Source organism: Flexivirga aerilata, assembly GCF_013002715.1.
In the GTDB taxonomy this organism is placed as follows: domain Bacteria; phylum Actinomycetota; class Actinomycetes; order Actinomycetales; family Dermatophilaceae; genus Flexivirga; species Flexivirga aerilata.
The window spans coordinates 56299-111367 of sequence record NZ_JABENB010000001.1; the positions used below are offsets into that span (position 1 = coordinate 56299).

At 69.6% G+C, this 55069-nt stretch carries 56 protein-coding genes and 2 tRNA genes (1 of these 58 cut by a window edge); 24 read left to right on the forward strand and 34 right to left on the reverse strand.

Features of this window, described 5'->3' with window-relative positions:
* Window positions 1–39 precede the first annotated feature (39 nt).
* A complete protein-coding gene (gene mraY, locus HJ588_RS00280; RefSeq protein WP_171150843.1) occupies window positions 40–1137 on the forward strand; it encodes a phospho-N-acetylmuramoyl-pentapeptide-transferase in 1098 nt (365 codons plus the stop codon).
* On the opposite strand, the gene HJ588_RS00285 is transcribed toward mraY, so the two are convergent.
* Genes HJ588_RS00285 through HJ588_RS00295 form a run of 3 tightly spaced genes read right to left on the reverse strand, consistent with a single transcriptional unit; the run spans window position 1110 to window position 4283 of the window.
* Entirely contained in the window at window positions 1110–2672 is a 1563-nt protein-coding gene (locus tag HJ588_RS00285; RefSeq protein ID WP_171150846.1) for a PH domain-containing protein, read from the reverse strand. The genes mraY and HJ588_RS00285 overlap by 28 nt on opposite strands.
* A gap of 7 nt (window positions 2673–2679) precedes the next feature.
* The gene (locus HJ588_RS00290; protein ID WP_171150848.1) at window positions 2680–3162 is read right to left on the reverse strand and encodes a PH domain-containing protein; all 483 of its coding nucleotides are present in this window, start codon (window positions 3160–3162) and stop codon (window positions 2680–2682) included.
* A gap of 50 nt (window positions 3163–3212) precedes the next feature.
* A complete protein-coding gene (locus tag HJ588_RS00295) occupies window positions 3213–4283 on the reverse strand; it encodes an AI-2E family transporter (protein ID WP_171150850.1) in 1071 nt (356 codons plus the stop codon).
* A gap of 83 nt (window positions 4284–4366) precedes the next feature.
* On the opposite strand from HJ588_RS00295, the gene HJ588_RS00300 reads away from it, so the two are divergent.
* Together HJ588_RS00300 and HJ588_RS00305 are read left to right on the forward strand one after the other, a co-directional pair.
* Window positions 4367–5005: a DUF1345 domain-containing protein gene (locus HJ588_RS00300; RefSeq protein ID WP_171150852.1), complete on the forward strand. Its 639-nt coding sequence runs from the start codon at window positions 4367–4369 to the stop codon at window positions 5003–5005.
* A gap of 196 nt (window positions 5006–5201) precedes the next feature.
* A complete protein-coding gene (locus HJ588_RS00305) occupies window positions 5202–6428 on the forward strand; it encodes a S53 family peptidase (protein ID WP_171150854.1) in 1227 nt (408 codons plus the stop codon).
* Between the two features lie 98 nt (window positions 6429–6526).
* Here the strand turns inward: HJ588_RS00305 and HJ588_RS00310 are convergent, their stop codons facing one another.
* Genes HJ588_RS00310 through HJ588_RS00320 form a run of 3 tightly spaced genes read right to left on the reverse strand, consistent with a single transcriptional unit; the run spans window position 6527 to window position 9107 of the window.
* Complete coding sequence (locus HJ588_RS00310) at window positions 6527–7213, reverse strand: 3-oxoacid CoA-transferase subunit B (protein ID WP_171150856.1); 687 nt, start codon at window positions 7211–7213, stop codon at window positions 6527–6529.
* 2 nt (window positions 7214–7215) lie between these two features.
* Window positions 7216–7905 (reverse strand): 3-oxoacid CoA-transferase subunit A, encoded by a 690-nt coding sequence (locus HJ588_RS00315; protein WP_171150864.1) that lies wholly within the window; start codon window positions 7903–7905, stop codon window positions 7216–7218.
* Entirely contained in the window at window positions 7902–9107 is a 1206-nt protein-coding gene (locus HJ588_RS00320) for a thiolase family protein (protein ID WP_171150867.1), read from the reverse strand. Before HJ588_RS00320 ends, HJ588_RS00315 begins: the two co-directional genes overlap by 4 nt.
* A 101-nt stretch (window positions 9108–9208) precedes the next feature.
* Between HJ588_RS00320 and HJ588_RS00325 the strand changes: the two genes are divergently transcribed.
* Window positions 9209–10105 (forward strand): LysR substrate-binding domain-containing protein, encoded by an 897-nt coding sequence (locus HJ588_RS00325; protein ID WP_171150869.1) that lies wholly within the window; start codon window positions 9209–9211, stop codon window positions 10103–10105.
* A 167-nt stretch (window positions 10106–10272) separates the two neighbouring features.
* On the opposite strand, the gene HJ588_RS19855 is transcribed toward HJ588_RS00325, so the two are convergent.
* From HJ588_RS19855 to benA, 4 genes are all read right to left on the reverse strand, one after another.
* Entirely contained in the window at window positions 10273–12708 is a 2436-nt protein-coding gene (locus HJ588_RS19855; RefSeq protein ID WP_212755222.1) for a helix-turn-helix transcriptional regulator, read from the reverse strand.
* Between the two features lie 269 nt (window positions 12709–12977).
* Window positions 12978–15566: a benzoate 1,2-dioxygenase electron transfer component BenC gene (gene benC, locus HJ588_RS00335; protein ID WP_171150884.1), complete on the reverse strand. Its 2589-nt coding sequence runs from the start codon at window positions 15564–15566 to the stop codon at window positions 12978–12980.
* A gap of 16 nt (window positions 15567–15582) precedes the next feature.
* Window positions 15583–16131, reverse strand: coding sequence for a benzoate 1,2-dioxygenase small subunit (gene benB / locus HJ588_RS00340; protein WP_171150886.1), 549 nt, complete (start codon window positions 16129–16131; stop codon window positions 15583–15585).
* A 4-nt stretch (window positions 16132–16135) separates the two neighbouring features.
* A complete protein-coding gene (gene benA / locus HJ588_RS00345) occupies window positions 16136–17524 on the reverse strand; it encodes a benzoate 1,2-dioxygenase large subunit (protein WP_171150888.1) in 1389 nt (462 codons plus the stop codon).
* Window positions 17525–17778: 254 nt separating this feature from the next.
* Here benA and HJ588_RS00350 point away from each other — a divergent pair, with 254 nt between their 5' ends.
* The 6 genes from HJ588_RS00350 to HJ588_RS00375 all read left to right on the forward strand — a co-directional run bounded on the left by HJ588_RS00350 (window position 17779) and on the right by HJ588_RS00375 (window position 22500).
* Window positions 17779–18696 (forward strand): LysR family transcriptional regulator, encoded by a 918-nt coding sequence (locus HJ588_RS00350; RefSeq protein WP_171150890.1) that lies wholly within the window; start codon window positions 17779–17781, stop codon window positions 18694–18696.
* Window positions 18693–19799 (forward strand): enolase C-terminal domain-like protein, encoded by a 1107-nt coding sequence (locus HJ588_RS00355; protein ID WP_171150892.1) that lies wholly within the window; start codon window positions 18693–18695, stop codon window positions 19797–19799. The genes HJ588_RS00350 and HJ588_RS00355 overlap by 4 nt, the downstream gene beginning before the upstream one ends.
* Window positions 19800–19889: 90 nt before the next feature.
* Window positions 19890–20750, forward strand: coding sequence for a catechol 1,2-dioxygenase (gene catA / locus HJ588_RS00360; RefSeq protein WP_171150894.1), 861 nt, complete (start codon window positions 19890–19892; stop codon window positions 20748–20750).
* On the forward strand, window positions 20750–21037 hold the full coding sequence (gene catC, locus HJ588_RS00365) for a muconolactone Delta-isomerase (RefSeq protein WP_212755224.1): 288 nt from the start codon (window positions 20750–20752) through the stop codon (window positions 21035–21037). Before catA ends, catC begins: the two co-directional genes overlap by 1 nt.
* Window positions 21034–21837 carry an alpha/beta fold hydrolase gene (locus tag HJ588_RS00370; RefSeq protein WP_171150896.1) on the forward strand — a complete coding sequence of 268 codons (804 nt, stop codon included), beginning with the start codon at window positions 21034–21036 and terminating at the stop codon, window positions 21835–21837. Before catC ends, HJ588_RS00370 begins: the two co-directional genes overlap by 4 nt.
* A 336-nt stretch (window positions 21838–22173) precedes the next feature.
* Window positions 22174–22500 carry a helix-turn-helix domain-containing protein gene (locus tag HJ588_RS00375; RefSeq protein WP_171150898.1) on the forward strand — a complete coding sequence of 109 codons (327 nt, stop codon included), beginning with the start codon at window positions 22174–22176 and terminating at the stop codon, window positions 22498–22500.
* Here the strand turns inward: HJ588_RS00375 and HJ588_RS00380 are convergent.
* From HJ588_RS00380 to galU, 17 genes are all read right to left on the reverse strand, one after another.
* The gene (locus HJ588_RS00380; RefSeq protein WP_171150900.1) at window positions 22490–22876 is read right to left on the reverse strand and encodes a recombinase family protein; all 387 of its coding nucleotides are present in this window, start codon (window positions 22874–22876) and stop codon (window positions 22490–22492) included. The two genes, HJ588_RS00375 and HJ588_RS00380, sit on opposite strands and share 11 nt — an antisense overlap.
* Window positions 22873–23253, reverse strand: coding sequence for a sulfate permease (locus HJ588_RS00385; RefSeq protein WP_171150903.1), 381 nt, complete (start codon window positions 23251–23253; stop codon window positions 22873–22875). Before HJ588_RS00385 ends, HJ588_RS00380 begins: the two co-directional genes overlap by 4 nt.
* A 154-nt stretch (window positions 23254–23407) precedes the next feature.
* Complete coding sequence (locus HJ588_RS00390) at window positions 23408–25162, reverse strand: ThiF family adenylyltransferase (RefSeq protein ID WP_171150905.1); 1755 nt, start codon at window positions 25160–25162, stop codon at window positions 23408–23410.
* Window positions 25159–26154 carry an SMODS domain-containing nucleotidyltransferase gene (locus HJ588_RS00395; RefSeq protein WP_171150907.1) on the reverse strand — a complete coding sequence of 332 codons (996 nt, stop codon included), beginning with the start codon at window positions 26152–26154 and terminating at the stop codon, window positions 25159–25161. Before HJ588_RS00395 ends, HJ588_RS00390 begins: the two co-directional genes overlap by 4 nt.
* Window positions 26141–27214, reverse strand: coding sequence for a CBASS cGAMP-activated phospholipase (locus HJ588_RS00400; protein WP_246241729.1), 1074 nt, complete (start codon window positions 27212–27214; stop codon window positions 26141–26143). The genes HJ588_RS00395 and HJ588_RS00400 overlap by 14 nt, the downstream gene beginning before the upstream one ends.
* Window positions 27215–27706: 492 nt before the next feature.
* Window positions 27707–27862: a hypothetical protein gene (locus HJ588_RS00405; protein ID WP_171150911.1), complete on the reverse strand. Its 156-nt coding sequence runs from the start codon at window positions 27860–27862 to the stop codon at window positions 27707–27709.
* An 86-nt stretch (window positions 27863–27948) separates the two neighbouring features.
* Entirely contained in the window at window positions 27949–28965 is a 1017-nt protein-coding gene (locus tag HJ588_RS00410) for an ImmA/IrrE family metallo-endopeptidase (RefSeq protein ID WP_171150913.1), read from the reverse strand.
* Window positions 28966–28972: 7 nt separating this feature from the next.
* Window positions 28973–29635, reverse strand: coding sequence for a helix-turn-helix domain-containing protein (locus HJ588_RS00415; protein WP_171150915.1), 663 nt, complete (start codon window positions 29633–29635; stop codon window positions 28973–28975).
* A complete protein-coding gene (locus tag HJ588_RS00420) occupies window positions 29632–30165 on the reverse strand; it encodes a sigma-70 family RNA polymerase sigma factor (protein WP_212755226.1) in 534 nt (177 codons plus the stop codon). The genes HJ588_RS00415 and HJ588_RS00420 overlap by 4 nt, the downstream gene beginning before the upstream one ends.
* 158 nt (window positions 30166–30323) lie before the next feature.
* Entirely contained in the window at window positions 30324–30761 is a 438-nt protein-coding gene (locus HJ588_RS00425; protein WP_171150918.1) for a hypothetical protein, read from the reverse strand.
* Window positions 30762–31029: 268 nt separating this feature from the next.
* A tRNA-Ala gene (locus tag HJ588_RS00430) sits at window positions 31030–31102 on the reverse strand.
* A gap of 199 nt (window positions 31103–31301) precedes the next feature.
* The gene (locus HJ588_RS00435) at window positions 31302–32471 is read right to left on the reverse strand and encodes a hypothetical protein (protein ID WP_171150920.1); all 1170 of its coding nucleotides are present in this window, start codon (window positions 32469–32471) and stop codon (window positions 31302–31304) included.
* 123 nt (window positions 32472–32594) lie between these two features.
* Complete coding sequence (locus HJ588_RS00440; protein ID WP_343036529.1) at window positions 32595–33203, reverse strand: GNAT family N-acetyltransferase; 609 nt, start codon at window positions 33201–33203, stop codon at window positions 32595–32597.
* Window positions 33204–33210: 7 nt separating this feature from the next.
* Complete coding sequence (locus HJ588_RS00445) at window positions 33211–33681, reverse strand: MogA/MoaB family molybdenum cofactor biosynthesis protein (protein ID WP_171150921.1); 471 nt, start codon at window positions 33679–33681, stop codon at window positions 33211–33213.
* Entirely contained in the window at window positions 33678–34169 is a 492-nt protein-coding gene (gene moaC, locus HJ588_RS00450; RefSeq protein WP_171150923.1) for a cyclic pyranopterin monophosphate synthase MoaC, read from the reverse strand. The genes HJ588_RS00445 and moaC overlap by 4 nt, the downstream gene beginning before the upstream one ends.
* The gene (locus tag HJ588_RS00455) at window positions 34166–35383 is read right to left on the reverse strand and encodes a molybdenum cofactor synthesis domain-containing protein (RefSeq protein ID WP_171150926.1); all 1218 of its coding nucleotides are present in this window, start codon (window positions 35381–35383) and stop codon (window positions 34166–34168) included. Before HJ588_RS00455 ends, moaC begins: the two co-directional genes overlap by 4 nt.
* A 27-nt stretch (window positions 35384–35410) precedes the next feature.
* Entirely contained in the window at window positions 35411–36361 is a 951-nt protein-coding gene (gene galU, locus HJ588_RS00460; protein WP_171150927.1) for a UTP--glucose-1-phosphate uridylyltransferase GalU, read from the reverse strand.
* A gap of 60 nt (window positions 36362–36421) precedes the next feature.
* Here galU and HJ588_RS00465 point away from each other — a divergent pair, with 60 nt between their 5' ends.
* The 6 genes from HJ588_RS00465 (at window position 36422) to HJ588_RS00490 (ending at window position 41238) form a co-directional block, all read left to right on the forward strand.
* Complete coding sequence (locus tag HJ588_RS00465; protein WP_212755227.1) at window positions 36422–36994, forward strand: 5-formyltetrahydrofolate cyclo-ligase; 573 nt, start codon at window positions 36422–36424, stop codon at window positions 36992–36994.
* A 35-nt stretch (window positions 36995–37029) separates the two neighbouring features.
* Window positions 37030–38565, forward strand: a complete 1536-nt coding sequence (locus tag HJ588_RS00470; RefSeq protein WP_171150929.1) for a potassium/proton antiporter — start codon at window positions 37030–37032, stop codon at window positions 38563–38565.
* 20 nt (window positions 38566–38585) lie between these two features.
* Window positions 38586–38960 (forward strand): FmdB family zinc ribbon protein, encoded by a 375-nt coding sequence (locus HJ588_RS00475; RefSeq protein WP_171150931.1) that lies wholly within the window; start codon window positions 38586–38588, stop codon window positions 38958–38960.
* A gap of 175 nt (window positions 38961–39135) precedes the next feature.
* A complete protein-coding gene (locus tag HJ588_RS00480) occupies window positions 39136–39963 on the forward strand; it encodes an S-methyl-5'-thioadenosine phosphorylase (protein WP_171150933.1) in 828 nt (275 codons plus the stop codon).
* A 7-nt stretch (window positions 39964–39970) separates the two neighbouring features.
* Window positions 39971–40666, forward strand: a complete 696-nt coding sequence (locus HJ588_RS00485) for an SAF domain-containing protein (protein ID WP_171150935.1) — start codon at window positions 39971–39973, stop codon at window positions 40664–40666.
* 188 nt (window positions 40667–40854) lie between these two features.
* Window positions 40855–41238: an MscL family protein gene (locus HJ588_RS00490; protein ID WP_171150937.1), complete on the forward strand. Its 384-nt coding sequence runs from the start codon at window positions 40855–40857 to the stop codon at window positions 41236–41238.
* Between the two features lie 339 nt (window positions 41239–41577).
* Here the strand turns inward: HJ588_RS00490 and HJ588_RS00495 are convergent, their stop codons facing one another.
* Window positions 41578–41850 (reverse strand): hypothetical protein, encoded by a 273-nt coding sequence (locus HJ588_RS00495; RefSeq protein ID WP_171150938.1) that lies wholly within the window; start codon window positions 41848–41850, stop codon window positions 41578–41580.
* Window positions 41851–41855: 5 nt separating this feature from the next.
* On the reverse strand, window positions 41856–45752 hold the full coding sequence (locus tag HJ588_RS00500) for an AAA domain-containing protein (RefSeq protein WP_343036530.1): 3897 nt from the start codon (window positions 45750–45752) through the stop codon (window positions 41856–41858).
* A 149-nt stretch (window positions 45753–45901) separates the two neighbouring features.
* Here HJ588_RS00500 and HJ588_RS00505 point away from each other — a divergent pair, with 149 nt between their 5' ends.
* On the forward strand, window positions 45902–47212 hold the full coding sequence (locus HJ588_RS00505; RefSeq protein ID WP_171150940.1) for an AI-2E family transporter: 1311 nt from the start codon (window positions 45902–45904) through the stop codon (window positions 47210–47212).
* A gap of 33 nt (window positions 47213–47245) precedes the next feature.
* On the opposite strand, the gene HJ588_RS00510 is transcribed toward HJ588_RS00505, so the two are convergent.
* Entirely contained in the window at window positions 47246–47917 is a 672-nt protein-coding gene (locus HJ588_RS00510) for a DUF2461 domain-containing protein (RefSeq protein WP_212755228.1), read from the reverse strand.
* Between the two features lie 65 nt (window positions 47918–47982).
* On the opposite strand from HJ588_RS00510, the gene HJ588_RS00515 reads away from it, so the two are divergent.
* The 3 genes from HJ588_RS00515 (at window position 47983) to HJ588_RS00525 (ending at window position 50119) form a co-directional block, all read left to right on the forward strand.
* Window positions 47983–48894 (forward strand): siderophore-interacting protein, encoded by a 912-nt coding sequence (locus HJ588_RS00515; protein ID WP_171150942.1) that lies wholly within the window; start codon window positions 47983–47985, stop codon window positions 48892–48894.
* Window positions 48895–49023: 129 nt separating this feature from the next.
* A complete protein-coding gene (locus tag HJ588_RS19675; protein ID WP_281358784.1) occupies window positions 49024–49572 on the forward strand; it encodes an acyltransferase in 549 nt (182 codons plus the stop codon).
* Window positions 49573–49618: 46 nt separating this feature from the next.
* Complete coding sequence (locus HJ588_RS00525; RefSeq protein ID WP_171150946.1) at window positions 49619–50119, forward strand: DUF2505 domain-containing protein; 501 nt, start codon at window positions 49619–49621, stop codon at window positions 50117–50119.
* A gap of 34 nt (window positions 50120–50153) precedes the next feature.
* On the opposite strand, the gene HJ588_RS00530 is transcribed toward HJ588_RS00525, so the two are convergent.
* The gene (locus tag HJ588_RS00530) at window positions 50154–50630 is read right to left on the reverse strand and encodes a YbaK/EbsC family protein (protein WP_212755229.1); all 477 of its coding nucleotides are present in this window, start codon (window positions 50628–50630) and stop codon (window positions 50154–50156) included.
* Window positions 50631–50730: 100 nt separating this feature from the next.
* Between HJ588_RS00530 and HJ588_RS00535 the strand changes: the two genes are divergently transcribed.
* Window positions 50731–50803, forward strand: a tRNA-Arg gene (locus HJ588_RS00535).
* A 481-nt stretch (window positions 50804–51284) separates the two neighbouring features.
* Window positions 51285–51737, forward strand: a complete 453-nt coding sequence (locus tag HJ588_RS00540; RefSeq protein ID WP_171150950.1) for a uracil-DNA glycosylase — start codon at window positions 51285–51287, stop codon at window positions 51735–51737.
* A gap of 230 nt (window positions 51738–51967) precedes the next feature.
* Here the strand turns inward: HJ588_RS00540 and HJ588_RS00545 are convergent, their stop codons facing one another.
* Together HJ588_RS00545 and HJ588_RS00550 are read right to left on the reverse strand one after the other, a co-directional pair.
* Window positions 51968–52570 carry a class I SAM-dependent methyltransferase gene (locus tag HJ588_RS00545; RefSeq protein WP_171150953.1) on the reverse strand — a complete coding sequence of 201 codons (603 nt, stop codon included), beginning with the start codon at window positions 52568–52570 and terminating at the stop codon, window positions 51968–51970.
* 43 nt (window positions 52571–52613) lie between these two features.
* A complete protein-coding gene (locus HJ588_RS00550) occupies window positions 52614–52775 on the reverse strand; it encodes an SGNH/GDSL hydrolase family protein (protein WP_171150955.1) in 162 nt (53 codons plus the stop codon).
* 34 nt (window positions 52776–52809) lie between these two features.
* Between HJ588_RS00550 and HJ588_RS00555 the strand changes: the two genes are divergently transcribed.
* Together HJ588_RS00555 and HJ588_RS00560 are read left to right on the forward strand one after the other, a co-directional pair.
* Complete coding sequence (locus tag HJ588_RS00555) at window positions 52810–53523, forward strand: GntR family transcriptional regulator (RefSeq protein WP_171150957.1); 714 nt, start codon at window positions 52810–52812, stop codon at window positions 53521–53523.
* A gap of 42 nt (window positions 53524–53565) precedes the next feature.
* Window positions 53566–53943 (forward strand): NYN domain-containing protein, encoded by a 378-nt coding sequence (locus HJ588_RS00560; RefSeq protein WP_171150958.1) that lies wholly within the window; start codon window positions 53566–53568, stop codon window positions 53941–53943.
* A gap of 57 nt (window positions 53944–54000) precedes the next feature.
* Here HJ588_RS00560 and HJ588_RS00565 read toward each other — a convergent pair whose 3' ends face one another.
* A protein-coding gene (locus HJ588_RS00565; RefSeq protein WP_171150960.1) for a DUF429 domain-containing protein crosses the window boundary here: on the reverse strand, window positions 54001–55069 show its 3' portion. Its footprint extends 677 nt past the window's final position; the window shows 1069 of its 1746 coding nt (coding positions 678–1746); its start codon lies beyond the right edge, outside the window; the stop codon is at window positions 54001–54003.

A 55069-nucleotide genomic window follows, 5' to 3' on the forward strand; every position in this document is an offset into this window, starting at 1 on the left:
GGACCGCCATACGTCTGACCCCATGCCCGAGGTACGCCGGTGACCCTCGTCGTCATCGGCGCCCTGGTGGCTCTGCTCATCGGGCTCGTCGGCACCCGCTACTACATCGATCTGGCCACCCGGAAGGGCTGGGGGCAGTTCGTCCGCGAGGACGGCCCGACCAGTCACCACACCAAGCGCGGCACCCCGCAGATGGGTGGCCTGGTGATCATCGGCGGCACCGTCACCGCGTATGACGTGGCACACCTGCTCACCTGGAGCCCGCCGACCGCGTCGGGGCTGCTGGTGCTCTTCCTGATGGTCGGCATCGGTTTCGTCGGCTTCCTCGACGACTGGGCCAAGATCACCCACGAGCGGTCGCTCGGGCTGACGTCGGGGCAGAAGCTGGTCGGACAGACAGCGGTCGCAGTGGTTTTCGCCGTTCTCGCCACGCGCTTCTCCCGCGGTGGGGTAAGTCCGGCGAGCTACCGCATCTCGTTCGTGCGCGACACGTGGTTCGACCTGGCGGTCCTCGGCACGGTCGTCGGCCTCATCCTCTTCGTGCTGTGGGCCAACCTGATGATCGCCGGCGCGAGCAACGGGGTGAACCTCACCGACGGGCTCGACGGGCAGGCCGCCGGCGCGTGCGTGATGGTCTTCGGCGCCTACGTGCTCATCGGCGTGTGGCAGTTCAACCAGAACTGCCGGTTCACCACCTCCGCCCAGTGCTACTCCACGCGTGACCCGCTCGACCTCGCAGTGGTCGCGGCCTGCGTCGTCGGCGCCTGCTTCGGCTTCCTCTGGTGGAACGCCGCCCCGGCCCGGCTCTTCATGGGCGACACCGGCTCCCTCGGTCTCGGCGGCGCGCTCGCCGGCCTGGCGATCACCACCCGCACCGAGCTGCTGATGGTCGTCCTGGGCGGCCTGTTCGTCCTGGAGACCGCGTCGGTGATCCTGCAGGTGAGCTACTTCAAACTGACCAAACGCAGCAACGGCGGCGTCGGCAAGCGGCTCTTCCGGATCACCCCGATCCACCACCACTTCGAGATGCTCGGCTGGGAGCAGATCACCGTCACGATCCGCTTCTGGATCATCTGCGGCATCTGCGTCGCGGCCGGCCTGGGGATCTTCTATGCCGAGTGGGTCGTCGGCGGCTGATCGGCCCGGAACTGCTCGACCGTCCCCGGCAGCAACTGGGTGGCGAGCTTGCCGACCTCGTGCTCCGGCAGGTCGAGCACCGGGTATGCCTTCGCGCCGGCGGCCGTCGCGAGGCTGACCGTCGCAAGACCGGCCCGGCGCTGGAAGAACGAGCGGCGGATCACGACGCCGACGGCGCCGCGGCGCTCGACGACATCGGTGGCGAGCGCGAGCGATCCCTGCCGGGTGATCAGGAAGCGGTCGGTGATCGTGTGGCCGAGCCAGTGGGCGCGGCTGCGGCCGAGCAGCACGGCAACCACCAGCAGAGCCGCCGCGGGTATGACGAGGGCGGGCTGCGACCACCGCACCGCGGCGACGACCAGGGCCGCGGCCGGGATGCCGAAGCCCACGAGCGCGCGGGTGTAGCGCCGGCGGGTCGCGGCCGGGCCGTGTCCCTGGAGCGGCAGCTCCAGGGCACCAGGGTCGTCGAGCACGCGGCCGGCCGTCGCGGCGACGACCGGCTCCGGCGAGGGCGGCGTCAGGGTCGCGCTCATCGCCCGGTCGTCGTCCTTGACGCCGGTGGTGATCGCCTCCAGCCGGGCGCCGCCGACCCAGCGCAGCGGCACCGGACGGTGCAGCGCGACACCGCGCAGCCGCCGGATCTCCAGGGAGGTGGCGCGGGTCGTGAGGAGCCCGCGCGTGACGTGATAGGTGCCGCCCGCATCGTCGCGGGTCAGCCGGAAGTTGTGGAATGCCAACAGATAACCGCCGAGGGACAGCAGCACCACGAAAACGATGAGCGCCAGCACCCCGACCAGCACGGCGATGATCACGCCGAGACCCTGCACCACGTCGGTGGCTCCGTTGACGACCTCGTTGTTGCCCCAGTCGATGCCCGACTCGTTGATGACCTGACTGCCGATGCCGAAGATCGCGAGGGCCGCGATGAGACCGGCGGGGCTGAACGGCGCGTAGCGGATCCAGGACGGATGGCCCCGATAGACAACCGTTTCCGGGCTGACGTATGACGGGAGCCCCTCCCCCTCGGCGGCGGGGCGGGCCTGGGCGTCGGCCTCGGGCGAGTCCTCCGCCGTCGGCCGGCTGCGGTGGAGCAGGTCGCCGCGCAGCGCAGCGGCCTCGGTCGCGGTCAGGCCGTCGAGCTTGAGCTCCTTCTCCCCCGCGCCGGTGCCGATCTTCACCTCCGCCAGGCCCAGTGCGCGGTGCAGGATCGACGCGGTGACGTCGACCGAACGCACCCGGTCGATCGGTGCCGAAACCGTTGTGGTGTTGAGCAATCCGTGGCGCAGCTGCACCTGGTCGGGGGTGAAGCGGTAGCGGGTGGTGAGCCACCGCAACAGGCCGAGGCCGACGGCGACCCCGACGCCGATCAGGCCCCACCAGTGCTGCCCGCCGCTGCTGCCGGCGATCACGATCGCGATCAGGGCGGGCAGGAAGCGGATGAGTTCCTTCACCGGATGGATCAGCAGCATGCGGGTGCTGAGCCGGCGCCATACGTCGTCGGCGGGCACGAGCGGAGAACTTCGTGGGGTGGTCATGGGGTGGTCAGGTGGCGTCGCCGGGGCTGGCGGCGGTGACGACGGTGAGGTCACGCACGATGTCCTCGGCGACGGAGCGGTCGAGGCCTTCGATCTTGAGTTCGCCCTTGGCTGAGGCGGTGGTGACGGTCACGGTGCTGAGTCCGAAAAGCCTTGCCAGCGCTCCGCGTTCGGTGTCGACGGTCTGCACCCGCGAGATCGGCGCGATGCGCTGCTCGATCGTGAGCCAGCCGCGCTGGGTGTAGACCGCGTCGCCGGTGACCTCCCAGCGGTGGATCCGGTAGCGCGCGTAGGGCGTGAGGAGCGCTCCGCCGGCGAACACCAGCAGGATCACCCCCGCCCCGACGAGCGTCCAGGGCATCCCGAGACCGCCGAAGACCGTCCAGACCACGAGCACGGCGACCAGGACGACGGTCAGGATGAGGCCCTCGACGGCCCAGTAGAGGCGGGCGCGCGGTGAGACGAAATGGGTCGGCGGCCGCACATCCATGCCCAGACCTTCTCATGAGCCACGCCCGGGCCCGGCGAGCGACGGGCCGCTCAGGAGCCGACGAAGGCTCGCAGCCAGTGGTGCTCCGGGCGGCTGTCGATGAAGAGCGACTTCACGAAGAGCGTCAGCGGCACGGCGAGGAGGGCGCCGAGCGCGCCGAGGAAGATCGACCAGATGATGAGCGACACGAAGGTGACGGTCGTGTTGAGGCCGACGGCGTTGCCCATGTAGCGGGGCTGGACCACCGATTGCAGCACGAAGTTGATCACCGAGTAGGACACGATCACCCAGATCATCGGGCCGACGCCACCGTCGAGCAGGGCGAGGAGTGCCGGCGGCACGAGGCCGAGCACGAAGCCGACGTTGGGGATGTAGTTGGTGACGAAGGACAGCACGCCCCAGGTGAGGGCGAGCGGCACGCCGATGATCAGCAGGGCGATCACGTCGAGCACCGCGACGATCAGCCCGAAGATCGAGCTGACCACCCAGTAGCGGCGGACCCGGCCGGAGAAGTCGCGCAGTCCGTCGGCGAGTTCGGGCTGGGTGCGTTGCACGGCCGGCCACTGCCGCCGCACGGTCGGGGTGCCCATCGTGAGGAAGGCGAGCGTCAGCAGCAGGACGAGCAGCACGGAGCCGACGCTGCTGAAGGTCGACAGCAGCCGCTGGCCGAAACCGACGAGGGTGCTGGGGTCGATCTTGGTGAGCGCGTCGCCGAGAGCGTTGCGGTCGAAGCCGAAGTGCACCATGAGGTCCTGCACGTCGGCATACAGCGAGTCGAATTTGCCCCGGTAGCGCGGCAGTTCGGTGGTCAGCTGCGCGATGGCGAGCGCGAGTGCCGCGACGATCGCGAGGATCGCCAGCACCGGTGCGATGAGCGTGGTCGCGTTGGCGAGCGCGTCCGGCAATCCGCGTTTACGCAGCGCGGCGCCGAGCGGCCGGAAGGTGAGCGCGAGCGTGAAGGCGAGGAACACCGGCCCGACGACCGAGGAGACCTGGCGCAGTCCGAGCAGTACGACGGTGGCCGCGGCGAGGCCGAGCAGCACGCCGAGCGGCTGGCCGAGCGGCGAGGTGGTGGTGGCCTTGGCGGTGGGCTGGACGGTGGGCACGGGGTCGGTCGACATGGCGATCTCCCGGTGACGGAGGGATGGGACGGCCTGTTGGCAACTTAACCGACGGAGCGGGCCGGCGAGTGACAGACTCCGGCATGGCCAGTTTGCGGCGCCCCATCGCCGCGCCCGTCCGGCTCGTGGGTTCCGTCGTCGCCGGCCTGGTGGTCGGCGCCGTGGTGGCACCGCTCAGCACCGCCGCGCTCGGGGTGCTCAGCGGCATCGCGACGATGGCGCTCACCTTCGTGGTCTGGGGTTCGGTCGTGCTCTGGCCGATGGACCCGGCGGCGACCCGCGACAACGCGCACCGCGAGGATTTCAAACCGGTCGTGGAGGAGCTGCTCGTCGTCGCGGCGTCACTCGGCGGGCTCGTCGGCATCGTCATACTGCTCGTCCTCGGTCACTCCAGCGAGGGCGCGACCGCCGCCGCGGTCGGGCTGGTCGGCGTCTTCCTCACCTGGGGGATGCTCCAGCTGATGTATGCCGCGCGCTACGCGCACATCTACTACAGCACGCCCGGCGGCGGCATCGACTTCAACAACGACGACCCGCCGTGCTTCAAGGACTTCAGCTACTTCAGTTACAACCTCGGCATGACCTATCAGGTCTCCGACACCAACGTGTCGACCACCGCGCTGCGGGCGGTCGTGTTGCGGCACTGCCTGCTGTCCTACCTCTTCGGCACGGTGATCCTCGCCGCGACGATCAACCTCGTCGCGGGCATCGTGAGCGGTTGAGCGCACGCGCCGAACCGCCCTTTCTATCGCCCTTTGCTGAAGGGATCCTGGGAGCGGCCGATCTGTTCAATTCTTAGTAAAGAGAACGTAATTTGATGGTCGGATTCGTTGCCCGGGACGGTCCGGAGGGCAACAGTGAGCGGTTGTCGGCGGGCAGATCCTGGCCGGCAACTCATCCCCTTCCGAGGAGTTATCCATGCGCAAGTTCCCGATGATCGCCGCCCTGGCGCTGACCGCGTCGGCGGGTGCGATCGGCAGCCTGACCCCGACCGCGACTGCCGCTCCGACCGGAGGCGTGCACGCAGCGCATTCCTGTGCCACCGCCAAGGCGGGCTACGCCGCGTGCGACGCCCTGCACCTGGTCAACGCCAACGGTCAGAACGTCGGATCCGCCGGCCAGATCCAGCCGATGGCCGCGGCCAAGGGCCGGAAGGTGCGTCCGGCGGCCATCTCGGGCAAGACGCCGAGCGACATCCAGAGCGCCTACAAGCTGAGCGGTCTGAAGTCCGGCGGCAAGACGGTCGCGATCGTCGACGCCTACGGTTACCCGAACGCCGAGCGCGACCTCGGCGTCTATCGTTCGCAGTTCGGCCTGTCGTCCTGCACCAAGGCCAACGGCTGCCTCACGGTGATGAGCCAGACCGGCAGCACCACGAGCCTGCCCCGCACCGACGTCGGCTGGTCGCAGGAGCAGGCCCTCGACCTCGACGCGGTCTCCGCGGCCTGCCCGGACTGCAAGATCGTTCTGGTGCAGGCGAAGTCGGCGTCCTTCGCCGACCTCGGCGCTGCGGTCAACCAGGCTGCCAAGACTGCCGGCGTGGTCGCGATCTCCAACTCCTACGGCGGGGGCGACGCTCCCGACTCGACCTACGGCAGCTACTACAACCACCCGGGCATCGCGGTGACCGCCTCGACCGGCGACAACGGCTACCAGGGCGCGAGCTACCCGGCGTCGTCGCACTACGTGACCGCGGTCGGCGGCACCTCGCTCACGACGGCGTCCAACGCTCGCGGATGGAGCGAATCCGCTTGGAGCGGAGCGGGTTCGGGCTGCAGCACCGCCAACCAGGCACCCGCCGGCCAGAACTCGGCGGTGACCCACTGCACCGGCCGGGCGATGGCTGACGTCTCCGCGGTCGCCGACCCCAACACCGGCCTCGCGGTCTACGCGCCGACGTCCTCGACGTCATCCTCCTGGGCGCAGTATGGCGGCACCTCGCTGTCGTCGCCGCTGGTCGCGTCGGTCTACGCGCTGTCGGGCAACACCGCCGGCTACGCCAACACGCTGCCCTACTCCAACCCGTCCGCGCTCTTCGACGTGACGACGGGCAGCAACGGCACCAACCAGTACTGGTCGCAGGCCGGCACCGGCTGGGACGGCCCGACCGGGCTCGGCACCCCGAACGGCACCGCCGCGTTCTGATCCGCAGCTGACGGCGCAGGCGCCCTCCTCGTGCTCGGGGAGGGCGCCTGCTCTCGTCTGCGGGTCTGTCTCGTTTGCGGGTCTGCGCCGCGACCGGGTCAGCCCGCTGCCGGATCGATCCCGAGTCGCTGCGCCAGCTCGACCGCCGGCACACCCCACGTCTCACGCAGCCGCGCGCCGTCCGGGCCGACCTCGATCACCGCGTGGTCGCTGTAGACCCGGCTCACGCATCCGACCCCGGTGAGCGGATAGCTGCATTCGGCAACGATTTTCGGCTCGCCGGTCTTGGTGAAGAGCGTCATCATCACCCAGACCTGCTTCGCACCGATCGCGAGGTCCATGGCTCCACCGACCGCCGGGATGTCGTCCGGTCCCCCGGTGTGCCAGTTGGCCAGGTCGCCGCGCACGGAGACCTGATAGGCACCGAGCACGCAGACGTCCAGATGACCGCCGCGCATCATCGCGAACGAGTCGGCGTGGTGGAAGTAGGCGGCCCCGGGCAGCGCGGTGACCGGCACCTTGCCGGCGTTGGTCAGGTCGGGATCGACCTGGTCGCCGACAGCTCGCGGGCCCATACCGAGCATGCCGTTCTCGGTGTGCAGCACCACCCCGCGCTCGGCGGGAAGGTGGTCGGCGACCTTGGTGGGGTGACCGATGCCCAGGTTGGCGTAAGCACCCGCGGGCATGTCCCGCGCGATGACCCCCGCCACCTCGTCCATCGAGAGTGGGCCGCGGTCGAGATGTTCGACGACAGAAGGGATCTGGGTCGTTGCTGGGCTCGTCATGGTCACCTGGCTCCTTGCACGCTGTAGCTGCGGGCGGCGACCCGCACCACCCGGTCGACGAAGATCGACGGGGTCACGACGGCCTCCGGGTCGAGCGAGCCGAGCGGCACGGTCTCGCTCACCTGCACGATCGTCGTGGTCGCGGCGGTCGCCATGACCGGCCCGAAGTTGCGGGCGGTCTTGCGATAGACGAGATTGCCCATGGGGTCGGCCCGGTATGCCGAGACCAGCGCGTAGTCGCCCTTGATCGGAAACTCCAGCAGGTAGTCGCGCCCGTCGATGCGGCGCAGCTCCTTGCCCTCGGCGAGCGGCGTGCCGACCGCGGTCGGTGAGTAGAACGCGCCGATCCCCGCCCCGGCGGCGCGCATGCGCTCGGCGAGGTTGCCCTGCGGGACGACCTCCAGCTCCACCGCGCCCGACCGGTAGAGCTCGTCGAAGACGTAGGAGTCGGCCTGCCGCGGGAAGGAGCAGATCACCTTGCGCACCCGACCCGCCTTCAGCAGCGCGGCCAGGCCGACCTCGCCGTTGCCGGCGTTGTTGGACACGATCGTCAGGTCGGTCGCGCCCTGGCGGATCAACCCGTCGATGAGGTCGAACGGCATCCCGGCGAGCCCGAATCCGCCGACCAGCACGGTGGATCCGTCCTCGATGCCGGCGACCGCCTCGTCGACGTCATCGTAGGTGGTCGTCATGCCGTCGCCGCCGGATTCTCCAGCACGACGGCCAGCCCCTGACCGACGCCGATGCAGATGGCCGCCACGCCATACCTCAGGTTGTCCTGCCGCAGCACCTTCGCGAGCGTGCCGAGGATGCGGCCGCCGGAGGCGCCGAGCGGGTGGCCGATCGCGATGGCGCCGCCGCGGGTGTTGACGATCTCCGGATCGATCGGCCAGGCGTCGACGCAGACCAGCGACTGCACGGCGAACGCCTCGTTGAGCTCGACCGCGCCGACCTGGTCCCAGCCGATGCCCGCGCGTGCCAGCGCGCGGTTGGCCGCCTCGACGGGTGCATAGCCGAAAAGCTGCGGTTCCAACGCCATTGCGCCGCGGCCGACGATGCGCGCGAGCGGCTCGAGGCCGAGCTGCTGCCCGGCCTGCTCGGAGCCGAGCAGCACCGCCGACGCCCCGTCGTTGAGCGGGGAGGCGTTGCCTGCGGTGATCGTGCCGCCCTCGTCCGGGCCGCGGAACGCCGTCTTCAGTCCGGCGAGCTTCTCCACCGTCGTCGACGGACGGATGCCCTCGTCGCGGGTGAGGAGCGGCTCCTCCTTGCCAGGCACCGCGGCGACCAGGTCGTCGTAGAAGCCAGCCTCCCACGCCTCGTGCGCGAGCCGGTGCGACCGGGCGGCGAACTCGTCCTGCCGCTCGCGGGAGACCCCGAACTTCTCGGCGAGCTGCTCATTGGCCTCACCGAGGCTGATCGTCCACTCCTTCGGCATCGCCGGGTTGACCAGGCGCCAGCCGAGCGTGGTGGACACGGCCGTGGCGTCACCGGCCGGAAAGCCGCGGTTCGGCTTCGGCAGCACCCACGGCGCGCGCGTCATCGACTCGACGCCGCCGGTGAGCACGATGTCGGCGTCGCCGGATTCGATCTGGCGGCTGCCCATCATCGCCGCGTCCAGCCCGGAGCCGCAGAGCCGGTTGATCGTGGTGCCGGACACCGAGACCGGCAGCCCGGCGAGGAGCGCCGCCATACGGGCGACGTTGCGGTTTTCCTCGCCGGCACCGTTGGCGTTGCCCCACACCACGTCGTCGATCGACTCACGGTCGAGGCCCGGCGTCTTGTCCAGCACCGACCGTATGGCGAGGGCCGCGAGATCGTCCGGCCGCACACCGGCCAACGCCCCGCCGAACTTCCCGAACGGCGTGCGGCTGGCGGCGTAGACATAAGCGCTCATGCGACAAATCTAGTCCGCCGCATGAATACGGTGAAGTATCGATATCGTGGTCGATTGAGAGTCTCTACCTCTTATTCGCGCCTGAGCTGCGAGGTGATCCGATGGAGCTGCGTCACCTGCGCTACTTCGTGGTGGTCGCCGAGGAGCAGCACTTCACCCGCGCCGCCCAGCGGCTGCACATGGCGCAACCGCCGCTGTCGCAGGCGATCCGGCAGCTCGAGGCCGAGCTCGGTGTCGAGCTGTTGCACCGCAGCACCCGGCACGTGGGTCTCACCGATGCGGGGCGCGCCTACCTCGCGCAGGCCCGCGAGATCCTCGCCTCGGTCGACACCGCCGCCGATCGTGCCCGCCGGGTCGCGGCCGGCCTGGTCGGCCACCTGACGATCAGTTGCGTCGGCTCGGCCACCTATTCGCTGCTGCCGGAGCTGTCCCGCCGGCTCGACGACGCACTGCCCGGCGTCGACTTCTCCTTCCGCGGCGAGTTACTGGCCCCCGACCAGGCCCGCGCCCTCGGCGAGGGCGCGATCGACATCGCATTGACCCGACCGCCGATCACCGATCTCGGGGTGACGACGCACCTGCTGCGGCGCGACCGTCTGGTGGTGGCCCTGCCGGAGCTGCACCCGCTCGCGGCACGCACCCAGGTGACGAGCCGCGCGCTGCGAGGCGTCGACCTCATCGTGCACTCCGCCGGGCGCCGGTCGGTGATGTATGACGTGGTGCTCCAGGTGTTGCGCGACGCGGGCGTCGAGCCGCGCATCCGGCACGAGGTCGGCGAAACCTCGACGTTGATCACGCTCGTCGCCGGTGGCTTGGGTGCCGCGATCGTGCCCGAATCAGTCCGGGCACTCCAACTCGCCGGCGTGGTCTACCGCCCTCTGGTCCGCCCGGCCGCCCACCTCGACCTGGTCCTCGCCCACCGCACCGACCGCCACGACGCCCACCTCTCCCGCGCGGTGCAGGTCATCCGCGACGCCACGGCCGCCACCGCCCACTGAGTGCGCCGCTCCCCACCCACTCACGCCCCACCCGCTAACGCCCCCGACCGCCCACCCCCTTCGCCGAGAGGCCCACTTATCGCCCAGGGGACCACTTGTTCGGGCGCCGAGGAGCCTGGATAAGTGGGCCTGTCGGCGATACGTGAGCCTCTCGGCGAGGAGAAGGGTCAGTCCGGGTCGCGCTGCCAGCGGGCCGCGAGCTGCGACCGGGAGCGCACGCCGAGCTTCGCGTAGACGCGGGTCAGGTGATACTGCACGGTCTTGACCGACAGGAACAGCTCGGCGGCGACCTCCTTGTTGCTGCGGCCGTCGGCGACGAGCGTCGCAACCGCCTCCTCCTGAGGCGTGAGTGCGTCGAAACGGCGGTCCGCCGGACGCGTCGCGTGCACACCTCCGGCCGCGAGTTCGCGATCGCAACGTTCGACGTAGGTCGTCGCACCAAGTGCCGAAAACCCTTCTCGCGCAGTCGAAAATACCGTGTCGGCTGCGCCTCTGCGGCCAGCGCGACGCAGCGTCTGCCCGTAGGCGAAGTGCACCCGGGCACGGTCGTACGGGTAGGGCAGCGGGCTGAGCAACTCGATGCTGCGCTCGAACTCGGCGCGCGCCGCGTCGAGCTCACCACGCTGACCAAGCAGCCGGCCGCGCGCGTACGCGAGACGCGCCCCGGTCGACGCGTGTCCGGCCGCAGCAGCGCGTCGCTCGTGCGGGGTGAGAAATGCGTCCGCGCCGTCCAGATCGCCGGTCACCACGAGCGCATTGGCATAGACGTCGGCCCACGGCCAGAAGCCCGGGCTGCTCACCCACTCGTCGGCCCACTCCTCGCGCAGCACGCCGAGCGCCCGCACGACCGCGGCGTAGTCGGCCTGTGCCTCGTGGAAAGCAGCTCGAGCAAGCGCCGTCGGCACCCGCATGATCGGATACTCCCGGCCTGCCGACCGGCCACGCAGGGACTCCTCCGCGGCTGCCCAGTCACCGCGCAGTGTGAGCACCTGCACCCGGGTCCACTCCAGCAGCGGGAGGAGCAGCGTCATACCGCTGCGCTCGGCGAGGCCGATGCCGGTCGTCGCCGTATGCAGCGCCGTCGACCAGTCACCGGTCGTGAACTGCGCCCGGGCGAGCCAGGCCCTGGCCCAGAGCGAGATGCGCAGCGAACCGCCCAGAAAGTCTGTCGGCACTGCACTTTCGAGCTCCTCCCGGGCGCGCTCGGGCTGGTCGGCGGCCAGCCGCAACCAGCCGGTCGCCATACTCATCCGCTGGGCGACGGCACCATGGGGGACGCTGGCCGACAGCCGGCCGTATTCGGCGAGCGCGCCCTCGGGACCGTCCAGCACAGCCGCGCCCAGACCACGTATGGCGCGAGCTTCGATCGCAGCAGGCGACGACGGAGCACCCAACTCGACCACTCGGTCGGCCCAGGTGACCAACTCCGACGCGCGGCATCCCGCGAGGCTGTGCAGGACCTGCCGTCCGGCGATCTGCGCCGCCTCATCGGGATGGCGGCGCTCGTTGACCAGGGCCCAGGCGCGACCGAGCCGGTTGGTCGCCTCGCCGGGACGACCGCGCACGACCGCGAGGTAGCCGAGCACCGCATTGCGCAAAGGCGTTTCACGCAATGACTCCAACTCCGCGAGGTGACGGGTGGCCCGCGGAACATCGCCCGCGCCGACCATCGCGTCGACTGCGGCGATGAGCCGACCGCCGGCGCGGTCGGGGTCCGCTGTCGCCCGCGCTGCGAGGACGAGTAGATCCGCGGTAGCAGCCCACTCGCCGGACTTGGCGGTCTCTGCTGCGTGATCGACGAGTCGATCCGCCAACCCATCGTCCGGCAAGGATGTGGCATGCCATTGGTGCCGCAAGGCAGCCGCCCGATCGTCGGCCACCTGGGCAGCCCGCTCATGCCTGGCTGCTCGGCCTGCCGGGCCGATCTGGTCCAGCACGGCGCGTCGAGACATGTTGTCGCACAGCCTGATCCAGACGTCATCGGCGTCGAGCGACGTGAGAAGTCCGCTTCGCAACGCTGCGTCGAGAGCGGTCACCGGATCGGTGACCTCGCTGACCTGCACCGCATGGACGGCCCGAGCGGGCTGCCGACGGTCGGCCTCCTCGAGGATCGCTACGGCTTCCACGAGAGCACGGGCGTCTGGGGGCAGCTCGCCCAACGTTGCGGCCACCACGCGACTGACGCGGACCGGTGCGCGGAGGGAGCGCTGCGGCATGCCCCACTCCGAAGCGTCCGATTGGCGCAGCAATTCGTCGATCGCGCGTGCCTGCCCTCCGGTGAACTGCAGCAGTGCGAACACCTCGGCGACGGGCAACAGTGCACCCGCCTGCTCGGCGAGAGCAACGACGTCGTCTGCGTCCAGCGATGCCAGCCGGATCACCCTGGTGCCAGTGGCGAGGACTTCGTCGTAGTGGCCGGAAACCGCAGCGTCTGCTCCCGCCGCGGGTTGGGTCCAGTCGAGCACGACCAGCCGACGGCGGTCGCTGCCCAGGGCTGCGCTGACCAACGCCTCGACCGACCGGTCATCTGCATGGTGGGCGTTCTCCACGACGACGACCTGGTCCCAGGAACCGCCGTGGTCCGAAGCAGTGCCTTCGGGCACATCGCGCAACAATGCGCCCGGCTGCGCTCGTTCCCATGACAATCCGCTGCGCACGGTGACAGGGGCATCGTCGAACGTCGAGGTCAGAGCGCGGGCGAATGTCGTTGCGCCGCAGCCGGATGCCCCGGTCACCACAATGAGCTCGGAGCGACCACCTGGCGCTGACAATCCGGCAAGCAGGGCATCGAGCACACGCTGCCGACTGGGCACGAGGGGCAGCTGCACAGACACGCTCCCACCGTATGCCCGGCTCCGGCCGCCGCGAGCCGTCAACCGAGGTCCCCACCGGCGACCGGCAGCACGCTGCCGGTGACATACGCCGCCTCGTCGGAGGCGAGGAACGTGATGGCCGCCGCCTGCTCATCGAGGGTGCCGTAGCGACCCAGCAGCGAGGAGCCGATCGTCTGGTCGATGTGCGCCTGGAACCAGTCGCGCTCCTGATCGGAGCGGGCGGCCGGAGTGCCGCGCGAGATCCGTCGGGGTGGCGCGTCCGTGCCGCCGGGCGCGGTGGCGACCACGCGGATCCCGGACCCGGCATACTCCATCGCCAGGGATGCAGTGATCGCGTTGATGCCACCTTTCGCCGCCGAGTACGGAATGCGGTGTATGCCGCGGGTCGCCGCCGACGAAACGTTGACGATGACCCCACCACCGCGCTCCACCATCGAAGGGAGCGCCGCCCGGCAGGCGAAAAGCGTTGTCATCAGCGAGCGTTGCACCTCAGCATGGATCTCACTCTCGGTGAACTCGACGAACGGTTTGAAGTTGATCGCGCCACCGACGTTGTTGACCAGCACGTCGACGCGGCCGAACTTCGCGACGGCGTCGTGGACCAGCGTGGCTGCGCCGTCATACGTCTCGAGGTCGCAGTGCACCACGAGATGCTCGCCGTCTGAGGATAGTGCGGCGGCAACCTCGTCGACGATCTGGGAACGGTCGGCGAGCACGAGAGTGCCTCCCTCGGCCGCGACGCGCCGCGCGACCTGGGCGCCGATGCCCTGTGCGGCACCGGTCACCACCACGACCTTGCCGGCGAATCGCCCTGGCGTGACGAAGCGCGGTCGCGTCGATGCGAGCGTGTCGCTCATCGCCCGGCGCATGGTCTGCTTGGAGCGCTCGGCGTGCTCGCGCACCAATCGCTGCGCCGCAGCCCGATCCCCGGACTCGAAGGCTTCGACGATCTCGACATGATCGGTCGCGCATCTGGGGTGACACCACGTGGCGTTCTGCAGCACCTCACCCATCCGGCCTTTCACGCCGAGCGCCTGATAGGCCTTGAGCAGGTGCTCGTTGCCGGTCAACGCGAAGAGATAGTCGTGGAAGGCGGCGTTGGTGTCGGTGTAGGCGACCGCATCGGTGAAGCGATCGCCCTCGACATAGGGCAGCGTCGACTCCGCGAGCAAGCGGTAACCGGCAAGCTGCCCGGAGGACAGCCGCCCGATCACCAGCTCCAGGGCGCCGAGCTCCAGCGCCTCGCGTGCCTCGAAGATCGCGTCGGACGATCCGATGTCCGGATGCTCCTCACCGATCTGATAACCGTCGGAAGGTGCTGTCTCCACTACCTTTTCATCACGTATGACGGTGCTCTCCCCCACTGCGGCAGGCTCTGCCACGGGTGCGTCCGCGACGTCGAGCATCAACTGCCCGGCAATCCGGCGGATCGGGTCGGAGTCGTCCGGGGCACCGGCGGAGGCGCCGACCGGCGACAGGTCGGCCGGGCGCAGCATCGGCTGGCCGGCGACGGCACGCGCATCCCCTGCGGGCAGCAGCTCTTCCTCGTCCGCGGTCTCCCGCCCGGTCACGGGCGCTTGCGAGGCGGGGCCGCTCCCCTCTGCGGCCGGCACGGCAAGAGCGAATTTCTCGTAGTAGAAGCCGGTCGGCTCGATGCCGGCGGCTGCGACGTGCTGCCGCACCGACTCCACCATCGGCGGCGGCCCGCAGAGATACATCGCGACGTCCCCGTCGTAGAGCTGCTCGGGCCGGATCAGGCTCATCACGTAGCCCTGGTTGGCGCTGGCGGTGCCCGGGTCGGAAACGCAGTGATCCCAGGTAAATCCAGGAAGTTCGTCAGCCAGCTGGCCGAGCGAGTCCAGCTCGACGAGGTCGTCGTCGGTGCCGACCCCATAGATCAGGTGGGCCGTCCGCTCGCTGCCGTCAGCGCGCAGCTTGCGCAGCATCGACAGGATCGGTGCCAGGCCCGTGCCGCCGGCCAGCAACAGCACCGGGCGATCGGTGTCGCGCAGGAAGAACGACCCGTGCGGGCCGGTGAGCGTGAGCTCGTCGCCGACGGACGCCCGATCGGTCAGGTAGTCGGACATCGCGCCACCCTCGGCGAGCTTGATCAGGAAGCTCAGCTCCTCCTCGTGCGGCGCGTTGCTGAAGGAATAGGACCGGCTCACCTCGGTGCCCGGCACGTCGATGTTGACGTATTGCCCTGGCAGAAATGCCAACTCGCCTCGTTGTGAGATCTCGACCCGCAGCCGGACGGTGGACGGCGACAGCCGGTCCAGACCGCTGATCGTGCCGGCGAACGTCGCCGCTCGCGTCTTGGCGACCTCCGAGGTGCTGGCGATCTGCAGCACCAGGTCCGATCGCGGGCGCATGCTGCACGGCAGCGCGTAACCCGCCGCGGCCTCGTCGTCAGAGAGCGCGTCGTCGATGTAGGTGCCCCCGTCATACTCACCCGACTCGCAGAATGCCTTGCACGTGCCGCAGGCGCCGTCCCGGCAATCGAGCGGGATGTTGATGCGTTGCCGGTAGGACGCGTCGGCCACCGTCTGGTCGGCACGGCAGGTGATGAAGCGCGTGACGCCGTCCTCGAAGGCCAGAGCGACCTGGTGAGTTTCGTTGGCAGACATGATGATCCGATCGTGCTCAGAAGTGGTAGACGTCCACCACATGGTGGATGTAGTCGTTCTTCAGGACGACGGTCTTGCGCCGGATCAGCGGCTGCTCTCCGGAGAAGTCGATCGTGTAGAACGAGGTGCCGTAGTAGGGGTCGACGGTCTTGTAGCGGAAGTACATCGTGTGCCAGTTGAACCGCACGTCGACCAGATCGCCGCACCGCTCGATGACTTCGACATTGCTGATGTTGTGACTGGTGCGCGGCTCCGGGATCGAGGTGGCCGACGACCGCTCGGTGCGGATCCGGAAGACCCGGTCCTCGAGGCCGCCCTTGTTGGGGTAGTAGATCAGCGAGATGTCGGTCTGCGGGTCCTCGGTCAGCAGGTCATCGTCACCCCACGCCGGCATCCAGTAGATGACGTCGTCGGCGTAACAGGTGAGCCACTTCTCGAACTCACGGTCGTCGAGATAGCGCGCTTCCCGGTAGAGGAACTGCTCGATCGAGTTCTGGGTGATGAGCGCGGAACCCGTTGCCGTCTGGTTGTTTTCGGTGCTGGTTGTCTTCTCCGTGCTGGTCATCGCCTCACGCCTCCTGCGCTGCTTCATCGGTGGCGGGCACTGCGGCAGCTTCCGCGGCAATAGCCGCCCGCATGGTCTGCAGCCAGTAGCCGTGCTGCGCTGGGTAGAGACCCTCGTCTTCGTTCTTCACGCCGGCCGAGATGACGCCGTCCATCCCGAGCGTCTTGGCCACCGGATCCGGTCCGGAGAGCCAGTGTTCGGCCCCGCGGCTCATGTCGTTCCAGGGCGCGGCACCCGCGCGGAAGGTCAGCTGGCAGGACCGGAACTCCTCGAGGTCGTCCGGTGTCGCCATACCCGAGGCGTTGAAGAAGTCCTCGTATTGACGGATCCGCCACGCGCGGGACTCGGCGCTCTCCCCCTTCGGCGCGATGCAGTAGATCGTCACCTCGGTCTTGTCCGGAGCGACCGGCCGGAAGTGCCGGATCTGCGTCGAGAACTGATCCATCAGGTAGACATTCGGGTAGAGGCACAGATTGCGGGAGCCGCGCACCATGAATTCGCCTTTGGCATCGCCGAATTCGGCCTTCAGCTCATCGAGCCGGTCCCACAGCGGCCGATCCTGCGGGTTGCCGGCCCAGGTCCACAGGCAGAGGTGACCGTTCGGGTAGGACCAGTAGCCGCCGCCGGACTTGCCCCACTGCCCCGCGTCGAGGGTCTTGGTGGCATTGGCCGATTCGCCCGTCGAGCGCCGCGACGTGGTCGCCGCGTAGTTCCAGTGCGTGGCCGTGACGTGGTAGCCGTCGGCGCCGTTCTCGGCCTGCACCTTCCAGTTGCCGTCATAGGTGTATGTCGACGAACCCCGAAGCACCTCAAGGCCTTCCGGCGACTGGTCGACCAGCATGTCGATCACTTTCGTCGTGTCGCCCAGGTGATCGGCCAGGGTCGCGACATCGGCATTGAGACTGCCGAAGAGAAAGCCCCGATAGGACTCAGAACGCGCCACCTTGGTCAGGTTGTGTGAACCGTCGGTGTCGAAGCTGTCGGGGTAGCCGGCGCCGTCGGGGTCCTTCACCTTGAGCAAGGTGCCGTCGTTGCGGAAGGTCCAGCCGTGGAACGGGCAGGTCAACGTCGTGCGGTTGTCGGTCTTGCGCCGGCAGATCATCGCGCCCCGGTGCGCGCACGCGTTGATCAGGCAGTGCAACTCGCCGTCCTTGTCCCGCGTGATGACGACCGGTTGCCGGCCGATGTAGGTGGTGAAGTAGTCACCCGGTGCGGGCAGCTGACTCTCGTGCGCGAGGTAGATCCAATTGCCCTCGAAGATGTGCCTCATCTCCAGCTCGAAGATCTCCTCGTCGGTGAAGATGCGTCGGTTGGCCCGGAAGATCCCGGTCTCCGGGTCGTCCACCACGGCGTCGGCCAGCTTGTCGCTGATGCGGTCCAGTAGCTCGGTCACGGCAACCTCCAAGGGGTGAGAAAACGTCCGTTCCCTCGACTTCACCACCCGGTGACTCACGTCACACGAGGTAAATGCCTAGTCCTGACCACGACAGATATTGATCAGTCTTTCGTTATTAAGACGGCCCAAATTGGTCTTTGTATCTTTTCAATCCGCGGCCTACCGTGGAAGTCGTTGTGACCGGCACCACAACCCACCGCAACCCACCACAACCACGACAACACCGCCGTACGCCGAGGAGGTGGCCCACAATGGACCTGAAGCAGTTGCGCTACTTCGACACCGTCGCGCAAACCTGTCACTTCGGGCAGGCCGCCGAGCGGCTGCACGTCGCGCAGCCCGCGCTCTCCCAGGCCATCCGACGGCTCGAGGCCGACCTCGGAGTCGAACTGCTCACCCGCACCACGCGTTCGGTGCAGCTGACACCGGCCGGTGAGTTCTTCCACCGCGAGGTGACGCGGCTGCTGCGCGAGCTCGACGCATCGGTCGCCGGGGCGCGCAGCATCGCCGGCGGCCGCAGCGGGCTGTTGCGGATCGGCTTCACCGGCACCAGCGCCTACACCCAGATGTCCCGGCTGGCCCGCCTCGTCCGATCGGCGCTGCCGGCCGTCGCGGTCGAGGTGCAGACCGACCTGCTCACGCCACGTCAGACCGAGCTGCTGGGCGACGGTCGCCTCGACCTCGGGGTCTTGCGGGCACCCGTTGACGACGACGGCATCCGCACCCGGCACCTGCTCGACGAGCCTTTGATCCTCGCCCTGCCGGCCGACCACCGGTTGGTGCCCGAGTCCGGTCTGGAGCTGGGCGACGTCGCGACCGACGACTTCGTGACCTACACCGACACCCGATCGGTGGTCTACGAGGCGATGGTCGCCAGCTGCCGCGACGCCGGATTCTCGCCCACGATCGCGCACCGCGCCCCGAGCACCGCCGCGTCGCTCGCCCTGGTCGCCGCCGGTCTCGGCATCACCTTGGTGCCGGACTCGGTGCGCAGCATGCAGCTCGACGGCGTGGTCTTCCGCGAGGTGCAGGGCGCGGCGTCCATCGACCTGTCGCTCGCCTGGCGCGCGGACAACCCCTCGGCGTTGGTGCGCAGTGTGCTGGCCACCCTCGACAGCCATGACTTCTTCAGCGGCGCCGATCCGTCGAAGGCAGAGGATCTGACGTGAAAATCACTGCTATTGAAGCGATTCCGTTCGCGATCGACTACCGCAAGCCGTTGCGCTTCGCCAGTGGCGAGGTGCACCGCGCAGAGCATGTGCTCGTGCGGGTGCACACCGATGACGGCGTCATCGGGAGCGCCGAGGCACCGCCCCGGCCCTTCACGTATGGCGAGACACAGCGCGGCATCGTCGCGGTGGTCGAGGACGTCTTCGCCCCGCAGGTCGTCGGGCTGACGCTCCTGCAGCGGGAGGTCATCCATCACCGGATGGCACGGACCGTCGGCAACCCGACGGCGAAGTCCGCCATCGACATGGCCGTGTGGGACGCGCTCGGACGGACTCTGCGACTGCCGGTGAGCGACCTGCTGGGCGGCTTCACCGACCGCATGCGCGTCAGCCACATGCTGGGCTTCGACGAACCGGCCGCCATGGTCGCCGAAGCGGAGAAAGTCGTTGAGTGCCACGGGATCCGGACCTTCAAGGTGAAGGTCGGACGCCGACCAGTCGGCCTCGACACCGCGGTCGTGCGCGCGTTGCGCGAACGCTTCGGCGACACCGTCGAGCTGTATGTCGACGGCAACCGCGGCTGGACCGCCTCGGAGTCGCTGCGGGCGATGCGCGAGATGGCCGACCTCGACCTGCTCTTCGCTGAGGAGCTCAATCCGGCGGACGACGTGCTCGGGCGGCGCTGGCTGGTGCAACACCTCGACGTGCCGATGATCGCGGACGAGTCGGCGCCCACCCCGGCCGACGTGACCCGTGAGGTGCTCGGTGGGTCGGCCTCGGCGGTTTCGATCAAGACCGCACGCACCGGTTTCACCGACAGCACCCGCGTGCACCATCTTGCCGCGGGCCTCGGCCTCGAGGTGGTGCTCGGCAACCAGATCGACGGCCAGGTCGGCACCGCGTGCGCAGTCGCGTTCGGCGCGGCATACGAGCTGACGTCACGCCGCGCCGGCGAGCTGTCCAACTTCCTCGACCTCGACGACGACCTGCTGACCGAGCCGTTGCGGATCACCGACGGAGAGCTTGTCGTGCGGCAGTCGCCGGGCATCGGCTTCGAGATCGACGACGAGAAGCTCGCGCGCTACCGCCTCGACCGCGACTGACGTCATACACCCGAAAACTGCCTCGCGACAACGAGATTCGCGAGCATCAAAAGACCGGCCCTTCGACCGGTGACGAGTAAGGAGAATGTCATGACCGCTACCACCAATGAGGGCCGCACCGCGACGGCTGCCGCCTCCGGAGCATCGGCGACCGAGCGCTTCCGCACCGACAAGTCGCCGTACGACGCCGTGCGGGACGTGCCGAAGGAGCGGGTCGACATGCTCGCCCGCGAGGTGCTCGACTCCGTCTACGAGACCATCCGTCGCAACAAGGTGACCTACGACGAATACAACGCGCTGAAGGCATGGCTCATCCAGGTCGGCGAGGACGGCGAGTGGCCGCTCTTCCTCGACGTGTGGGTCGAGCACGTCGTCGAGGAGGTCGCGACCGAGCACCGCGAGGGCAACAAGGGCACGATCGAGGGCCCCTACTACGTGCCGAATTCCCCTGACGCCGTGGACAATACGATCCCGATGCGGGACGGGGAGTCGGGCACGCCGCTGACCTGGAACGGCACGATCACCTCCACCGACGGCACGCCGCTGCAGGGGAAGATCGAGCTCTGGCACGCCGACGCGGACGGCTTCTACAGCCAGTTTGCGCCCGGTCTGCCGGAGTGGAACCTGCGAGCCACCTTCCACGCAAACCCGCAGGGAGAGTTCGAGATTCACAGCATCCAACCCGCGCCCTACCAGATCCCGACCGACGGATCGTGCGGCAAGCTGATCGCGGCGGCCGGCTGGCACGCCTGGCGTCCCGCGCACCTGCACGTGAAGGTGTCGGCGCCGGGCCACGAGTTGCTGACCGCCCAGCTCTACTTCCCCGGTGACCCGCACAACGACGACGACATCGCCTCGGCGGTGAAGCCGGAGCTGGTGCTCGACCCGCAGGAGCAGCCGGACGGCAGCGTCGCGATCAACTACAGCTTCGTGCTGGACCCGGAGGCCTGATGCGCTTCGCGGTCCGGATGGACGTCGACCTCCCGCGCGACCTGGACCCTGCCGTCGTGCAGGACACGCTCGCGCGGGAGAAGGCGTATTCCCAACAGCTGCAACGCAATGGCGAGTGGGTGCACATCTGGCGCATCGTCGGTGCCTACTCCAACCTCAGCGTGTTCGAGGTGGAGTCGAACGACCGGCTGCATGAGATCCTGTGGAATCTCCCGCTGTTCCCCTACATGACGATCGAGGTCACGCCGCTCGCGGTGCATCCCTCGGACATCCACCCACCGCAATGACCCGGCCGACCGTCACGCTCACCGACCTCGGCGGCGGCAGCGGGGAGCCGGTGCTGGTGCTCGGGCCGTCGCTCGGCACGTCGGTGCGGCGGCTCTGGGGTGCGGCGGTTACCCGGCTCTCCGGTTTCCGGGTGCTCGGCTGGGACCTGCCGGGGCACGGCAGCAGTCCGGCTGCTCGCGAGCCGTTCACCGTGGGCGAGCTTGCCGCTGCGGTGCGGGCCGAGGTGCAGGCGGCGCTCGGTGAGGGAGCTGCGCCATACAGCTATGCCGGCGACTCCATCGGCGGAGCAGTCGGTCTGCAGCTGCTGGTCGATGCACCCGACCGATGCGACCGCGCCATGGTCTTCTGCGGCGCGGCGAAATTCGGCACTCCCGAGGGCTGGCACGACCGCGCTGCCACGGTCCGTGCCGAGGGTATGGCGCCGCTGGTCGCCTCCGGTCCCGCGCGCTGGTTCGGCTCGGCCGTTGTCGCTCGACCGACGGCGGACTCGCGCGCAGTGGTGCAGGAGCAGGCCGACGTCGACGCGGAGAGTTACGCCCTCGCCTGCGAGGCACTGGCCGCCTTCGACCTGACCGACCGGTTGCCGGAGATCGAGACACCCCTCCTCGTTGTGGCCGGATCCGACGACGTCGCCACGCCCCCGGACGGGTTGCGGGCGCTGAGTGAATCCGTCGCCCACGGCTCCTACGTGGAGCTGGCCGGCGTCGGGCATCTCGCGCCGTTGGAGGCGCCGAGCGAGTCCGCGCACGCGATCCTGGAGCACCGGCGTTCCGCTGCCGGCAGGAGTCGGCGCGCGTAGCCTCCAGGGAGGACGGAGGTCATACCCACGCCTGGGTGGGCCTCACCCTCGCCGCCGCCCTCCTCGTCGCCGTCGGCGTCGGCGCCGCGGCCTTGTCGGGCCGGGTCGGCGAGTGACCCCGGCGGAGCCCCGCGAAGAGAAAGCGAAACCCCGCCCGGCCGACCGGCCGAGCGGGGTTGCCCTACTGCGGTGGACCTCCGTAGAGAGTTTGAGAACCCCTGCCCGGCCTTGAAAACCGTGGCTTCTCGCAGGTCGCGGGGCGTCTACCGGCGGGACCGGCGGCCGCTGGAGCCTTCTGTAATGGACTCGCGGGGGCGGATGGTGCGCGCAGTTGGGATGACCCAAACCTTTCTGAGCCCGGCGCAGGTGGACGAGCTCGTATGCCTCTACGAGGCGGGCGCGACGCTGGTGGAGCTGGGTGAGCAGTTCGGCGTGCACCGCCGAACTGCTGCTGCACATCTGGTCCGCCGCTCGGTCCCGATCCGCAGGCGCGGTCTAAATGAGTCCCACCTCGCCGAAGCGGTCGAGCTGTATGCCGGAGGGCTGAGCCTGATGGAGGTCGGACTACGGTTCGGGGTCAGCCAGCAGACAGTCCGAAGCGCACTGGCCGTGGAGGGCGTCACGATCCGGCCGAGCGGACGCCGCACTCAGGTCAGCGCGTGATGTTCCGACCGGACGCGCACGGACGAAGCATGGTAGTCAGGACGCCTGCTAGCGAGGCCGGGTCAGTGAGCGGGCGCACGCCGCGATCGACCGCATAGACAGTCACGCCAGCGTCATCGAGGTCTGCCAGGACGTGCGGGGCCGCCGGGATCGTCCGCCCGAGACGGTCCAGCCGCGCGATCACCAGAGCGGAGAACTCGCCTGCTGCGGCGTCAGCGATCAGTCGGGTCAGCTCCGAGCGATCGCCGGCCCCGTCGCTATAGCTACAAGTGACATCAAGATCGAGGTCGCAGGCGAGCGCCAGGCAAGCGGTCTGGTGCTGCTCGTGCGCCTGGCGCGTGGGGCGGGCAACGTAGGTGTAGATGGCGGCGTTCATCGGACCGCCCCTGCGGTCATGGGCGCCTGGGACTGCGAGCTGTCACGGGTGGCCTGCCGCTTGCGGTGCCGGGCGATGGCTTCCTGGGTCCGGGCGCGAATCAGGAGGATGAGGCTGACCGGTCCCATGATGATGAACTTCAGCGCGTTCCACACCGCCCACAGCACGACCAGATGCAGCCAGCCTGGGGCACCGTCAGCGAGGGCGTTGGTGCAGATGCTCGCGATTAGCAGGTAGGGCACGGCGAGGAGCATCGCGGGGATGCCCCACTTCAAGTTGCGTCGGCGCCGGATCGCGTCGAGCAGCCGGTTGGTCGGCATGTAGCGGCGCAGGTAATAGCGGGTGTGGGCGCTGAACGCCCAGATCGGGCGGATCATGGCGGGCCTCTCGTCACACGTATCTCTCCGTCGAGGAGGCAGTACGTGTATGAGCGCCCAAGCTGGGCCGTCCCGAAGGACCCGCAATCGAGGAGAACCTGCCTCGGCCTCCACTGTACGCCGGAGCCCGGACAGACGTAACCCCTGTGCTACCTCATTCGCGGGAGTCCGACGCCGCGGGGAGGAAGTGATGCCGTGGGCCGGCTGGTGCGTGTGGCAGGGCGATGAGGTGGGTTCCTGAAACAGGCGTCTCTGCCTGTTGGAGGTGCAGGCCGATCATGTTGACGAGTGTCGCGGCGACGGCAGCGAGGTCTGCGGCCGAGCCGTGGAACGTGGGTACGGAGCATCCTCTGGTGGGGATTAGTTCGTCGCCTTCGGCTGCTTCCTCCCAGAGTGGGTGGTACAGCTCCAGCGCACCATCGGCCACTACCGAGCGTCCTGCCTGGTCGTCAAGCTCAGACGGTGTACCGGGGGCACCGGGCGCGCAGATGTTGGCGATACCGAGCGTTCCCGTCCTGGCGTCGGTGGCGACCTGGGCAATGAGTGCCGTGCGGTCTTCGCCGGCGAGGGTGTCGAGGTAGGTGGTGATGCTGTGGCTGACGGTGGCATCGATGATGAGGTCCGCGGACAGGGAGACGGCTGGATCGGGGACGCTTCCTTCTGCGACGGTGACGGTCAGGTCGTCGCGGATCGCGCGGAGGCGTGTGGCGAGGGCATCGGCCTTGGTCTGGCCGATGTCGGCTTCGGTGTAATTCTGTCGCACGAGCAGTCCGCCGGTGATGGTGCCGGGGTCGCAGACCGTGATGGTGCTGGCTCCGGCGCGTGCGATGAATTCGGCGAGCCATGAGCCGAGTCCGCCGCAGCCCCAGATGTGGACGGTCCATCCTTGGAAGCCGTTGACGGGACGGTTGTCGTCGCGCCGGGTTGTGACCTCTTGCCGTTCGTCGGACATGTTGCACCATTCGATGGGGATGTCGGCGTTGATGATCGCGGGGTCGAGGTTGACCGCGGTGCCGTGCTTCTTGGCGAGGCGCCGGAGGGCGTCGGCGGTAGTTGAGGGGAGGCGTCCGCCGAGAAGATGGTGCGGTCCGCCTGCGGGGTGCGGCACGGCGAGCACGAAGTACTGCTCGGTGCCGTCGGGGTTTCGTAGAGCGCTGGCGAGGAGTGAGGTGAGGAACGCGGGCGACTGCGGTGAGACCTCTGGTTGTCGTCCTTCGGCGCGGTGAAGGTGCGGGTCGTCCAGGAGCGTCAGGAACAGCGCGAAGGTGGATGCCGCGCCGAAGGGGAGGTCGCTCGCGAGGACAAAGACGGGCGTGCGGTGTCCGTCGCGGTCGGTCGAGTAGGTGAGGTCGTAGCGGTGCGGTGAGCGGGCGAGGAGCCGGGCGATCTGCTGCCGCTTCGGCGGCCCAGGTTCGCGGACGACGATGGTGGGGGTGTCGTCTGCGTGGTGGAGCACTCCTCCGACAGCGTGGTACATCGCGGTCGAGGGATCGAATGCTCCGCAGGCGGCATCGGTGAGCCAGTCCCACAGTCGGCTGAGAAATCCGGCCATTCCGGCGGACGGCCGCCACTCACGGGAGGGGTCGAGATAGATGCAGAGCCGCTGCCCTTGGAGGACGTGCGGGAAACCGAGGAAGCGGGTGTGGTCAACCTCCGCGCTCGGCGGCGAGAACAGCGAGGGGCGAATCTTGACGATGAACTCCTCGTCTTCTCCAAGTTCCAGCCCGCCGGGACGGTAAGGGATGTCGGCAGTGTGGAGCCGGAGTCGGAGGGTGGCGTCGCCGCCGGTACCAACCTGGGGCTGCTGAGCTATCCGCACGTCGCGGGGATGGTCCCTGGCGAGTGATCTCAACTCGTCAACAAGATGCTTCTGCCAGGCCGACAGCGTGGCCCGGTTGCCTCGGCTCATCCCGCGCGGCCAGACCGCCCCACGGTGGAGGCGGCCGCGGGAGCTGCCGCCGGGAACTTCGCGCTGCTAGACGAGGTAGCCGGAGCCTTGAAGCCGTCACCGAAGATGCCCTGCCACAGCTCGATGCTGCGCTCCTTGTCCTCCTCCTCGTGCGCCTCCTCGATTTCGGCGGCGTGGACACGAATGCGGTCCCGGAAGTAGCTGTAGGTGGACTGCTCCCACCGATGGTCGAAGGTGACCCCGGACCCCGACGGGTCTGGAATGGAGGGCTTGGTCGGGCGTGCCTGGAGCCAGGCGTCGAGGTCCTTGACGAGGTGCAGGAGAGTCGTGGGGACGTCGCTGTAGTAGCCGGGGTCGAGCAGCGTGCGCAGCTCGGTGACCTGCTCGCCGAGCAGTGTCGTCAGGAGAATGGACCGCGTGCCGGTGAAGGAGTTCTTGTGGTCGCGCAGGTACTTCATCAGTCGAATGACCTTGCGGAGGTTGCCCTTCGCGAGCGCGTCCTTGCTCTTCATCCAGTCCGTGAAGCCCTGGGGGTCGGTCAGCTCCCAGGCGTTGTCGTCGCGGTTGACGATGACTTCGCGACCATCGGCGAGGTTGAGGCGCGGCACGATGTCCAGGTGCATGGAGTTCGCGTAGACGAGTCGGACGCAACGGCACTTGCGTGAGTGCGGCATGTTGCCGTAGGTGCTGTGGCGGTGCAGAGCCGCGTAGACCTCCTCGATGTACTTCTTGGGATCATCGGACCAGTCAGCGTTCTCGCTCATATCGAGCATGAAGTCCGCGTCGAACTCGTTGCTGCCCACCGGGTTGATGATGGTCTTGTGCGCCCACGAGCCCTGGGGCGTCTTGCCGAGGATCAGGTGCCCGATCTGCTCGTCGGCCTTCAACGCCTTGTAAACCGCCTCGACGCGAGAGTCGAGCGAGTCGAGTTTCACCTGGCCGAGGTTAACGGTGTCCTCGAGCAGGACGTTGAAGTAGTCAGTGAGCTTCATCGGAGACCTCCGTGGTCGACGTGCTGGTCGGATCGCCGCGGCGTCGGTCTCCGATCAACGGTGTGTAGTCGGCCGCGCGATGATCTGCGAACCGCGCGGTATAGATGGGGCTGAGCTCGCGGCTCACGGACGCGGCGAGGCCGGCGACATCGCTCGGGTCTGCCGAGTCGAGTGCGTACAGTCCACCCGGCACGAGAGCATCGAACCTGGTGAAAGCGGCCTTGCCGATCAGATGCTCAGCGATGCCCTGTCCGCCACGGCTGCCGGCTGTGAGGATCAGTGGCGCGATCGGCTTCGCCCAATTGAACAGCCCGCCGCGGTCGAGGCGCTTGGGGTGGTTCGTGAGCTGGTCGATGGTGCCGACGTTGAGCACCCTGATCGAGGCGAGCGGTACGTCGAGCATGCTCACGGCCTCGGCGATCGCGACGACAGAGGGGTTGTTCGCCCACACTCCGCCGTCGATGAGGCGGTGTCCATCGACACGCGCGGCAGGAAAGTAGAGCGGTGCCGCCGAGGTCGCCATCGCGATGTCCACCATCGGGATGCGCCAGTCTCGGGCGAGCCGTGTGTGGTGCGGCGTCTTGAAGATGTGCACGGAGCCTCGTTGCACGTCCCACGCCGGGATGACCAACCGCTTCGCGCTATCTCCCAGCAGCCCCTCGCCGAGCACCTTCGTCAAGGCAGTGCGCAGCGCATCGCCGTCGTAGATGGGTGCAGTGAGTTGGCGAGGCCGCCGCCACAGGCGCCGGCGCACGGCCGGGAAGACCGCCCCGACCAGTTCTTCGTAGTGCCCCACGATCTCGCTCGGGGTGAGACCGGCACCCAACCCGAGCGCGACGATCCCACCCGCCGACGTCCCGGCGATCAAGTCGAACGAGTCCTTGATGCTCACGCCGAGGTCCTGTTCCAGCCGCGCCAGCACGTGAGCGGTGAACAGTGCCTTGGCTCCGCCGCCATCGAGGGCGAGAATCTGGAAGCGATCGACGGATGGGGGCCTTGGCTCGATCGTCGTGGATGGATGGTCCTGCCGCCCGGGCGCGTCGGCCTGCCCGGCGGGCATCTCGCCTCCGGGATCGGTCGAACTTGCAGGAACTACACCCATGTAACTATCCTACGGCGCCGCACCGACACCACCAAGGCGCGAGACGGAGCCGTACCGGTCGTACTCATGCCCTTGCTCGCCGAGCAGTCGGCTCCGCAGGAGCGGCTTGTTGGCTTGCCCCTCCTAGACATGCTTACGGAGCCAATCCCAAGCCTTCTGTGGGAGCCAGCCCGAGTAGCTGTCGCCCGAGATGTCAACGACGAGCACACTGTCGGAGTCGTCCAGCGCGGGCTTGAGTCGGTCGAAGGCTTGGCTCGGGCTGAGTGACGAGACGACGATCCAGGTTGAGTCGAGATAGTGCCACCAAGTGCCAAGCGCCTTGATCTTCTCGTAGAGATCATCGTACTTCTGTCCAGGTTGAGGTCATAACTGATGAGCAGTGCGCTCATGTTCTTCTCCTGACGTGTAATGGGTTAGGCCGGCGGCACCGAGGCATCGCCGGCCCACCGGCTACTTCTCGTTACGGACGCCCTTGTGCTGGTTGGGGCTGCCGTCGAGAATCCGGCCAGTGCCGGTGTCACGCTTGAACCATGTGGTGCCGCGCTTGAACTCGCTGCGGCTCTTCACGGCACCGACTCGGTGTCCTCGTCCGGTGTTCTTGGCCATCTCCTTCACCTCCGTCCCGACAGCCCAGGTCCGCCACCACGGGGGCTCTCACTGAGTAGTCGAGATAGGGCTGTGTGGAGTTAGCGTCAGGAACGGCAGTCCACGCAGAGGCCGTCGACAACGAGGTGTGGCTGGAACTGAAGGAAGCACTCGGTGCAGGTCAGTGCGCGCTTGGCATCTCGCTGACAGCGGCAGTCGCCGCAACGAGGACAGAACGGCTGGCCACAGTCCGAGCAGGGGTACCCTCGGCGCTCGAAACTGGTCCCGCAGCATGATCCTGTGAGCAGGGGGCGGGTGTCGAAGTCGCGTTGGAAGGGCGCATGAAACTGCTCGACCTCCCAAATGTCTCGATCGCAGAACACGGCCATGACGCGCTTGTCGTCCCCGATCGCGTCGACGTAGAAGTCTGCTTGCGTGCCCCAGGGGGTTCGCCAGGAAAGGCGCCGAGCCGCAGATGCTCCTGGTGCCAGGCCGAGTAGGGAGTGGCCTTCAGTGAGCTTCTGGTCACGCCAAGGGAAAGCGGTGGGCCAGCCTTGCTCGGGGTCGGGCTTGACGCTGGCGTGCGTAACGGTGCCGGTGTAGCGGTCGATGATGGCGATGGCCCCCAAGCCGGGCAGGTGCTTGGCGATAGCGATCGCACACACCGGCCGGCTGGCCTGGGAGGTGTTATAGAGGTCGACCAGGTGCTGCGCTCTGATCGGTCCGTTGGCGATGACCGCTGTTGCCGCAGACTCGGGCAAGAGCAATCGCTGGGCGATCCGGTCACAGACGGTTTCGAGAAGGCGGCCGGGCTCGTCCTGGTCGGCCATCCAGTCATAGATGTCCGGCGCCCTCTCGGCGAGCCAATGCCCAAGTTCGTGGGAGAGAGTAAAGTTCTCACGCCGACTCGCTGGCGTGGGCGCATACAGGATCACCCCGTCTTGGAGGAACGAGACGCCATCACATGCGCCACCGTCGTCACGGGAACTAGCTAGGTGTTCGACGGCTCTGACAGTCAGCTCAAGGTCGTCGCGGAGGACGCCAAATGGGTCCCCGGCGAAGCGGGCTCGAACGTCATCCGTCAGCAGGGACAGTGCCTGGTCAACACAACCTTCCAGGTTCATGCGGGTCTCACCCGCGGTCGGCTTGCTCGACAGAAGCGACAAGGGCGTCGAGCGAGCGCAACAGTTGCTCTGTGTCGGGCTCTCCTCGGTGTACGGTCGCAAGCATCCGGCTTTCGAGCGTCGCAGCAGCCACAGCACGTGACACTCGTCGGGCCTGTGACCAGCGCGTGACGAGGTGTTCAAACAGCGGATGCGCGCGTACAGCGCCTACGTGATCGGGCAGAGAAGCCGATGACGGTGCTGAGATCAGGTCGTCTACCGGTGCTCCGAAGATGTCAGCGATTGCCTGGACCACGGCGGGAGGTACGTCTGCCGCTGTACGAGTCTCCCACCTGAAAACGTCGCTCTTGTCGAACTGCCACCCTCGCTCATGCAAGCGTGCGGCAACGTCACTGACGCTCAGTCGCGCACGCTTTCTTACACGAGACAACGCGGCAGAGTCGAGACGGCATTCGCTGTCAGGGAGTAGACCCAGCATTGCTGCCACGGGGTCATCTTCAAGTGCTGGCGCGCCTTGGGCGGCGAGCCAGAGTGCATCCGCCGTCTCAACGATGCCATCAAGTTCTACGCGCTCTCGGTCGTTCAGCTCGACGTCACGCAGGATAAGTTCGCGCTCTTGGGGTCGTTCAAGCAGCTCTGCGACAAGTCTGTCGCGTTCGTCGTCATTCATTTCCCTTCCTCCTTTCTGTGCATTTCCTCTCGAAGGAGCGCTAGCGATCGTGTCGACATCTGGCTCACACGCGCCGGACTCACGTTCATTTCGGCTGCCACCTCAGATCGCGGCCGTCCCAACGCCGCGGTCTCCCACACCGCCTTTCGATGGCGTTCGTCCAATATCGCGAGACAGTCCCACGCATGACCAGCCCGTTCTTGTTGGTCGATGGCTTCCGCAATGTCTTCCGCGAGGTCGGAGTCATCGGCACGGTCATGGACGGCTTCGACGAACTCAGGCCCGGCGTGCCGTACCTCTGCTGATCTGATTCGATCCAGCGCCTTTCGCTTCGCCGCGGTCACGAGAGATGCTTCCCAGTTCCGCACATTCTCCGGCGGCGAAGCCATGATGGAGACGATCGCGTCCTGCACCGCGTCCTCCGCCTCAGAGGCGCGACCAGCCTCGCGCAGCACTGAGGCCGCAACCTTGTGCATAGCGTCTCGATGGCGGAGGTAGAGAGCACCGAGGTCTGGCGGCATGTCGGTCATCGCTGCCGCCTCGGCCCCTCGCCCCAGCGCCGGCACCAGCGAGGCTGTCTCATCATCGGCCTCGTCCTCCTCACCTCGTAGTCGGGATAGCGCCTGACGCAGTTAGGCCATTCTGATGGAGACCTGGACCGCCCTCCTGACAATTGTCTCGCTTGGAGTCAGTTCTGTGACGCATCTAGACGTGTCGGATCTTGCGTGCGACCCGGGAGGGGTGGCGTCGCAGGCGCCGGTTGGGGGCAGCGGGCTCGACAGGTCGTCGCTCGGCGGCGGTAGGGCGCTGCCGTGACGTGGAGAAGCTGATCGAGGACTACTACCAGCGCATCCAGATCACCCCCACCCACCGCGAAGCCCTCGCCGGGGTGCTGCACCACGCGTTCGACCAGCTCATGACCGCCGAGACCGACGAACTCGTCCGCCCCACCACCCGCCGCGACCGGCTCCAGCACGAACAAGAACGACTGCTCCAAGCCCACTACGCCGACGCAATCCCGCTGTCCCTGCTCAAACGCGAACAAGACCGCATCCTCGCCGAACTCGACAGCATCAACCGCCGCATCGACGCGCACCACGGCGAGTACGCCGACGCCCGCGCGCACCTGGACGACGCGCTCAACCTGCTGGAGAACTGCGCCGACATCTACACCCGGTGCGACGACGCCAACCGCCGCCTATGCAACCAAGCCTTCTTCACCAAGGTCCACATCGAAGAAGACGACAACCTGCGAGTCGAGAACAACCGGCCCTTCGAGATGCTGCTCGACCGCGAGGTCAACGCCAACGCCCTCAACTGGGCTCAGAACGCCGACAAGGCCCGGACCCAGCCCAATGATTCTTCGGGCAAGGGTTCGAGCCTTGTGCGCGGGGTGGAGCTGAGGGGATTCGAACCCCTGACCTTCTCATTGCGAACGAGACGCGCTACCAACTGCGCCACAGCCCCGTGGAGCGAGAGCTACCTTAACACCGCCGCGCCGGCCTGCTAAATCGGCGTCCTGCCACGCCGCCTCACCGGCCAGCTCCGCCGACCGACAGGCCCACATCCGTCTCGACAGGCACACGCCCGAGGCGGGTTTTGGTGTGCCGCTCGACGCGGATGTGGGCCTGTCGGTGCGAGGGGGTACTCGGTCAGCCCGCCCGGGTCAGCCTGCGCGGTAGACCGAGGGCAGCTCTTCCAGGTCCTGGTCGAGCGCCATCCCGTCGAAGGGCAGGTCCTCGTTGGCGACGTGCTCGTAGGAGGCCGCGGCGGGGGCCGGCTGGTCGGCGACCGTGGGCGCCGGCTGCGGCTCCGGGCGCTGCGGCGCCTTCTCCTTCATCGTGTAGGTCGGGCGCGGCACCGCCACCGGCTGCCATCCCTCGGCGGTCGCGTCCTGCGCGACCGGCTGCTGCGACGCCGGCTGGGCCTGCGCCGGGGCAGACGCAGCGGCCGCGGGTGCGGCCTGCGACGCCGCCGCGGGTGCTTCGGGTGCTTCGGGGGCCGTCGCCGCGGTCACGTCGAAGACGCTCTCCGCGCGAGCGGCGGGCTGCTCGGCGACGGGGCGCCGGACGGCCGGCTTCGCGGCCGGAGCCTTCACCGACGACTTGGCAGCCGACTTCGCGGCGGGCCGTTTGGCGGCCGGGGCCTTGGCCACCGGCGTGCGGACCGGGGTCGCCTCGACGTTGCGGGTCTGGCGGACGGCGCGACGCGGCGCACGCTTGGGCGCCATCGCCTGCCGGCGGGCGGCAGCAGCCTTGGCCGACTCGCGGCACCACCACAGCACCCCGCCCGAGAGGGCGAGCGCCAGCAGCGGCGACCACCACGGCAGCGCGCCGAACGGCGTGCAGATGATCGTGATCAACAAGATCGCGGCGCAGCCGATGAGGGCGCCGGCGCGCAGCTTCGGCGACCCGGCATGCGCGGCGAACGCGCCGAACCGCTGGGCACCGCGCAGCGACGACTGCGCGGCCGAGCTGACCTTGGCGGACGCGGCCGTCGCAGCCGTCGCGGCGGTCGCCGGGCTCGCGGACGCGGCGTGGTCGGTGGTGGGGCGCTTGGCTTCTCCGGTCATGACAGTTCCTGCTCGCAGTGACGGCCGCGGCTGCTTGACGCTCACCTGCGGTGCCGAGGGTCGGCTGGCGTGCGATGAATCTTCAGACTTGGCAATGCCTTCCGGCAACGGGTCGCGTCGCTCGAGCACCCGCATCGCCTCGGTGAACTCATCGACCGAGCGGGCGGTGGCGAGCGCCTCGCGGCGCCGGATCCAATGCTGCAGCAGGTAGGCACCCCAGATGACGACGATGGCCAGGAAGATGAGGCTGCTCGGCTGCTGCACGGACAGCACGTTAGGCGGAAATACGTTGCGATCCGTGGAGGTACGCGGTGTGTCGCCGGATCCACGGCCCTTCATGCTGTATGGCGGGGCTCGCGAGCACACGCGAATCCGCTGACGCCGCAGTCAAACTCCGCCGAATCTGTCCCGCAGCCGTTGCACCATCGAGCCGCCCCCGAGGTCTTCGGCGGTGACCGCGAACGTGCGATGGTCGTGCCATTCGCCGTTGATGTGCAGGTAGCGCTCGCGCAGCCCTTCGTCGCGCAGCCCGAGCTTGTCGACGACGCGCAGGCTCTTGGCGTTGTCGGGGCGGATGTTCACCTCGACCCGGTGCAGTTCGGCGGGCCCGAGGGCGTGGTCGATCAGCAGCGCGAGCGCGAACGGCGTGATCGACCGGCCGGCCCACTCCTCGCCGATCCAGTAGCCGGCGGCCCCGGACAGCAGTGCACCGCGCGAGATCCCGAAGAGGTGCATCTGCCCGGCGAGCCGGCCGTCGACCTCGACCGCGAAGGGCAGCAGCCGGCCCTCGACCGCCTCCCGATCCTGGAATCGGACCATCTGCGCGAAGGTCATCGAGCGCGCGGGGGCGCCGGGCGCGGTGGAGTCCCACGGCCGGGTCCAGGCGGCGTTGACCCCCCGCAGCGCGACGAACTCCCGGCGGTCGGCGCGCACCCGCAACGGCCGCAGCTTCACCTCCGCGCCGCGCCAGTGGCCGGCGACCGCGACCGGCCACACGCGCCCGCTAATGGTCGCCCCCGTCGAGCTGCGAAAGTGCGTGCGGCACCAGCGGTTCGAGCACCTCGAGGGCGTCGCGGACCCCGCCGGTCGAGCCCGGCAGGTTGACCACGAGCGTGCGGCCCGCCACCCCGGCGAGGCCGCGGGACAGCACCGCCGTCGGCACACCCTTCGCGGCGCCGGCCGCGCGCAGCGCCTCGGCGATGCCGGGCACCTGCCGATCGAGCAGCGGCTCGGTCTCCTCCGGTGTCCGGTCGGTCGGGCTGAGTCCGGTGCCGCCAGTGGTGAGCACGAGCCGGGCCCCGTCGCCGAGCGCGCGCCGGAGCGCGTCGCCGACGGGCGGACCGTCCGGCACGACGTCGCGACGCACGTCATACCCCCAGCCGCGCAGGGCCTCCTCCAGGATCGCGCCGGACCGGTCGTCATAGACGCCGGCGGACGCCCGGTTGGAGCAGGCGATCACGACAGCACGCGTCATTGCTCCACCCAATCACCAGAGCGGCCACCGGATTTCGCGGTCACCCGGATGTCGGTGATCCGCGCGTGCTTGTCGACCGCCTTGATCATGTCGACCAGCGCGAGCGCCGCGACGGACACGCTGGTCAGCGCCTCCATCTCGATGCCGGTGCGGTCGGCGGTGCGCACCTCCGCGGTGATGTCGACGCCGTCGTCGGCGACGACCAGGTCGACGTCGACGGCGTGCACGGCGACCGGGTGCGCGAGCGGCACCAGCTCGGGGGTGCGCTTGGCGGCCTGGATGCCGGCGATCCGGGCCACCGCGAGCGCGTCGCCCTTGGGCACGTCGCCGTCCCGCAGCGCCCGAACGGCGTTGTCCGACAACAACACCCGGCCCGCGGCGCGCGCGACGCGAGCGGTCACCGGTTTGCCGCTGACGTCGACCATGTGCGCGCTGCCGTCGTCGCGGACGTGGGTCAGGCGGGTGCGCTCTGGTCGGTCCGCGCTCATGCCAAACCTGCCAGGGGTATGACGGCAACGGTCTCCCCGACCGCGACCTCGGTGGTGTCGCCGGGCACGATCGCGAGCGCCTGCGACCCGGCGAGGCCACCGAGCACGTGCGAGCCCTGCTCCCCCACGGGGCGCACGACGCGGCCCTCGTCGTCATAGACGACCCGGGCAAACTGGGTGCGCCCCGGCGGCGACTGCCACCGCTCGCCCACCCGCGCGGTGCCGGTCGGCAGGGCGGGCGAACGCCCGGCCATCGTGCGGGCGGCGGGCGCGACGAAGATCAGGAACGACACCAGCGAGCTCACCGGGTTGCCCGGCAGCGCGAAAACCGGTGTGTCGCCGAGCATTCCGAAGCCCTGCGGCTTCCCAGGCTGCATCGACACCTTGACGAAATCGAAGTCGTCGTCACTGTCCTCGAAGGCCAGCTTCAGCGGCTCGAACGCCCCGGCGCTGACGCCGCCGGTGGTCACGATGAGGTCGGCGTCGGCGGCCAGCTCGGTGAGCACGGCACGCACCTCGTCACCGGTGTCGCCCACGCGGCGGGTCGCGGCGAGCTCGAAGCCGCCCTCGTGCACCAGTGCGGCGAGCATCGGGCCGTTGGAGTCGACGACCTGCCCGTGACCGGCCTCGCCACCGATCGGCACCAGCTCGTCGCCGGTGCTGACGATCGCGATGCGCGGCCGCCGGATCGCCGAAATGCGTTGCACCCCGGCCGAAGCCAGCACCGGCACGTGCCGCGGGTGCAGCAGGGTGCCAGCGGGCAGCACCTCGTCACCGGCGACGACGTCCTCCCCCGCATGCCGCACCGCGGCACCCTCCGGCAGCGCTGCCCGGATCGCGACCTGCTCGGTGCCGGCGTCGGTGAGTTCGACCTGCACGACGGTGTCGGCGCCGTCCGGCACCGGTGCGCCGGTCATGATGCGCCACGCGGTGCCCGGCTCCAGCCGGAGCGAGCGCGTGTCGCCGGCCGGGATGTCACCGGCCACCGGCAGCGTGACCGGTGATCGCTCGGAGGCAGCCGCGATGTCCGCGGCCCGCACGGCATACCCGTCCATCGCGGAGTTGGTGAAGCCGGGCAGCGGCACGGCGCTGCGCACGGGGGTCGCGATCACCCGGCCCAGCAACGCGACCGGGTCGGTGACCGCGACCTCCTCGGCGGGCAGCCGGGGCACCGCGTCGACCAGCCGCTGCTGATATTGCTCGTAGGTCAACACAAGGCAGCAGCGTAGGTGCTGCCTTCGTCAGTGACCGAGGTGTTCCTGATGCTCACCGGAGCGCCCGTGCGCCTCGTCGGACTCGGCCCACTCCATCAGCCACGCGCGGAAGTCGGTGCCGATGTCGCGGTGCCGCACCGCGAGCCGCACCATGGCCTTGAGGTAGTCGAGCCGGTCGCCGGTGTCGTAGCGCCGGCCACGGAAGATCACCCCGGTCACGCCGCCGCCGGGCTTGTCGGGCTGCTGCGCCATCTCCAGCAGCGCGTCGGTGAGCTGGATCTCGCCGCCACGACCGGGCTTGGTGTGCCGCAGCACCTCGAAGATCTCCGGCGCCAGCACGTAGCGGCCGATGACCGCGAGGTTGCTCGGCGCCTCGCCGATCGCCGGCTTCTCGACCATCGAATCCACGCGCACCACGTCCTCCGGCGCGCCCGGCAACTGCGAGACCGCCGCGCAGCCGTAGAGGTGGATCTGGTCCTCGGGGACCTCCATGAGAGCGACGACCGAGCCGCCATACTCCTGCTGCGCGTCGATCATGGTGTCCAGCAACGGATCCCGCTCGTCGATCAGGTCGTCGCCGAGCAGCACCGCGAAGGGTTCGTCGCCGACGTGCGTCTCGGCGCACAGCACCGCGTGCCCGAGACCGAGCGGCTCTCCCTGCCGGATGAAGTGGACGTTGCCGAGGTTGGCCGACTTCTGCACCCGCTTGAGGCGCATCTGGTCGCCCTTCTTCTCCAGCGCCTGCTCCAGCTCCCAGTGCCGGTCGAAGTGGTCCTCGAGCGCGGCCTTGTTGCGGCCGGTGACGGTGAGCACGTCGTTGATGCCGGCCCGGGCAGCTTCCTCCACGACATACTGGATCGCCGGCTTGTCGACGACCGGCAGCATCTCCTTGGGGATCGCCTTGGTGGAGGGCAGGAAACGGGTGCCGAGCCCCGCGGCCGGGATCACGGCCTTCCGGACGCGCTGATGGGAGGTCATGGGGGCACAGGCTAGGCCACCGACCCATTCGCCGGTTGTGCAGCGGTGAACAATGAGCCCATGGCCCGTGAACTTCCGCCGGACAAGGCGGCCGCGCGCCGGATGATCCGGGCGGAGCGGCGGCAGCGGCGGGCCACCGCCACCGACGACGTATGGCGCGAGCTCGCGGCCGCCCTGGCCGCGCACTTCGACCGGTGGCTCGCCGGCCGGGCCGCCCCGGGCACGGTCGCGATCTACGAGTCGCTCCCCACCGAGCCGCCGACGGGCGCGCTCGCCGAGACCTTGCGGGCGCAGGGCATCCGGCTGCTCGTGCCGGAGCTGCTGGCCGACAAGGACCTGACCTGGCGTGCGGGCCCGTTGGGCGCGGACCTCGGCCGGGACGCGATCGCGCAGGCCGACGTCGTCGTCGTCCCCGCGCTCGCGATCGGCCGCGACGGCACCCGCCTCGGGCAGGGCGGCGGCAGCTACGACCGGGTGCTGCCACGCGTGACCCCCGGCATACCCGTTGTCGCGGTGGTGTTCGACGGCGAACTGGTGACGGCCGTGCCGAGCGAGCCGCATGACCGTCGCGTCGACGCCGTCCTCACCCCGTCGGACGGTGTTCGCGACGTGCAATCCGCCCTGAAATACTGACGTCCCGTCATCACACCACCGCGAAGGAGACCTGCGTGGCCGCCTCCGCAACCGAGAGCTTCACCCCGCACGACCTGGCCGGCGTGCTGCTCGTCGCCGCCCTGGTGCTGCTCGCCTCGATCGCGGCGGTGCGCTTCGCCAACAAGTCCGGCCTGCCGACCCTGGTGATCTATCTGGGCTTCGGTCTGCTGATGGGCGAGGCCGGGCTCGGCATCGACTTCGAAAACTCCGAGCTCACCCAGGTGCTCGGCTACTCCGCGCTCGTGCTGATCCTCGCCGAAGGTGGCCTCTCCACCCACTGGTCGAGCATCCGGTCGGCGGTCGCGCCCGCCGCGATCCTCTCCACGGTGGGCGTGCTCGTGTCGGTCGCGGTCGTCGGCGTCTTCGTGCACCTGCTGCTCGGGCGGGCCTGGACGATCGCCTTCCTGCTCGGCGCGATCGTGACCTCCACCGACGCCGCCGCCGTCTTCTCGGTGCTGCGGCGGGTGCCGCTGCCCGCGCGGATCACCGGCGTGCTCGAGGCGGAGTCCGGCTTCAACGACGCCCCCGTCGTACTCCTCGTGATCGCCCTCGCCGACGCCGCCACCCCCGGCAAGTCGCCCGGCCCCTGGTGGTTCATCGCGTTGGAGGCCGCGGCCGAACTCGTCGGCGGCGCCCTCATCGGCATCGCGCTCGGCTGGCTGTTCGGGCGGCTGCTCAAGCTCGGCGCGGGCAGCTCGTCCGGTCTGTTCTCGATCGGCGTCGTCGCCGTCACGGTCCTCGCGTATGCCGCAGCGACCCTCCTGCACACCAGCGGATTCATCGCCACCTACCTCGCCGGGCTCGTCCTCGGCAACCTGCACCTGCCGCACCATCAGGCGGTGCGCGGCTTCAGCCAGGCGCTCGGCTGGCTCGCCCAGATCGGGCTGTTCGTGCTGCTCGGCCTGCTCGCGTCGCCCGACCGGCTCGGCGCGCAGATCGTGCCGGCGATCGTGGTCGGGCTGGTGCTGCTGCTGATCGCCCGGCCCGCGTCGGTGCTGGCCAGCCTGCCGTGGTTCGGCTTCAGCTGGCGCGAGCAGGCATTCCTGTCGTGGGCCGGTCTGCGCGGCGCCGTGCCCGTCGTGCTGGCCACCGTGCCGCTGACCGTCGGCACCCCGCACACCGAGTGGATCTTCGACCTGGTCTTCGTGCTCGTGCTGGTCTTCACGCTGGTGCAGGCCTTCCCGATGCCCTGGATCGCGCGGCGGCTCGGGGTAGTCGAGCAGGCGCACATGGTCGACCTGGACGTCGAGGCGACGCCGCTCGAGGAGCTCGACGCCGACGTGCTGCAACTGCACGTCGGCGACACCTCCCGGCTGCACGGCGTCGAGGTGCAGGAGCTGCGGCTGCCGGCGGGCGCCAACGTCACGCTCGTGGTGCGCGACGGGCAGGGCTTCGTGCCGAGGAGGCGCACCGTCATACAGCGTGGGGATCAGCTGCTGCTGGTGACCACGCTCGCATCGCGGGGCGACGCGATCCGGCGGGTGCGGTCGGTGTCGCGGGACGGCCGCATGGCGGGCTGGGCGACGCCACTGCGTCCGGACACCGAGTGATCGCGCCGTACAATCGCCTCGTGCCGACCTATTCCTACGCCTGCAAGGACTGCGGGCACGCGTTCGACATCAACCAGTCCTTCAGCGACGACTCGCTGACCGTGTGCCCCGAGTGCGGCGGTCAGCTGCGCAAGAAGTTCGGCTCGGTGGGTGTGGTGTTCAAGGGCTCGGGCTTCTACAAGACCGACTCGCGTGATTCTGGCAGCAAGTCCGGGGCGTCGTCGGGCTCGTCGACCACCGAGAAGTCGGGTGACGGCGCGAAGGCGAGCGACTCCGGCAGCACGAGTGACGGCGGCTCGTCCGCCAGGTCGGACTCGTCGTCGTCTTCTTCGTCGTCCTCATCGTCGTCGTCCTCGACGAAGACCGAGTCGAAGCCCGCCGCCAAGTCCGCCTGATCCTCCCCTTCTCCTTCGGCTTCCCCTTCTCCTTCCCCACCGCCGGCTCCACCGCTACATCCACATCCCGGCGACGCCGCGGAGTTCGTCCACCGCCCGCAGTTCACGCGGCCGCTGTGACGCCGTGCCTGGTTAGTCTCGCGGGCATGGATCACACGCCACGGAGTGCTCGCCCATGACCGGACCCCGCGCAGACATCGGCGTCATCGGCGGCTCCGGCTTCTACTCGTTCTTCGACTCCCCCGAGCGGGTGGCCGTCGACACGCCGTTTGGGGCGCCCAGCGACGACATCGTGATCGGCGACGTCGACGGCCGGCGCGTGGCGTTTCTCGCCCGGCACGGCCAGGGGCACCGCTACCCGCCGCACCTGGTCAACTACCGCGCCAATCTCTGGGCGTTGCGCTCGCTCGGCGTGCGGCAGGTGCTCGCGCCGTGCGCGGTCGGTTCGCTGCGGGCCGAGAACGGTCCCGGGACCCTCGTCATACCCGATCAGGTCGTCGATCGCACCTCCGGGCGCGCGGGCACGGTGTATGACGAGGTCGGTCCCGTCGTCCACGTGTCGTTCGCCGATCCCTATTGCCCGCAAGGGCGTTCGGCGCTGTCCGCGGCCGCGAGCCGTGGCATGGACCGGTCCGTCGACGGCGGCACCCTCGTGGTCGTCGGCGGACCTCGCTTCTCCTCCCGCGCGGAGTCGCAGTGGCATCAGGCGGCCGGGTGGTCGGTCGTCGGGATGACCGGTATGCCCGAGGCGTCGGTCGCGCGCGAGCTCGCGATGTGCTTCAGCACCGCCTGCCTGGTCACCGACCACGACGCGGGCGTCGAGGGTGGCGAGTCGGTGACGCACGAGGAGGTGCTGCGGGTCTTCGCCCGCAACATCGAAGGCCTGAAGGCGGTCCTGCGCGACGCGATCGGCCGGCTGCCCGACCCGGAACCCGACGACACCGCGACCTGCTCGTGCCGCCGGGTGCTCGACGGTCAGGACCTGCCGTTCCGGTTGCCATGAGGTCGTCATGAGAGCCCGCACTCGCTCGCCGCGGTCCGGCCGCAGCCTCGAGCGACTGCTGCCCGACACCTGGCAGGGCCCGAGCCGGCAGGCCCGCTGGCGGCGGTCACGGGCCCGGCGGGTGCTGGCCGGGTTGCTGCTGGCGGTCACGGTGGTGTGCGTGGTCGGCGCGGTCCGGCCCGGCGACCCGCCGACCCGAGAGGTCAGCGTGGCGACGCACGACCTGGCCGCCGGGCATCGGCTGACGGCATCCGACGTGCGGCAGGTGCGATGGCCCGCCGCTGCGGCACTGCCGGGAGCGGTGACCTCCTCGGCGGCACCGGGTCGGGTGCTCGTGGCGCCGATCGGCGCGGGCGAGGCGATCACCGCGAGCCGGGTGAGGCCGGCCCGGGCCTGGACGAACGTGCCGGCGGGCCACGTCGTGGTCAGCGTGCCCGCGGAGCGCGCCGGGCTCGCCGGGGTGTTGCAGGCCGGCGATCGGGTCGACGTGATCGACACCGCCAAGGGCACGCCGGTCGCCGACGCCGCCCTCGTGCTCGCCGCGGTGCAACCTCCGACCGCCGACGGCACGATGAGCGACCGCTCGGCTCAGGTGCTGCTCGCCATGTCCGCGGGCGAGGCCCGGGCGATGAGCGCCGCCCAGGGCGCCGGATCGGCCGGCGTCGGCGGCGGCATACAGCTCGCACTGCATCCGAACGGCTGAATTTCGGACTAGTCAGGTGGCTGGTGTGACCCCTGTGTCGCCTGTGATTCCGCGCTTTCCGGCCCGTCGGGTGGCGTTGCCTTAGCACATTCGTGACACATTCGCCTGCGTTTCGGAGTTCAACCAGGCTCCAAACTCCGCTACTGTGCCGACGACCGTGACCCTCACAAAGTAAGGACTCACCCACCATGAAGGGCTTCAAGCAGTTCCTCATGCAGGGCAATCTCATCGAGCTTGCCGTTGCGTTCGTCATTGGCGCCGCGTTCGCCACCCTGGTCAAGGACTTCGTGTCGGCCATCGTGACGCCGGTCCTCAACGCGTTCAGCAGCGGCTCTGGCTCGCAGGGCCTGGGCTTCAAGCTCAAGTCCGGCCAGGCCAACACGTTCATCGACCTCTCCGCGATCATCAACTCGGTGATCGTCTTCGTGCTGACCGCGCTGGTTGTCTACCTGCTGTTCGTGCTGCCCTACAAGAAGTACCAGGCGATGCGCGGCAAGGACGCCTTCGCCGAGGGCCCCTCGCAGACCGACCTGCTGGTCGAGATCCGCGACGAGCTGCGCGCTCGCCGCTGACCCGGCCGCCCAAGCAACATCGAGGGGGTGGGACCGTCCGGTCCCACCCCTTCGCGCTGCCCGCCAGCACCCGCGCACCCCGCACACCCCGCGCCAACCGCGCATCTCGTAAGCACCCGTGACGCCAGCCGCACCCTCCCTTACGAGACGCCCAACCCTGCGCATCCCGTAAGCACCCGTGGCGCCACCAGCACCTTCCCTTACGAGACGCCCAACCCTGCGCATCCCGTAAGCACCCGTGGCGCCACCAGCACCTTCCCTTACGAGACGCCCCACCCCGCGCATCCCGTAAGCAACCGTGACGCCAGCCGCACCCTCCCTTACGAGACCGCGGGTGGATCACTCCCAGTGCGGCGGGCGCTGCTCGCGCCACCAGCGGTCGATCGGGTCGTCCGGCTGGCCGTCGGCCGCGGCACCCCGACCCGTCCGGCGTTGCTCGTCCGGCTGCGGGCGGTCGTCGTCGCTGGAGGTCACCGGCACCTCGATCGCCGGGGCTCCCCCGGTCGCCGGGCGGGTCGCCCGCCGGGGCCGCCGGCGCGGCGGCTTCTCGTCGGGCCGTTCGTCCGGCTGCGCATCCGGCCGCTCATCCGGCCCGTCGGCCCGATCGCTCACCGGGCCTACTCCTCGTCCAGCCACGGGTTGGCCGCACGCTTGGCGGCCGATTCCATCCGGTCGGCGTCGTCGCGGGCGAGCGACGCGGCGTGCACCGCGGCCACCAGCCGGGCCACCTCGCGCGCGGGATCCCGGAAGAGATCGCGGGTCCACACGCGTTCGTGCACCCAACCGAGCCGGCGCAACTGCTCCACCCGCAGGCGCTCCCGGTCCCGGGTCGAGATGATCGAGCCGTAGGTCGGGCCGTCGGTCTCGATCGCGACCAGCAGTGACCCCGGCCGCCGCGGGTCCTCGACCGCCAGGTCGAGCCGGTGGATCGACGTCCCCCAGCCGGGGTGCACCACCAGGCCCTCGGCGCGCAGCCGCGACGCCAGGTCGAGCACCAGCGGCGGGACCGGGCCGACGTTCGCGCCGGGCAGCACCGGCCGGTCGAGCACGCTCCCGGTCGAGGGAGCCCGGCGACGCCGGCCGTCCGGCCCCCGCACCACCCCGGGCGTGACGACGCCGGGCGCGGCGTCGCGAGCGGCGGCGCGGGAGCCCTCGTCGCCCGACCCGTGCACGCGCCGCGCGGCGCCGCCCGACCCGGCATACAACAGGAAGTCGCGCAGCATCAGCCCACCGCGCGACCGCAGCTTGGTGGGGTTGAGCTCGTCACCGGAGAACGACGACACCGTCACCATCCGCCGCCGCGCACGGGTCATCGCCACGTTGAGGCGGCGCTCGCCGCCCTCGGTGCTGATCGGGCCGAAGCGGTGCACCACCTCGCCGCGCGGACCGCGGCCGTATCCGATCGACAGCACGATGGCGTCCCGTTCGTCGCCCTGCACCCGCTCGAGATTCTTGACGAAGAACGGCTCGGCCGACTCCTCGAACAACCCGGCCAGCGCGGGATCGGCGGCGACCGCGGCCCGGATGGCGCTCTCGATGCGGTCGGCGTGCCGCTGACCGAGGGTGATCACCCCGATCGACTCCTCCGGCCGCTGCCGGAACTGGTCGAGCACGACCTGCGTGACGCGCTCGACCTCGGCGTCCGCCGACTCGGCGTCGGCCGTCGGCCCGTCCACCACGTCGAGTCGTACGACGGTGTCGTCGCCCACGCCCGGGAAGGTCACCAACCGGCCGCCGTAGACCTGGGCGTTGGCGAATGCGATGAGCCGTTCGTCCAATGCCCGGTAATGCCAGGTCAATTCGCGGGTCGGCAGCAGCTCGCTGAGTGCGTCGAGCACGGACTCGGAGGTCTCGGGCGCGTCGCCGTCGGAGCCGTCGGAGCCATCGACGCCGCGGAAGAACGACGTCGGCGGCAGCTGACGGGGGTCCCCGGCGACGACCACCTGACCGGCCCGTGCGATCGCCGAGATCGCCTCGGCCGACGGGATCTGCGACGCCTCGTCGAAGATCACGACGTCGAACCAGACCCCGGGCGGCACCACCGAGGCGACGACGAGCGGGCTCATCGCCCAGCACGGCTTGATCGCCGTCAGCAGCTCGGGTGCCTGCGGCAGCAACTCGCGCAGGGGCAGCGGCCGGTCGGTGCGTGCCTGTTCCCGCAGCAGCGTCTCCTGCTCGGGGAAGTCGCGCACCGCGCGCCGCACCTGCCCGACCCAGGAGGCGCGCACCCGGCTCGCGCCGCCGTGCACATGGGCGGCGTCGGCTGCGGCATACGACTGAGCGAGCGACCGCAGCTCGGCCCCCGATGCTTCGCCGTATGCCGGGTCGAGCTCGGCGATCCGCGCGAGAACCGCACGCCACCAGACGAATTCGAACTCGTCGGCGACGCGTTCGGCGGGCACCCGGCGCGCGGCGAGGTCGTCGAGGAGGTCGCCCAGACCGTTGGCGCGCAGCTGGTCGAGCGGGCCGATGACCGTCGGCACGAGCGCGAGCCGGTCGGATGCCTTGGCGAGTCGGTCGAGCCGCTCCTGCAGCGCATCCAGGTCGGTGTCGAGCAGGTCGTTGCCCTCGGCGGTCCCGTCCAGCCGGGCCGCGAGCCATTCCAGGTCCTCGCGGAGCCGCTCGTGCGCGGAGACCAGGCCGCCGACCTCGGTGGGCGCGCTCGGCCGGGCGCCCTTCCCGGCAACCTCCCGCCACCGGGCCCGCTGCCCGGCGGCGAGCACGAGCACCCCGTGCAGGTCGGTCGGCGGCTGCCCCGGGCGCAGCAGGTTGCGCGCCTCCTTCCGCAACCGCCGGCGGTCGAAGACCCCGAGATCGCTGCCGTGCTCCTTGCGGTAGGCCGCGGGCGCGGTCGCCGTGACCATGTCGTCGAGCGGCGCCTCGAAGATCTCGGGCCGGAACGACTCCAGCGTCTTGTGCGCCTGCGTCATCAGCTCCAGCCGCGACTCGCCGTCGAGCATCGTGCGCGGCACGGGCAGCCCGACCCGGTCGCACAGCGCGTCCAGCCGGTCCCGGTGCTCCCGCAGGCCGCCGTTGCTCAGTCGCTTCACCAGATCGTGGGTGCGGGCCGCCTGCTGGGCGCCGACCACCCGGGCCCCGAACCACGGGTCGACCTCGTCGTCGGTGCGCCACGCGCCGAGTTCGGCGATGCGGGTGAGCTCGTCGGCGAGCTCCTGACGTCGTACGACGTTCATCACCTGCAGGTCCGCGGGGTCGATCCAGGCCCGCGAACGCGGCGCGGGTCGCATCGCGTGCAACTCGCTGAGCCGGGTCTGCCCCTCGTCGACCGTGACCCGCCAGGGATCGTGCGGTTCGTGCATCGCCCGCCGGTGCTCGGCGAGCTGCGCGCGCTGCGCGACCAGTCCGTCGACCGGCTGCAGGAGGGCGTCGTCGGCGCCGACCGCGTCGTCCATCGCGCGCACCAGGTCGCCGGGCCGGGCGCCCGTGCGGCCGTGCACGTCGAGCACCAGCTCACCGAGCCCGACCTGGGCGAGCCGCTTGGCGACCGCGTCGATCGCGGCGCGCTTCTCGGCGACGAAGAGCACCCTGCGGCCGTCCGCGGCGACGGCGGCGACCAGGTTGGCGATCGTCTGACTCTTGCCGGTGCCCGGCGGGCCCTTCACCACCAGATGCGAGCCCGCACGCACCGCTTCGACGACATCCTGCTGGGACGCGTCGGCGTCGAGCACCAGGTGCTCGACGGCCGGGTCGACCTCGGCGAACGGCGGCGCCTCGGCGCTCACCTGCACCCGGGCCTCCTCGTCGCCGGCGAGCGCGGCGACCACGTGGTTCATCGACAACTGACCGAGCTGATCGGCGAGGTCACGCACCATCGGCAGCTTGGTGTAACTGAACGTGCCCACCACGTAACGGCGCTCGATGCGGAAGCCGGGCACGTCGGCGCAGGCGTCCTGCACCGCGGTCAGCACGGCGCCGACGTCGGACCCGGCACGTCCACGCAGGTAGTCGTCGATCCTGGTCAGGTCCAGGTCGATGCCGCACTCGACCTGCAGGTATTTGGCGAGCACCGAGTTGAACTCGACGTCCCCCGCGAGCCGCAGCCCGAGCCGGTCGGGTTGCCCGGGCGGGGTGAAGACCTCGCACCGGCGCAGCAGCACGGGCGCGGCCGGCGGCCGCGGCGCACCGGGGCGGTCCCAGGTCGCCATACCGATCGCCAGGTAGCACGTGGAGATCCCGCGCTCCTCGGCGAGCTCACGCGTCCGGGACCGTATGACGCGAGCTCGTCGCTCCGCGTCGGCGAGCGCTGCAGGTTCGCGGATCAGGTCGGTCAGCGGGGCGGCGCCGGAGGAGAAGAGGCGGGCGATGCCGGCCGGGTGCGCACGGGTCAGGTCGAGCGTGCCGCTCGGCAGATCGCGAAACCAGAGCAGGGTGTTGCGTCCGCCGAGATCGACCAGATGGCGCTGCCAGCCGCCGACCGCGTCACGCACGAGGGCGTCACGGCCCGTCGCCAGCCAGGGGTTGGCCGAATCAGGTTGCGGCGGCTCGAAACTCACCGAGTAAGGCTAGCCGCCGGGGTGACCCGCCCGGATCAGGCGCGCCCGGTTCACCCCTTGGTATGAGACGGATCCGGATGATTCGCCAGCCTTCTGGTTTCCCGCCATACTCCTGGTCAGCCCACGACCTGGAAGGACGACCCCCACTGATGAGGTACCGGCCCAGCGACCCGGATCGGGTGCTCGACCGCGATCAGAAGGTGATCGCCGACTACGAACGGTCCGGCGCGACGCCGCCGCGATCGGCCGAAGCCGCGGAGGACCGCAACCCCAACAAGGGGCTCGACCGCGCCGGCGTCATCAGTCACGGCCTCAAGTGGACCGCGAGCTGGTCCCTGCGGCTCATCGTCATCGGCATCGCGACCTGGATGTTCCTCAAGGTCTTCGAGCTGTTCTGGTCGGCCCTGCTGCCGGTCGCGGTGGCGCTGCTGATCACGACCGTGCTGTGGCCGCTGGTGCGCTTCCTGCGCAGCCACCGCTGGCCGCCGGCGCTCGCCGCGGCGACCGGACTGATCGTGGCCTTCCTGGTCTTCGGCGGCATCATCGCCGGCATGGCACCGACCGTGTCGTCGCAGTGGGGCGACCTGGTCAACAAGTCGGTGGCCGGCGTCAACCAGATCCGGGACCAGCTGCAGCAGGGCCCGCTGCACATCCAGCCCCACCAGATCGACCAGGCCACCCGCAGCATCACCGACCGGCTGAAGTCGAGCGGCGACAAGATCGCCGAGCAGGTGCTGAGCGGCGTCACCCTCGCCGGGCGGGTGCTCATCGACGGCGTCGTGGCGCTGATCCTGACCTTCCTCTTCCTGAAGGACGGCCCGCGCTTCCTGCCGTGGCTGCGGGTGAGCGTCGGCCGCGGCGCCGGCGCTCACCTGACCGAGGCGCTGACCCGCGTCTGGAACACACTGTCCGGCTTCATCCGCACCCAGGCGATCGTGAGCGCGGTCGACTCGATCTGCATCGGTGTCGGTCTGGTCGTGCTGGGCGTGCCCTTGGCCGTGCCGCTGGTGGTGCTGACCTTCTTCGGCGGCTTCATCCCGATCGTGGGTGCGTTCACCGCCGGCACGCTGGCGGTGCTGGTCGCGCTCGTGACGGTCGGGCTCACCAAGGCGATCATCGTGCTGATCATCATCGTGCTGGTGCAGCAGGTGGAGGGACACGTGCTGCAGCCGCTGCTGCAGAGCCGCTCGATGCGACTGCACCCGGCGATCGTGCTGCTCGCAATCGCCTTCGGTGGCACCGAATTCGGCATCGTCGGCGCCTTCTTCGCGGTGCCGGTCGCCGCGACCATCGCCGTGATGTGGCGCTACCTGTCCGAGCAGATCGACCTGCGCACCGGCGACGCGACGGCCAAGGACCTCCAGGCGGTCACCGCAGAGGGCAGGTATGCCGCAGAGGCCGGCGAGGAGCACGGCCACAAGCTGGCCCGGCTACTGCGCCGCTCCCGCGAGGACGACTGAGCCGGGCGGTCTTCCGCCGGCTCGAGCCTCCGGTCAGCGCTCGAGGTGGTCGGCGACCCACTCCACGAGCGGGCGGCCGGCCTCCCAGTCGCTGCGCACCCGGTCGAGCAACTCGGGCGTGCGGACGAACGGCGCGAAGCCATAGCTCGTCGACAGCACCATGCTCTTGCGGCGCAAGAGGTCGATGCGGGGATTGTCGGGTGAGTAGCCGCGCGGCACCGTTTTGAGTTCTTCGCCCATGAATTCCCAACCGCGCGAGGCGAGTTCGCCGACGATGCGCTCGAGTTCGGCGCCGTCCGCGGAGTCGATGCCGGCCCGGATCGCTTTCAGCGCTGCCGAGTCGGCGTAGTAGCAGCCGGCCGCGACCAGCACCCCGGCGGCGGAGACCTCGACATACCAGCCGGTCGCCTCCGCGGCCTTGACGAAGACGCCCTGGTGGGTCTTGTAGGGCGACTTGTCGGGGCTGAAGCGCAGGTTGCGGTTGGGGCGGAAGACCTTGGCCTCGCCGAACTGCTCACCCAGCGCCTCGGCGAGCGCGGTCATCGGCGCGCGCACCGCGTCGTCGTAGGTCTGCCGGTGCGCGGTCCAGAAGGTCTTGGAGTTGTCGGCCTCGAGATCGTCGTAGAAGTCGAAGGCCGCTTCGGGGATGCCGGTGAACGTCACCTTGCCGATCGTAGGGGCCGGGGTGGGCGGGGGCTGCGTCATACCAGGACGACGGTGTTGATTAGGGTTGCCTTACCTACCGAACGCGAGGCAAGGAAGGCCACAGCATGAGCGTCACGACGCAGACCCAGCCGTTCCGGCTCTTCCGGGTGCGTCTCGCCGCCCGGCAGCGGCGTTCGCCACACCTGGTGCGGCTGACCTTCGCCGATCCGACGCTCGCCGACTTCGCCGACAACGGCTACGACCAGCGGCTCAAGGTCGTGCTGCCCCAGGACGGCGGCCTCCCGCTCGCCGAGTTCCCGATGGGCGACGACTGGTTCACCGTATGGCGCGGCCAGCCCACGGACCGTCGCGCGCACATTCGCACCTACACGATCGTCGCGGTGCGGCCGGGGGCCGGCGAGATCGACGTCGACTTCGTCGACCACGGCGCGACCGGACCGGGCTCGCGATTCGGCGGAGCCGCCCCCATCGGCGAGGAGGCGATCATCCTCGGCCCCTCCGCGTCGTATGACGGCACTCACGGCGGGCTGGAGTTCCGCCGGGAGTTCGCCGGCAGCGCGCGCCAGCTGATCGTGGGCGACCTCAGCGCACTGCCCGCAATCGCCGGCATTGCCCGCGAATTGCCTTCCACCGCAACGGGTTTGATCAGCATCGAGGTGCCGCACGCGGAGGATGCGCATGGCGTCGAAGCACCCGCCGGCGTCAAGCTCGACTGGTGCATCGCCTCCGCCGGCGACGACCAGATGGGCACCGTCCGGCGGTGGCTGACCGGGCTCGGGCCGTTGCACGGCGACCAGGTGCGCACGACCGTGATCGACGACGGCGGCGAGGATCCCTACTGGGAGGTCACCGCGCCGGGCGCGGATGCGGCGACTCCCCCGGCGATCTCGGCGTGGATCGCCGGCGAGTCCGGGCGCGTGCGCGCCCTGCGCCGGATGCTCGTCGACGACTTCGACGTGCCGCGGGCGGCAGTCTGCTTCATGGGGTATTGGCGCGACGGCGTCGCCGGCGGCTGATCCGCGGACCGCGAGAGCCCCCAACGCACAGACCGAAAATCCGTCGGCCGCCTTCCCTGACAACTGTCAGGCAATCCCGCTAGCGTCCTGCATGGAAGGGATCCACGCGAGGGAGGCGAGCGGATGGGGATGACGGCGACGACACGAGGCAGCGCGTTGACGACCGGAGCCAGGGCCGCCGCCTCCCGCGCGCGGCGCGCCGCCAATGCGCTGGCACAGACGGGGGTGCGGTCCTCGATCGTGCCCGAGTCGCTGCGGGTGCGGGTGCTGCGCGCGACGGGGGCACTCATCGAGCCGACCACGTCGGTGCGGCCGCGGGTGCACATGAGCGCCGACGTGCGGTTCGGCGCCGAGACGTCGGTCGGCGAGGAGGCCCTCCTGCAGGGGCCGACGGTCGTCGGCGACCGCAGCCACGTCGGGCCGCGCGCGCTGGTGATCACCTACACCCACCCCATCGGCGGGCACGAATTGCGTTGTCCCAACCCGCCGTTGATCAAACAGGTGACGATCGGCGAAGGCTGCTGGATCGGCGCGGGTTCGATGATCCTGCCGGGGGTGACGATCGGCGACGGCGTGATCGTGGCGGCCGGTGCCGTGGTGACGCAGGACTGCGAGTCGGACTGCCTCTATGCCGGGGTCCCTGCCCGGCTGGTCCGCCGGCTCTCGGCACCCGAGTGACGTGACCTGGTTCACAAAACCACCTACTTCCCAGTAGGTTTGCGCAATGGACATCTCCCTGAACTGGACGCTCAAGTCGGACCCGGACGAGGTCTACGACGACGCGATCAAGACCGAATACCAGGACGACATCTGCCAGAACGCCGGCGCGCTGAGCTACAACAGCTCGGTCGTCGAGAAGGGCCCGGGCCACCAGGTCACGGTGCAGCGGGTCATGCCGTCCGGTGACGTGCCGGACCTGCTGAAGAAGCTCGTCGGCGACAAGGTCGACGTCACCCAGGTGATCACCTGGGGCGAGCGTCAGGCCGACGGCAGCCGCACCGGCACCGTCGAGGTGACGATGAAGGGCCAACCGATCACGATGAAGGGCACGACCTCGATCGCGCCCGAGGGCACCGGCTCGCGGGTGGGCGTCAAGGCCGACCTCAAGGCGAAGCTGCCGCTGATCGGCGGCAAGATCGAGAAGATGGCGGCGCCGGAGATCCTCAACGCCATCAAGGCCGAGGAGGAGACCAGCCACCAGTGGGACGACCGCAAACACCCCTGACGAGAAGGGTTTTCGCGGCTCCCGTCATACGGGGTCAGGCGGGGGCGACGCGCATCGGGGTGCCGCCGGTGATGCGCAGCAGGTCGGCGTAGCTGATCGGGAAGACGGTGTTGGGGGTGCCGCCGGCTGCCCAGAGTTCGTCATACGCCTGCAGCGAGCTGTCGACGATCGTGCGCAGCGGCTCCGGGTGGCCGATCGGCGACACGCCACCGATCGGCTGCCCGGTGACCTGCTTGACGTGGTTGGGCGCAGCTTGGGTGATCTCCTGGCCGAGTTCGAGCCCGAGCATGGCCGTGTCGACCCGGTGCGCGCCGCTGGTCATCACCAGCAGCGGCCGGTCATCGGCGAGAAAGACCAGGCTGCTCGCGATCGCGCCGACATCGGTGCCGAGCGCCGCGGCCGCCTGCGCCGCGGTGTGCGACGACTCCGGCAGCACCCTGATCTGCCCGGGCACGCCGTGCTCGGCGAGCAGTTGCTGGATCTGCTGACTGCGCGCGGGCAGGTCGCTCATCGCTCTCCTTCGGTCCATTGCGGTGACGTCGCCAGCGTATGGCGGCGCCGCCGCGCCTGCGTCGGCCGCCCGCGCACGCCGCCGGTACGCTGTGCAGCGCGCCCCCGTAGCTCAGGGGATAGAGCACCGCTCTCCTAAAGCGGGTGTCGGCTGTTCGAATCAGCCCGGGGGCACAGTGTTTGCGCAGGTAGACGGCTTGCGGGCGATCGCCAGGTCCGGAGAGCGTAAAGCCAAGGACCCCAAAAGGCTCCACCCGACTTTGGAACCCCGCGTATCGGTGCTGTCTGCAAGGCTACGTCTGGCCGGACTCTCGTGGCCATCCACCGGCTGCCAGTCGGTCTCCGCGCTGAGGCCTCGTGTTTTGAAAGGTCAGTTGCCCGACTAACTAGCGCATCTGACGTTCACGAGAAGGTTTGTCGCACCGGCAACATCACTCACGAATCCGCGAATGGTGCGGATACGGACCAGTAGCATCTGGGTGTGGATCCGACTCGACCACGCACGTTGGCAGACCCCGAAGCGCACGAATCGCGCCGGGGCGCTGCGCTCACCCGGCCAGGGATTCGAACACTCAACGACTGGGCGCGCAACCGGTCTACGGGCTCTCGACAATTCCCGCAGTTCGACCCAACGGACGCAGGCACATCCGGCCGCGTGCTTTTCCTGCTCGAATCACCAGGACCGATGGCGAGACCCGACGACACCGTCGGCCACGGCAGCAACCCATCAGGCCTCATCTCTGTCGACAACGACGATCCCACCGCCGAGGCCCTGTGGCATTTCCGCTCGCAGGCGCGGCTGCTCACCGACTGCGTCCACTGGAACGCCATCCCCTGGTATATCCCCGGCGGCAAAATCACGTCCGCCGACGAGCGGCAAGCACTTCCACTCCTCGGCGAGCTTCTAGCCATGCTTCCGAGACTGGAGGCAGTCGTCCCGATGGGACGTGTGGCACAACGCGTCTGGACCCGCTATTCACTCGCGACTGCGACCCGTTACGTGACGCTGCCGACCTGGCACCCCGCTGCGCGTTCGCTCAACCAGCCTGGCGCACGCGATCACGTCGCAATGACATGCAAGCGCTCGGCCGCGCTGCTTGCCATCTGATACTCGACTGACGACGCTCTCCCTCGACTGACGCCGCTGCCAACGAGTGACGTCCATACAACGCCGTCACTCGCGGGCGCGGACGTCACTCGATGCGGCGGGACGTCACTCGAAGGCTCTCGAAAGCTCCCGCGGCGCGTGCTGGGTGGACGGCGAAGATTCCGTCTCGCCAGGGGCAAACCATGCGCGACCGACGCACACGGGCTGACCGGCACTCGGCAAGGACCACGTCAGCGGCGCAGGATCGCCACCAGGAAGTCCGACTCCGGCCCGAACGGCCGCACGTCCCAGGTGCCGAGCGACAACTCGTGGGTCAGTCCGGCCCGCCCGGCGTCGGCCAGGAAGTCCTCGAACGCGTAGCCGCGCTCGGCGCCGAAGCCGATCACGGCGCGGCCGCCCGGCACGAGGTGGGCGGCCAGACGCTCGAGCACCCGCGCCCTCGTGGTCGGGGCGAGGAACGTCATCACGTTGCCGGCGCTGACGATCAGGTCGAACGGCTCTGCGATGCCCGCCGCCGGCAGGTCGAGCTCGGCAAGGTCCTGCACCAGCCAAGTCGGTCCGGGGTGGTCCCGCTCCGCCGCCTCGATCAGCGTCGGGTCGACGTCCACCCCGACGACGGTGTGCCCGGACCGGTGCAGCGCCCCGCCCACCCGGCCCGGGCCGCAGCCCGCGTCGAGGATCCGTGAGCCGCGCGCTGCCATCGCGTCGACCAGCCGCGCCTCACCGTCGAGGTCGGCACCGTCGCGCGCCATCGAGCGGAAGCGCTCGACATACCAGCTCGAATGCTCGGGGTTGTTCTCGACCTGACGCATCCAGAGGCTCTTGTCGACCATCGCTCCATCGTGCCCGGCCGCAGCGGAGAGCCGATCGCCGGCCTCAGCACACGACGTTGAGGTCGACCGCCTTCGTCATCGCGCCGTACCCCGTGGCGTTGGGATGGTTCCAGTCCGGACTCGCGTAGGCCGTGAGCATCTGCGTCGGCTTGGCCGGATCCCGCACTGCCGCATCGAAATCCGCCACCGAGTCGAACGCCGCCACAACGCCCACGCCGCCTATGACGGAAGATGGCCGTATGACGAGCGACGACCGAGCCTCCGACCTTTCCGGGACGGCACCGCGCCAGAAGGCGAGCGCGGTCTATGAGGACCTGCGCACCCGCATCCTGGGCGGCCGGCTGGAGTGCGGCGTCTGGCTGCGCGCCGAGTCACTCGCCGACGAACTCGGCGTGAGCCGCACGCCCGTGCGCGAGGCGTTCCGCCAGCTCGCCGCAGACGGCCTCATCGAGCTCATCCCCAACCGCGGGGCGCGCGTCGCCCTGATCAGCGACGAGGACCTCGAGTCCACCTACGAACTCCACGCGATCCTCGAGGGCTACGGCGCCCGGCGAGCCGCCGAGGGGCAACTGGCCGACATCGGGCGGCTGCGTGAACTCTGCGACCTCATGGAGCGCACCCTCGCCACCGGCGAAGAGGGCAAATATGACGAGATCACCCGCCTCGACCTCGAGTTCCACGGTGCGATACATCGCGCCAGCGGCAACATCGCGCTGCCCGCCATGATCGCCGGCTTCGCACAGCGCTCCTTGGTGCGCAACGCCTTCGCCGACTACGCCCCGGCCGAGATCGAGCGCGCCTTGGACCAGCACCGGGAGATAACCGAGGCCGTAGGAGCCCGAGATGGTGTCCTCGCCGAGGCGATCATGCGCTCGCACGTGCTCGGTGCCCGCACCACCCTGCGCCGCGGGCTCGCCAAGCTCACTGAGCCGTGTAAGGCACCGGCCTCCTGAGCCCCGGTTCTCCTACACTGAGCCCACCCTGAGGGAGGACCCATGACCCGCACACTCATCGTCGACGGCGCCAATGTCGTCGGCTCCCGGCCCGACGGCTGGTGGAAGGACCGGGCCGGCGCCGCACAGCGCCTGCACGACCGTCTGCAGGGGGCCGACCTCGACTTCGACCGGATCATCCTGGTCCTGGAAGGCAAGGCGAAATCCGGTGTGGCTGAGGCGGATTCGGCGCCGGTCGAGATCGTGCACGCGCCGCGCGAAGGCGACGACGAGATCGTCGAGCAGGCCAAGAAGGCCGTGGAGGCCGGTGACGAGACGACCGTCGCGACGGCCGACCGCGGCCTGGAGGCACGGGTGCGCGCCGTCGGCGCCGGCGTCAAGTCGCCCGGCAGCCTGCTGCGCGAGCTCCCCGGCGGCTGATCGGATCCGCCCGCCTCGGGTCCGCCCGCCGGCCCGATCAGCATCAGCCGGGAGGCGTCAGCCCGCGTCCAGCTTCGCCGCCCGCGTGCGCAACCGCTCCACCCGGTGGGAGTTGCCGGGCAGTGCGACATACCGATCGCCGAAGGCCGCGAGCAGCGCGTCGTCCAGTCGGCGCACGGCACCGGGCGGCGTGCGGTAGGCCATCACCCGGTCGATCCGGTCGGTGTCGACCGCCCGCAGCGCGGCCGCGAGGTCGGCCAGGGAGCCGATGCCGAGTTCGTGCACCAGGCCGGCGATCCACGCGTAGTGGTCCGGGCGCGACCAGCCCGCCTCGGCATACTGCCCGGCGAGATATGCCGCCAGCTCCCGGGGACTGATGCGGTCGTCGGCGGCGTCGTGCTCCTCGGCCTCCGGCACCGCGTCGCGCAGCGTGTCGCGGATGGTCGTGAACTCCTGGTCGGCCAGCTCCAACAGCCCGGCGGCGAGCGTGAAGCGGCGGTCGAAGTCGGAGCGGTGCTCGCCGGGAACCGTTCCCTTGTAACGGATGTCGTGCTCGAACTCCGCCCAGGCGTGCTGCAGCACGGTGCGGATCTGCACCTGCAGCTGACGCCCCGCAAGCTCGGGGTATGACGGCACATCCTCAGCCGCCGCACGCACCTGCAGGTGGCGACTGGCGTAACCGAAGCGACCCTCGCTCGCGGTCTCCTGCCCGAGGTCGCGGTCGTCGGAGACCACGGCCTCGGCGGCCAGCAGCTCGGCGACGGCCGCAACGTCGCTGCGCACATAGGTGATGACGCGCACCCCGATGAGGTCGCCGATGTCGTGCAGCGGGTCGGCGTAGAGCGGCGTGTCCCCGGCCCGCCGGCCGGCCTTCTCCGCGAACGACGCGACGCTCTTCGCGCGGCCGGTGACGCTCAGGTAGTTGAGCCCCGCGTCGTCGAGGATGCCGGTGACGAGCGCGACCGCCTCCGCGGCGGCCAGCTCCAGCTGCGGGTAGAGCGCGGCATACTCCTCCGTCGCGCGCCGCACCACGTCCACCCGGCGCTCCACCCTCGGCGCCCGCGGCGACGGCGCGAGACCGGCCGGCAGCCGCGGCGTCACGATGTAACCGTCGGCGAAGTCGCCG

Coding starts and splice junctions, on each gene's coding strand:
- HJ588_RS00515 (WP_171150942.1), top strand. CDS start 47,983: ATGAGCGTCACGACGCAGACCCAGCCGTTCCGGCTCTTCCGGGTGCGT.
- HJ588_RS00465 (WP_212755227.1), top strand. CDS start 36,422: ATGGCCCGTGAACTTCCGCCGGACAAGGCGGCCGCGCGCCGGATGATC.
- HJ588_RS00290 (WP_171150848.1), bottom strand. CDS start 3,162: ATGGATGTGCGGCCGCCGACCCATTTCGTCTCACCGCGCGCCCGCCTC.
- moaC (WP_171150923.1), bottom strand. CDS start 34,169: ATGAGCGCGGACCGACCAGAGCGCACCCGCCTGACCCACGTCCGCGAC.
- HJ588_RS00310 (WP_171150856.1), bottom strand. CDS start 7,213: ATGACGAGCCCAGCAACGACCCAGATCCCTTCTGTCGTCGAACATCTC.
- HJ588_RS00320 (WP_171150867.1), bottom strand. CDS start 9,107: ATGAGCGCTTATGTCTACGCCGCCAGCCGCACGCCGTTCGGGAAGTTC.
- HJ588_RS00420 (WP_212755226.1), bottom strand. CDS start 30,165: ATGACCGACATGCCGCCAGACCTCGGTGCTCTCTACCTCCGCCATCGA.
- HJ588_RS00410 (WP_171150913.1), bottom strand. CDS start 28,965: ATGAACCTGGAAGGTTGTGTTGACCAGGCACTGTCCCTGCTGACGGAT.
- HJ588_RS19675 (WP_281358784.1), top strand. CDS start 49,024: ATGACGGCGACGACACGAGGCAGCGCGTTGACGACCGGAGCCAGGGCC.
- HJ588_RS00555 (WP_171150957.1), top strand. CDS start 52,810: ATGACGAGCGACGACCGAGCCTCCGACCTTTCCGGGACGGCACCGCGC.
- benB (WP_171150886.1), bottom strand. CDS start 16,131: ATGACCAGCACGGAGAAGACAACCAGCACCGAAAACAACCAGACGGCA.
- HJ588_RS00385 (WP_171150903.1), bottom strand. CDS start 23,253: ATGATCCGCCCGATCTGGGCGTTCAGCGCCCACACCCGCTATTACCTG.
- HJ588_RS00395 (WP_171150907.1), bottom strand. CDS start 26,154: ATGAAGCTCACTGACTACTTCAACGTCCTGCTCGAGGACACCGTTAAC.
- HJ588_RS00510 (WP_212755228.1), bottom strand. CDS start 47,917: ATGACGCAGCCCCCGCCCACCCCGGCCCCTACGATCGGCAAGGTGACG.
- HJ588_RS00380 (WP_171150900.1), bottom strand. CDS start 22,876: ATGAACGCCGCCATCTACACCTACGTTGCCCGCCCCACGCGCCAGGCG.
- HJ588_RS00525 (WP_171150946.1), top strand. CDS start 49,619: ATGGACATCTCCCTGAACTGGACGCTCAAGTCGGACCCGGACGAGGTC.
- HJ588_RS00350 (WP_171150890.1), top strand. CDS start 17,779: ATGGACCTGAAGCAGTTGCGCTACTTCGACACCGTCGCGCAAACCTGT.
- galU (WP_171150927.1), bottom strand. CDS start 36,361: ATGACCTCCCATCAGCGCGTCCGGAAGGCCGTGATCCCGGCCGCGGGG.
- HJ588_RS00295 (WP_171150850.1), bottom strand. CDS start 4,283: ATGTCGACCGACCCCGTGCCCACCGTCCAGCCCACCGCCAAGGCCACC.
- HJ588_RS00325 (WP_171150869.1), top strand. CDS start 9,209: ATGGAGCTGCGTCACCTGCGCTACTTCGTGGTGGTCGCCGAGGAGCAG.
- HJ588_RS00390 (WP_171150905.1), bottom strand. CDS start 25,162: ATGAGCCGAGGCAACCGGGCCACGCTGTCGGCCTGGCAGAAGCATCTT.
- HJ588_RS00480 (WP_171150933.1), top strand. CDS start 39,136: ATGACCGGACCCCGCGCAGACATCGGCGTCATCGGCGGCTCCGGCTTC.
- HJ588_RS00405 (WP_171150911.1), bottom strand. CDS start 27,862: ATGGCCAAGAACACCGGACGAGGACACCGAGTCGGTGCCGTGAAGAGC.
- benC (WP_171150884.1), bottom strand. CDS start 15,566: ATGTCTGCCAACGAAACTCACCAGGTCGCTCTGGCCTTCGAGGACGGC.
- HJ588_RS00490 (WP_171150937.1), top strand. CDS start 40,855: ATGAAGGGCTTCAAGCAGTTCCTCATGCAGGGCAATCTCATCGAGCTT.
- HJ588_RS00315 (WP_171150864.1), bottom strand. CDS start 7,905: ATGACGACCACCTACGATGACGTCGACGAGGCGGTCGCCGGCATCGAG.
- HJ588_RS00415 (WP_171150915.1), bottom strand. CDS start 29,635: ATGAATGACGACGAACGCGACAGACTTGTCGCAGAGCTGCTTGAACGA.
- HJ588_RS00530 (WP_212755229.1), bottom strand. CDS start 50,630: ATGAGCGACCTGCCCGCGCGCAGTCAGCAGATCCAGCAACTGCTCGCC.
- HJ588_RS00370 (WP_171150896.1), top strand. CDS start 21,034: ATGACCCGGCCGACCGTCACGCTCACCGACCTCGGCGGCGGCAGCGGG.
- HJ588_RS00545 (WP_171150953.1), bottom strand. CDS start 52,570: ATGGTCGACAAGAGCCTCTGGATGCGTCAGGTCGAGAACAACCCCGAG.
- HJ588_RS00375 (WP_171150898.1), top strand. CDS start 22,174: ATGACCCAAACCTTTCTGAGCCCGGCGCAGGTGGACGAGCTCGTATGC.
- HJ588_RS00485 (WP_171150935.1), top strand. CDS start 39,971: ATGAGAGCCCGCACTCGCTCGCCGCGGTCCGGCCGCAGCCTCGAGCGA.
- HJ588_RS00560 (WP_171150958.1), top strand. CDS start 53,566: ATGACCCGCACACTCATCGTCGACGGCGCCAATGTCGTCGGCTCCCGG.
- HJ588_RS00305 (WP_171150854.1), top strand. CDS start 5,202: ATGCGCAAGTTCCCGATGATCGCCGCCCTGGCGCTGACCGCGTCGGCG.
- catA (WP_171150894.1), top strand. CDS start 19,890: ATGACCGCTACCACCAATGAGGGCCGCACCGCGACGGCTGCCGCCTCC.
- HJ588_RS00400 (WP_246241729.1), bottom strand. CDS start 27,214: ATGCCCGCCGGGCAGGCCGACGCGCCCGGGCGGCAGGACCATCCATCC.
- HJ588_RS00445 (WP_171150921.1), bottom strand. CDS start 33,681: ATGACGCGTGCTGTCGTGATCGCCTGCTCCAACCGGGCGTCCGCCGGC.
- catC (WP_212755224.1), top strand. CDS start 20,750: ATGCGCTTCGCGGTCCGGATGGACGTCGACCTCCCGCGCGACCTGGAC.
- HJ588_RS00285 (WP_171150846.1), bottom strand. CDS start 2,672: ATGACCACCCCACGAAGTTCTCCGCTCGTGCCCGCCGACGACGTATGG.
- HJ588_RS00505 (WP_171150940.1), top strand. CDS start 45,902: ATGAGGTACCGGCCCAGCGACCCGGATCGGGTGCTCGACCGCGATCAG.
- HJ588_RS00300 (WP_171150852.1), top strand. CDS start 4,367: ATGGCCAGTTTGCGGCGCCCCATCGCCGCGCCCGTCCGGCTCGTGGGT.